57 protein-coding genes and 1 pseudogene are annotated in these 54,463 nt (G+C 73.8%); 29 read left to right on the top strand and 29 right to left on the bottom strand.

The genetic code is table 11. From position 1 onward, the window contains the following. On the top strand, positions 1-721 hold a 721-nt coding region (locus AVW11_RS21570), incomplete at its 5' end, for a restriction endonuclease (protein WP_420856388.1). 45 nt (positions 722-766) lie between these two features. Here the strand turns inward: AVW11_RS21570 and AVW11_RS21565 are convergent. Both AVW11_RS21565 and AVW11_RS21560 read right to left on the bottom strand, forming a co-directional pair. Further along, entirely contained in the window at positions 767-2,602 is a 1,836-nt protein-coding gene (locus AVW11_RS21565) for a glycoside hydrolase family 15 protein (protein ID WP_030850626.1), read from the bottom strand. Positions 2,603-2,728: 126 nt separating this feature from the next. Beyond that, positions 2,729-3,064, bottom strand: coding sequence for a GYD domain-containing protein (locus AVW11_RS21560; protein ID WP_030850629.1), 336 nt, complete (start codon positions 3,062-3,064; stop codon positions 2,729-2,731). A 254-nt stretch (positions 3,065-3,318) separates the two neighbouring features. On the opposite strand from AVW11_RS21560, the gene AVW11_RS21555 reads away from it, so the two are divergent. Further along, positions 3,319-5,358: a protein kinase domain-containing protein gene (locus AVW11_RS21555; protein WP_076045392.1), complete on the top strand. Its 2,040-nt coding sequence runs from the start codon at positions 3,319-3,321 to the stop codon at positions 5,356-5,358. A 67-nt stretch (positions 5,359-5,425) separates the two neighbouring features. Here AVW11_RS21555 and AVW11_RS35965 read toward each other — a convergent pair whose 3' ends face one another. The 4 genes from AVW11_RS35965 to AVW11_RS21530 all read right to left on the bottom strand — a co-directional run bounded on the left by AVW11_RS35965 (position 5,426) and on the right by AVW11_RS21530 (position 11,346). After that, a complete protein-coding gene (locus AVW11_RS35965; RefSeq protein WP_143568877.1) occupies positions 5,426-7,825 on the bottom strand; it encodes a bifunctional serine/threonine-protein kinase/ABC transporter substrate-binding protein in 2,400 nt (799 codons plus the stop codon). A 135-nt stretch (positions 7,826-7,960) separates the two neighbouring features. Next, complete coding sequence (locus AVW11_RS21540; RefSeq protein WP_076045390.1) at positions 7,961-8,524, bottom strand: DUF4291 domain-containing protein; 564 nt, start codon at positions 8,522-8,524, stop codon at positions 7,961-7,963. A gap of 172 nt (positions 8,525-8,696) precedes the next feature. After that, complete coding sequence (locus AVW11_RS21535) at positions 8,697-9,815, bottom strand: mechanosensitive ion channel family protein (RefSeq protein WP_030850641.1); 1,119 nt, start codon at positions 9,813-9,815, stop codon at positions 8,697-8,699. A gap of 253 nt (positions 9,816-10,068) precedes the next feature. Continuing rightward, positions 10,069-11,346 (bottom strand): hypothetical protein, encoded by a 1,278-nt coding sequence (locus AVW11_RS21530; RefSeq protein WP_079250725.1) that lies wholly within the window; start codon positions 11,344-11,346, stop codon positions 10,069-10,071. A 209-nt stretch (positions 11,347-11,555) separates the two neighbouring features. Here AVW11_RS21530 and AVW11_RS37465 point away from each other — a divergent pair. The 5 genes and pseudogenes from AVW11_RS37465 (at position 11,556) to AVW11_RS21510 (ending at position 16,974) form a co-directional block, all read left to right on the top strand. After that, positions 11,556-11,628: pseudogene (locus AVW11_RS37465) on the top strand. An 88-nt stretch (positions 11,629-11,716) separates the two neighbouring features. Continuing rightward, positions 11,717-12,856, top strand: a complete 1,140-nt coding sequence (locus AVW11_RS21525) for a leucine-rich repeat domain-containing protein (RefSeq protein ID WP_076045402.1) — start codon at positions 11,717-11,719, stop codon at positions 12,854-12,856. Next, entirely contained in the window at positions 12,853-14,520 is a 1,668-nt protein-coding gene (locus AVW11_RS21520) for an ankyrin repeat domain-containing protein (RefSeq protein ID WP_240528227.1), read from the top strand. The genes AVW11_RS21525 and AVW11_RS21520 overlap by 4 nt, the downstream gene beginning before the upstream one ends. Positions 14,521-14,591: 71 nt before the next feature. Continuing rightward, positions 14,592-15,758, top strand: a complete 1,167-nt coding sequence (locus AVW11_RS21515) for an AAA family ATPase (protein WP_076045398.1) — start codon at positions 14,592-14,594, stop codon at positions 15,756-15,758. A 16-nt stretch (positions 15,759-15,774) separates the two neighbouring features. Beyond that, on the top strand, positions 15,775-16,974 hold the full coding sequence (locus AVW11_RS21510; RefSeq protein ID WP_076045388.1) for a vWA domain-containing protein: 1,200 nt from the start codon (positions 15,775-15,777) through the stop codon (positions 16,972-16,974). A gap of 20 nt (positions 16,975-16,994) precedes the next feature. Here the strand turns inward: AVW11_RS21510 and AVW11_RS21505 are convergent, their stop codons facing one another. Beyond that, positions 16,995-17,729, bottom strand: a complete 735-nt coding sequence (locus AVW11_RS21505; protein ID WP_060180584.1) for an alpha/beta fold hydrolase — start codon at positions 17,727-17,729, stop codon at positions 16,995-16,997. Between the two features lie 87 nt (positions 17,730-17,816). Here AVW11_RS21505 and AVW11_RS21500 point away from each other — a divergent pair, with 87 nt between their 5' ends. The 3 genes from AVW11_RS21500 (at position 17,817) to AVW11_RS21490 (ending at position 20,717) form a co-directional block, all read left to right on the top strand. Then, the gene (locus AVW11_RS21500) at positions 17,817-18,272 is read left to right on the top strand and encodes a hypothetical protein (RefSeq protein WP_060180598.1); all 456 of its coding nucleotides are present in this window, start codon (positions 17,817-17,819) and stop codon (positions 18,270-18,272) included. Between the two features lie 145 nt (positions 18,273-18,417). Continuing rightward, positions 18,418-19,038: a hypothetical protein gene (locus tag AVW11_RS21495; RefSeq protein ID WP_060180583.1), complete on the top strand. Its 621-nt coding sequence runs from the start codon at positions 18,418-18,420 to the stop codon at positions 19,036-19,038. A gap of 194 nt (positions 19,039-19,232) precedes the next feature. Next, the gene (locus AVW11_RS21490; protein ID WP_076045386.1) at positions 19,233-20,717 is read left to right on the top strand and encodes an eCIS core domain-containing protein; all 1,485 of its coding nucleotides are present in this window, start codon (positions 19,233-19,235) and stop codon (positions 20,715-20,717) included. 89 nt (positions 20,718-20,806) lie between these two features. On the opposite strand, the gene AVW11_RS21485 is transcribed toward AVW11_RS21490, so the two are convergent. From AVW11_RS21485 to AVW11_RS21475, 3 genes are all read right to left on the bottom strand, one after another. Next, complete coding sequence (locus AVW11_RS21485) at positions 20,807-21,214, bottom strand: PPOX class F420-dependent oxidoreductase (protein WP_030850667.1); 408 nt, start codon at positions 21,212-21,214, stop codon at positions 20,807-20,809. A gap of 174 nt (positions 21,215-21,388) precedes the next feature. Continuing rightward, positions 21,389-21,874: a hypothetical protein gene (locus AVW11_RS21480; protein ID WP_076045384.1), complete on the bottom strand. Its 486-nt coding sequence runs from the start codon at positions 21,872-21,874 to the stop codon at positions 21,389-21,391. 97 nt (positions 21,875-21,971) lie between these two features. Next, positions 21,972-23,258 carry an MFS transporter gene (locus AVW11_RS21475; RefSeq protein WP_240528226.1) on the bottom strand — a complete coding sequence of 429 codons (1,287 nt, stop codon included), beginning with the start codon at positions 23,256-23,258 and terminating at the stop codon, positions 21,972-21,974. Positions 23,259-23,330: 72 nt separating this feature from the next. On the opposite strand from AVW11_RS21475, the gene AVW11_RS21470 reads away from it, so the two are divergent. Then, positions 23,331-24,323, top strand: coding sequence for a GlxA family transcriptional regulator (locus AVW11_RS21470; protein ID WP_076045380.1), 993 nt, complete (start codon positions 23,331-23,333; stop codon positions 24,321-24,323). A 15-nt stretch (positions 24,324-24,338) separates the two neighbouring features. Here AVW11_RS21470 and AVW11_RS21465 read toward each other — a convergent pair whose 3' ends face one another. After that, on the bottom strand, positions 24,339-24,770 hold the full coding sequence (locus AVW11_RS21465; protein ID WP_030850675.1) for a GNAT family N-acetyltransferase: 432 nt from the start codon (positions 24,768-24,770) through the stop codon (positions 24,339-24,341). Between the two features lie 92 nt (positions 24,771-24,862). On the opposite strand from AVW11_RS21465, the gene AVW11_RS21460 reads away from it, so the two are divergent. Beyond that, on the top strand, positions 24,863-25,351 hold the full coding sequence (locus AVW11_RS21460) for a hypothetical protein (RefSeq protein ID WP_076045378.1): 489 nt from the start codon (positions 24,863-24,865) through the stop codon (positions 25,349-25,351). A 60-nt stretch (positions 25,352-25,411) separates the two neighbouring features. Here the strand turns inward: AVW11_RS21460 and AVW11_RS21455 are convergent, their stop codons facing one another. The 3 genes from AVW11_RS21455 to AVW11_RS21445 all read right to left on the bottom strand — a co-directional run bounded on the left by AVW11_RS21455 (position 25,412) and on the right by AVW11_RS21445 (position 27,143). Next, the gene (locus tag AVW11_RS21455; protein ID WP_076045376.1) at positions 25,412-25,792 is read right to left on the bottom strand and encodes a toxin Doc; all 381 of its coding nucleotides are present in this window, start codon (positions 25,790-25,792) and stop codon (positions 25,412-25,414) included. Positions 25,793-25,794: 2 nt separating this feature from the next. Continuing rightward, on the bottom strand, positions 25,795-26,040 hold the full coding sequence (locus AVW11_RS21450) for a hypothetical protein (protein WP_030850684.1): 246 nt from the start codon (positions 26,038-26,040) through the stop codon (positions 25,795-25,797). A gap of 62 nt (positions 26,041-26,102) precedes the next feature. Further along, positions 26,103-27,143 (bottom strand): hypothetical protein, encoded by a 1,041-nt coding sequence (locus AVW11_RS21445; RefSeq protein WP_076045374.1) that lies wholly within the window; start codon positions 27,141-27,143, stop codon positions 26,103-26,105. 107 nt (positions 27,144-27,250) lie between these two features. On the opposite strand from AVW11_RS21445, the gene AVW11_RS21440 reads away from it, so the two are divergent. Continuing rightward, the gene (locus AVW11_RS21440) at positions 27,251-27,883 is read left to right on the top strand and encodes a TetR/AcrR family transcriptional regulator (protein WP_030850689.1); all 633 of its coding nucleotides are present in this window, start codon (positions 27,251-27,253) and stop codon (positions 27,881-27,883) included. A gap of 96 nt (positions 27,884-27,979) precedes the next feature. On the opposite strand, the gene AVW11_RS21435 is transcribed toward AVW11_RS21440, so the two are convergent. Then, positions 27,980-28,399, bottom strand: coding sequence for a hypothetical protein (locus AVW11_RS21435; RefSeq protein WP_076045372.1), 420 nt, complete (start codon positions 28,397-28,399; stop codon positions 27,980-27,982). 35 nt (positions 28,400-28,434) lie between these two features. Continuing rightward, positions 28,435-28,788: a hypothetical protein gene (locus tag AVW11_RS21430; protein WP_143568876.1), complete on the bottom strand. Its 354-nt coding sequence runs from the start codon at positions 28,786-28,788 to the stop codon at positions 28,435-28,437. A 123-nt stretch (positions 28,789-28,911) separates the two neighbouring features. Here AVW11_RS21430 and AVW11_RS21425 point away from each other — a divergent pair, with 123 nt between their 5' ends. Both AVW11_RS21425 and AVW11_RS21420 read left to right on the top strand, forming a co-directional pair. Next, positions 28,912-30,042 carry a helix-turn-helix transcriptional regulator gene (locus AVW11_RS21425; RefSeq protein WP_076045368.1) on the top strand — a complete coding sequence of 377 codons (1,131 nt, stop codon included), beginning with the start codon at positions 28,912-28,914 and terminating at the stop codon, positions 30,040-30,042. A gap of 68 nt (positions 30,043-30,110) precedes the next feature. Further along, entirely contained in the window at positions 30,111-31,166 is a 1,056-nt protein-coding gene (locus tag AVW11_RS21420) for a serine hydrolase domain-containing protein (protein WP_158076154.1), read from the top strand. 50 nt (positions 31,167-31,216) lie between these two features. Here AVW11_RS21420 and AVW11_RS21415 read toward each other — a convergent pair whose 3' ends face one another. The 8 genes from AVW11_RS21415 to AVW11_RS21380 form a co-directional block, all read right to left on the bottom strand. Then, positions 31,217-31,480: a hypothetical protein gene (locus AVW11_RS21415; protein WP_143568875.1), complete on the bottom strand. Its 264-nt coding sequence runs from the start codon at positions 31,478-31,480 to the stop codon at positions 31,217-31,219. A 53-nt stretch (positions 31,481-31,533) separates the two neighbouring features. Next, a complete protein-coding gene (locus AVW11_RS21410) occupies positions 31,534-32,178 on the bottom strand; it encodes a response regulator transcription factor (RefSeq protein ID WP_030850710.1) in 645 nt (214 codons plus the stop codon). Continuing rightward, on the bottom strand, positions 32,130-33,416 hold the full coding sequence (locus AVW11_RS21405; protein WP_076045362.1) for a sensor histidine kinase: 1,287 nt from the start codon (positions 33,414-33,416) through the stop codon (positions 32,130-32,132). The genes AVW11_RS21410 and AVW11_RS21405 overlap by 49 nt, the downstream gene beginning before the upstream one ends. A gap of 34 nt (positions 33,417-33,450) precedes the next feature. Further along, the gene (locus tag AVW11_RS21400; RefSeq protein WP_079250721.1) at positions 33,451-34,374 is read right to left on the bottom strand and encodes a CPBP family intramembrane glutamic endopeptidase; all 924 of its coding nucleotides are present in this window, start codon (positions 34,372-34,374) and stop codon (positions 33,451-33,453) included. A gap of 558 nt (positions 34,375-34,932) precedes the next feature. Then, complete coding sequence (locus AVW11_RS21395; protein WP_060180596.1) at positions 34,933-35,496, bottom strand: GNAT family N-acetyltransferase; 564 nt, start codon at positions 35,494-35,496, stop codon at positions 34,933-34,935. 72 nt (positions 35,497-35,568) lie between these two features. Continuing rightward, entirely contained in the window at positions 35,569-37,017 is a 1,449-nt protein-coding gene (locus AVW11_RS21390) for a DUF7824 domain-containing protein (protein ID WP_076045360.1), read from the bottom strand. 267 nt (positions 37,018-37,284) lie between these two features. Further along, on the bottom strand, positions 37,285-38,142 hold the full coding sequence (locus AVW11_RS21385; protein WP_076045358.1) for an ATP-grasp domain-containing protein: 858 nt from the start codon (positions 38,140-38,142) through the stop codon (positions 37,285-37,287). 117 nt (positions 38,143-38,259) lie between these two features. Beyond that, on the bottom strand, positions 38,260-39,990 hold the full coding sequence (locus tag AVW11_RS21380) for a PKD domain-containing protein (RefSeq protein ID WP_076045356.1): 1,731 nt from the start codon (positions 39,988-39,990) through the stop codon (positions 38,260-38,262). A gap of 314 nt (positions 39,991-40,304) precedes the next feature. Here AVW11_RS21380 and AVW11_RS21375 point away from each other — a divergent pair, with 314 nt between their 5' ends. Genes AVW11_RS21375 through AVW11_RS21365 form a run of 3 tightly spaced genes read left to right on the top strand, consistent with a single transcriptional unit; the run spans position 40,305 to position 41,763 of the window. After that, complete coding sequence (locus AVW11_RS21375; protein WP_030850733.1) at positions 40,305-40,706, top strand: GntR family transcriptional regulator; 402 nt, start codon at positions 40,305-40,307, stop codon at positions 40,704-40,706. A gap of 8 nt (positions 40,707-40,714) precedes the next feature. Continuing rightward, positions 40,715-40,900, top strand: coding sequence for a hypothetical protein (locus AVW11_RS21370; protein WP_076045354.1), 186 nt, complete (start codon positions 40,715-40,717; stop codon positions 40,898-40,900). Continuing rightward, on the top strand, positions 40,897-41,763 hold the full coding sequence (locus tag AVW11_RS21365) for a hypothetical protein (RefSeq protein ID WP_076045352.1): 867 nt from the start codon (positions 40,897-40,899) through the stop codon (positions 41,761-41,763). Before AVW11_RS21370 ends, AVW11_RS21365 begins: the two co-directional genes overlap by 4 nt. Positions 41,764-41,915: 152 nt before the next feature. On the opposite strand, the gene AVW11_RS21360 is transcribed toward AVW11_RS21365, so the two are convergent. Continuing rightward, on the bottom strand, positions 41,916-42,188 hold the full coding sequence (locus AVW11_RS21360; RefSeq protein WP_060180568.1) for an SH3 domain-containing protein: 273 nt from the start codon (positions 42,186-42,188) through the stop codon (positions 41,916-41,918). A gap of 326 nt (positions 42,189-42,514) precedes the next feature. Here AVW11_RS21360 and AVW11_RS21355 point away from each other — a divergent pair, with 326 nt between their 5' ends. Together AVW11_RS21355 and AVW11_RS21350 are read left to right on the top strand one after the other, a co-directional pair. Continuing rightward, the gene (locus AVW11_RS21355) at positions 42,515-42,922 is read left to right on the top strand and encodes a YciI family protein (protein WP_076045350.1); all 408 of its coding nucleotides are present in this window, start codon (positions 42,515-42,517) and stop codon (positions 42,920-42,922) included. Between the two features lie 7 nt (positions 42,923-42,929). Next, the gene (locus AVW11_RS21350) at positions 42,930-44,087 is read left to right on the top strand and encodes an RNA polymerase sigma factor (protein WP_076045348.1); all 1,158 of its coding nucleotides are present in this window, start codon (positions 42,930-42,932) and stop codon (positions 44,085-44,087) included. A 12-nt stretch (positions 44,088-44,099) separates the two neighbouring features. Here the strand turns inward: AVW11_RS21350 and AVW11_RS21345 are convergent, their stop codons facing one another. Next, a complete protein-coding gene (locus tag AVW11_RS21345; RefSeq protein WP_076045346.1) occupies positions 44,100-44,657 on the bottom strand; it encodes a pyridoxamine 5'-phosphate oxidase family protein in 558 nt (185 codons plus the stop codon). Between the two features lie 381 nt (positions 44,658-45,038). Next, the gene (locus tag AVW11_RS21340) at positions 45,039-46,400 is read right to left on the bottom strand and encodes an acyl-CoA synthetase (protein ID WP_060180565.1); all 1,362 of its coding nucleotides are present in this window, start codon (positions 46,398-46,400) and stop codon (positions 45,039-45,041) included. A 159-nt stretch (positions 46,401-46,559) separates the two neighbouring features. On the opposite strand from AVW11_RS21340, the gene AVW11_RS21335 reads away from it, so the two are divergent. The 3 genes from AVW11_RS21335 to AVW11_RS39000 all read left to right on the top strand — a co-directional run bounded on the left by AVW11_RS21335 (position 46,560) and on the right by AVW11_RS39000 (position 49,239). Continuing rightward, entirely contained in the window at positions 46,560-47,102 is a 543-nt protein-coding gene (locus tag AVW11_RS21335) for an anthrone oxygenase family protein (protein ID WP_225884507.1), read from the top strand. Positions 47,103-47,363: 261 nt separating this feature from the next. After that, a complete protein-coding gene (locus AVW11_RS21330; protein ID WP_076045342.1) occupies positions 47,364-48,803 on the top strand; it encodes an MFS transporter in 1,440 nt (479 codons plus the stop codon). 304 nt (positions 48,804-49,107) lie between these two features. Further along, entirely contained in the window at positions 49,108-49,239 is a 132-nt protein-coding gene (locus tag AVW11_RS39000; protein WP_263973217.1) for a hypothetical protein, read from the top strand. A 248-nt stretch (positions 49,240-49,487) separates the two neighbouring features. Here AVW11_RS39000 and AVW11_RS37765 read toward each other — a convergent pair whose 3' ends face one another. Beyond that, on the bottom strand, positions 49,488-49,643 hold the full coding sequence (locus AVW11_RS37765) for a DUF6131 family protein (RefSeq protein ID WP_167389237.1): 156 nt from the start codon (positions 49,641-49,643) through the stop codon (positions 49,488-49,490). A 494-nt stretch (positions 49,644-50,137) separates the two neighbouring features. Between AVW11_RS37765 and AVW11_RS21325 the strand changes: the two genes are divergently transcribed. Further along, positions 50,138-50,317, top strand: coding sequence for a CsbD family protein (locus tag AVW11_RS21325; protein WP_030850759.1), 180 nt, complete (start codon positions 50,138-50,140; stop codon positions 50,315-50,317). Positions 50,318-50,577: 260 nt separating this feature from the next. Here the strand turns inward: AVW11_RS21325 and AVW11_RS21320 are convergent, their stop codons facing one another. After that, the gene (locus AVW11_RS21320) at positions 50,578-50,889 is read right to left on the bottom strand and encodes a hypothetical protein (RefSeq protein ID WP_037833807.1); all 312 of its coding nucleotides are present in this window, start codon (positions 50,887-50,889) and stop codon (positions 50,578-50,580) included. Between the two features lie 122 nt (positions 50,890-51,011). Here AVW11_RS21320 and AVW11_RS21315 point away from each other — a divergent pair, with 122 nt between their 5' ends. The 5 genes from AVW11_RS21315 to AVW11_RS21300 form a co-directional block, all read left to right on the top strand. Continuing rightward, on the top strand, positions 51,012-51,353 hold the full coding sequence (locus AVW11_RS21315) for an avidin-fold protein (RefSeq protein ID WP_060180562.1): 342 nt from the start codon (positions 51,012-51,014) through the stop codon (positions 51,351-51,353). Between the two features lie 408 nt (positions 51,354-51,761). Further along, positions 51,762-52,961 (top strand): acyl-CoA dehydrogenase family protein, encoded by a 1,200-nt coding sequence (locus AVW11_RS21310; protein ID WP_225884509.1) that lies wholly within the window; start codon positions 51,762-51,764, stop codon positions 52,959-52,961. 73 nt (positions 52,962-53,034) lie between these two features. After that, complete coding sequence (locus AVW11_RS21305) at positions 53,035-53,493, top strand: RrF2 family transcriptional regulator (RefSeq protein ID WP_030850766.1); 459 nt, start codon at positions 53,035-53,037, stop codon at positions 53,491-53,493. A 157-nt stretch (positions 53,494-53,650) separates the two neighbouring features. Further along, positions 53,651-53,752 carry a putative leader peptide gene (locus tag AVW11_RS39320; RefSeq protein ID WP_413081778.1) on the top strand — a complete coding sequence of 34 codons (102 nt, stop codon included), beginning with the start codon at positions 53,651-53,653 and terminating at the stop codon, positions 53,750-53,752. Between the two features lie 333 nt (positions 53,753-54,085). Beyond that, on the top strand, positions 54,086-54,463 hold a 378-nt coding region (locus tag AVW11_RS21300; protein ID WP_158076153.1), incomplete at its 3' end, for an ABC transporter substrate-binding protein.

Below are 54,463 nucleotides of genomic sequence, written 5' to 3'. Positions count from 1 at the left end.
CGCGCCCGCGCCCGTACGGGGCACCGGTACCGCGCGGCGGGCCGGATCGCCGGGCCGCGACGCGGTGCTCGCGCTGGGGCTGCTCGGCACCGGCATCGCGGGCCTCGCGGCCTTCTCGAAGGCCGCCGCCGAGACGGACGGCGGGCTCCCGGTGGCTCCGGTCGTCGCCCTGGGCGTGCTGCTGCTCGGCGCGCTCCTGGCGAGGTGGAGCCTGGCTCCGAGCCGGCGGCGGGTGCGCGCGCCGGGGCCCGCGGCGTACGCGGAACCGCCCGCGGAGCTGCCCGACGTCGGGGGTGGCGCCCTCGACCACGGTGCGGTCGACGCGGACGGATTCGAGCACACGGTGGCCGCCTTGTGCGCGCGGGACGGCTGCATCTCGGTGGAGGTGGTCGGCGGCGCGGGCGACCTGGGCGCCGACGTCCTCGCGACGACGGCGGACGGGCGGCGGGTGGTGCTCCAGTGCAAGCACTACGCCGAGGACAACCGGGTCGGCTCGCAGGACCTCCAGCGCTTCGGCGGGACCTGCTTCGCGGTCCACGACGCAGACGTCGCCGTCATCGTGACGACCAGTTCCTTCACGGCGCCGGCCGCCGAGTACGCCGACGCCTGCGGGATCGTCCGCGTGGACGGCGAGGGCCTGGCCGCGTGGACCGAACTCGGAGCGCCTCCCCCGTGGGAGCCGGCCGTCGGCGCGCCCGCGCCCGGCACGCCGTCGAGCTGAGGTCGGACGTCGGCCGGAGGGGCGGCCATCGCCCGCCCGCCGCCCTCACCCCAGGGCACGGTCGAGGTTGAAGGCGGCGCTGATCAGGGAGAGGTGGGTGAAGGCCTGGGGGAAATTGCCCAGCTGTTCGCCGGTCGGGCCGATCTCCTCCGCGAACAGCCCGAGGTGGTTGGCGTAGGTGAGCATCTTCTCGAAGGCGAGCCGGGCCTCTTCCAGCCGGCCTGCGCGGGCCAGCGCCTCCACGTACCAGAACGAGCAGATCGAGAAGGTGCCCTCGGGGCCGTGCAGGCCGTCGGGGCTGGCGGTCGGGTCGTAGCGGTACACCAGCGAGTCGGAGACCAGGTCCATGCCGAGCGCGTCCAGGGTGGAGAGCCACTTGGGGTCGGTGGGCGAGACGAACTTGGCCATCGGCATCATCAGGAGCGAGGCGTCCAGCACGTGGTCGTCGAGTCCCTGGACGAACGCCCGCCGCTCGGCCGACCAGCCGCGCCGCATGATCTGCCGGTAGATCGCGTCCCGGGACTCGCGCCAGCGGGGCAGGTCCGCCGGCAGGCCGCGCCGGTTCGCCAGGCGCATCGCGCGCTCCAGCGCCACCCAGCACATCAGCCGCGAGTACACGAAGTTGCGCCGGCCCGCCCTGGTCTCCCACACCCCCTCGTCGGGCTGGTCCCAGTGCTCGCACAGCCAGTCCACCACGGCACCGACCTCGTCCCAGCGGTCGCTGCTGATCGGCTGCCCCCACTTGTCGTAGAGGTAGATGGAGTCGATCAGCGCACCGTAGATGTCCAACTGCAGCTGGCCCGTGGCGGCATTGCCCACCCGGACCGGTCCCGAGCCCAGGTATCCCTCCAGGTGCGCGAGCTCGTACTCGGGCAGTTCGGTGCGCCCGTCGATGCCGTACATGATCTGTAGCGGACCGGTGGCCCCCGTGCCCCGCAGGATGCCCCGCTCCGAGATGAAGCCCATGAACGCCTCGGCCTCCGTGGTGAATCCCAGGCGCAGCATCGCGTAGACGCAGAAGGCGGCGTCGCGGACCCAGACGTAGCGGTAGTCCCAGTTGCGTTCGCCGCCGACCTGCTCGGGCAGGCTGGTCGTCGGTGCCGCGACGATCGCACCGGTCGGCGCGTAGGTGAGCAGCTTCAGCACCAGCGCGGATCGGTTGACCATCTCGCGCCAGCGGCCGTGGTAGCGCGAACCCGCCAGCCAGTTGCGCCAGAACCGGACGGTCGCCTCGGCCTGCTCCTGGGCCTCGGCGCGCGGGCACGACCGGGGCGGGGCGTCGTCGCCGATCCGGTCGAGGGCGAACACGTTGGACTCGCCTTCGAGGAGCTTGAAGTGCGACCACACGTCCAGGCCGTCGGTCTCCAGGGGTGCGGTGGCGGTCAGCGCGAGCGTCAGCGACGGGGAGCGGAACACCGCCGTGCGGCCTTCGAGGTGCGTGGTGTGCGCCTCGGCGCCGTAGCCGAAGCGGGGGGCGATCCGGGCCCGGAAGGGAAGGGTCCCGCGGACGCACAGCACCCGCCGGATCAGCCGGTGCCGGGAGGCTTCGCGCGACTCGTCGACCACCGGCATGAAGTCCTGGATCTCCGCCACGCCGTCCGCGGCGAAGAACCGGGTGATCAGCACGTTGGTGTCGGGGAAGTAGAACTGCCGGGTGCGGGTCGGGACCTCGGCGGCCAACTCGAACGACCCGCCCCGATCGGCGTCGAGGATGGACCCGAAGACGCTGGGCGCGTCGAAGCGCGGGCAGCAGTACCAGTCGATGGTGCCGTTCGTGCCGACCAGGGCTGCTGTGCGCAGATCGCCGATCAGTCCGTGCTCGGAGATCGGGACGTAACGGCCGCCGTCCGACTCCTCGAATCCAGCCGTGCCGAATGCCATACGGGCCTCCCTGCCGCTGCGGCCCGGGCCGGGGAATGGAGCCTTTCCCTCCATGCTAGACCGCTCCTGGCTGCGGGGTCCGGCGGTGCCGTGCGGGCCGGACGGGCGCCGGCCCGCGCGGCGGCGCTACCGCCCCTGTGCGCCGGGGGGCCGGTAGCCGACCTGCTCGACCCGGTGGAGAGCCTCCAGGGTCTCCTCGACCGTCAGCAGGACGGTCGTCTCGAACGAGCGGAGCGCGCCACCGCGGCTGATCGCCAGCGCCACCGCGGCCATCGACACGTTGTCCGGGGCTTCCCACAGGTTGTAGCCGTCGTGCGTGCCGAAGGCGTACCAGAAGCCGTGGAGGCGTCCGCCGACGGACTCGATGTAAGTCCGGGCGGCCTCGGAACGGTCCTCGGGGTGGCCGGTCAGTCTCGCCCAGGTCTCCGGCGTATAGCTGAACCTCGACAGATACAGTGGCATCGCTGCTCCCTTTCGTCCCTCGAAGGGTGCCCGTGCCGCACGCCGGAACCGCGGCGGCGCCACCACACGTCCCCCTTGCGCGCGGACGGACGACCGTCCCGGCCCGCAGCCGATCAGATAGGGGCCGGCTGCGGCCGTGGGGCGGATCACGGAAGGCATCCGGGGGAGCCCGCGCAGGGTCCTCGCTTGACTGGTGGTCGACGCGCCGGGTAAGGAGAGGCTGTTCATTGCGCAAGGTGTGAAACGGGGGACATATGAAGCCGCTCGAGACGGGTGATCCGACCTCGCTCGGCGATGGCCGGTACCGGCTGGTGGGTCGGCTCGGCCAGGGGGGCATGGGTGTCGTCTACCTGGGGCGCTCGCAGTCCGGCCGTGCGGTCGCCGTCAAGGTCGTGCGTCCCGAGCTGAGCACCGAACCGGGGTTCCGGCGCAGGTTCGCCGACGAGGTCGCGGCCGCGCGGCGGGTCGGCGGCTTCCACACCGCGCCGGTGGTCGACGCCGACCCGGACGGGGAGCCGGCCTGGCTGGTCACGGCTTTCGTACCCGGTCCCACCCTGCAAGCAGTCCTCGCGCGCGTCGGATCGCTGCCCCCGGACACCCTGACCGTCCTGGCGGCCGGCCTGGCCGAGGCGCTGGAGGCGATCCACCGGGCGGGAGTGATCCACCGCGATCTCAAGCCCGCCAACATCATCGTCGCGGAGGACGGGCCGCGTGTCATCGATTTCGGCATCGCGCGGGCCCTGGACGGAACGGCCCTGACACAGACCGGCCTGCAGGTCGGCACCCCCGGATTCCTGGCCCCCGAGCAGCTCACCGGCGGTCGGGCGCTCACCCCCGCGGTCGACATGTTCGCCCTGGGGGTGGTGCTCACCCAGGCGGCGGGCGGCGCCCCCTTCGGCGACGGCCCGTCCGCGGCCCGGCACTACAAGGTGGTCTACGAGGAGCCGGACCTGACCGCGGTGCCCGCCGAGCTCCGCGAAGCCATCGGCGCCTGCCTGGCCAAGGATCCGGCCGCGAGGCCCACCCCGGCCGCCTTCCTCGCCTCCCTGACCGTCCGTCACCCGGACGGCGGCTCCTGGCTGCCGGAGGCGGCGACATCGCTGCTCCCACCGCCGGAACCGACGGTTGCGCCGACCGCGCCGGAAGGCCGGCCGGACACCGCGCAGGACCTCCCCGTACCGGACGCCGGCGCCGACGCCGACGGGCCCCCCGGCGCGGAACTCCCCGGGGAGCAGCCGGGGACCGTGACCGGCCCCGCCGTGCGGCTCTCCCCCGTCCCCGCGCCGGTGCCGCAGGCGGCCCCGGGGAAGCCGCGGCGCCGCCGTGCGGCGTTGGCCGCGCTGCTCGTGGCGTCGCTCGCGGCCGCCGGGCTGTTCGTGTGGCAGCCGTGGCGGGACTCGGCGAAGGACGATGCCAAGCCCGGCGCCGCCACACCCACCGGGTCCGCGTCCACCCCTGCCCCGTTCCCGGCCGATCCCCTGCTGATCCGGCAGGACACGGCCCCGGGCTGGCCCGCGACCTGCCACAGCGTCATCGCCCGCCGGGACGCCGCCGCGGAGAAGCCCGTGCAGCTCATCGCCGGGGGCGCGGGCGCGTGCGACATGCTGCCCCAGTGGTCCCCCGACCGCAGGTCCTTCGCGTTCACCCGCAGTACCTCCGAGGGCACGGCCGTCTGGACGGCCAACGCCGACGGTTCGAACGCGCGGCGGATCACCTCCGTCGCCGGCGGCCGGGTTTCCTGGTCGCCGGACGGCAGCCGGCTCGCCGTGCTGCGCACGAAGGACGGGGTGCAGCAGTTGTTCGTGGTCGTCGTCGCCGACGGCACCGTCCGCCAGCTCACGTCGGGCCAGGGCCCGGTCGAGGATCCCGCGTGGTCGCCGGACGGCAGGAGCATCGCGGTCTGCCTGCAGACGGAGCCCGAGAACTGGCAGATCCACGTGGTCGACCCGGACGATCCGAACCGCGCCCCGCAGCAGGTGACCCGGCTGCCCCATCCGGCACTCGACCCGGTGTGGTCGCCCGACGGCACCACCTTCGCCTACACGGCCGGGACCTACGGCACGGGGACTCAGGGCGACATCCGCCTCGTGGACGCCGACGGCAGTGACGATCGTGAGCTGGTCGCGGGCGGCGCCCACGAGATGGACCCCGCCTGGTCCGCCGACGGCACCTGGGTGGCCTTCGTCCGCGGCACGTACGAGAAGCCCGTGGTCTGGGCCGTGCGCGCGGACAAGACAGGCGAGCGCGCGCTCACCGCCGGCGGCGCGGCCGAGGGGCACCCCTCCTGGCGCTGAGGGCGGCCGGCCCGGCGTCCGGCCCCGCCACCCGTCACCGCTTCACCGCCCGCGGGGGGGGCTTGCGTCAGGGGGCGGGGGCGGGGGCGGGGCCGCTCGTCGCGCTCACCCAGGTGCCGCCCTTGACTCCGTACACCGTCAGGGTGCGGTTGACGGTGTCGCCGTTCGCGTCGAAGGCGACGCGGCCCGTGACGCCGTCGAAGGCGAGCCGCGCGACGGCCTGCGGCATCGCCGCCCGGGCGTCGGACGGCAGGGTGCCGTCGTTGGCCGTCACGATCGCCTTCACCGCCTCGATGACGGCCCAGGTCGCGTCGTACGCGTAGGGGCCGTACCAGCCGGCCGCCTCCGGGTAGCCGGCCTTCCGGTACCGGGAGAGGAAGTCCTGCCCGGCCGCCGATTCCTCGGCGGGCACCCCGATGTTGGTGGCGAGGTCGCCCTCGGCCTTGGGGTTGGTCGTGAGGTACTGCTGGTCGAAGATGCCGTCACCGCCCATCACGGGGGCGGTCACCCCCGCCTGCTTGAGCTGCTGGGAGAGCGGCGCCGCGGTGTCGTGGTAGCCGCCGAAGTAGACGGCGTCGGCGCCCGAGGACCGCACCCTCTCGGCGAGGCCGGCGAAGGCGCGTTCCGCGGGATCGACCTGCTCGGTGCCGACGACGGTGCCGCCGAGCCGGGTGAACTCGGCCGTGAAGCCTGAGGTGAGCGTGGTGCCGTGGGCGCCGGCGTCGTCGACGACGTAGAGCTTGGTCTTCTTCAGCCGGCCGTGCAGGTACCGGGCGGCGAACGGCCCCTGGTCGACGTCCGTGGCGACGGTACGGAAGTAGGTGGAGTGGGGACGGGACGTGGTGCCTGCCGCCCAGTCGGGGCCGAGCGTCAGAACGGGGTCGGTGTTGCCCGGTGAGACGTTGACGACGCCCGCCTGCGCGAGCGGCGCCACCATGGTCCGGGCGACACCGGAGTTGAGGGGTCCGACGACTCCCAGCACCCGGTCGTCGGAGACGAACCGGGCGGCGTTGGGCGCGCCCTTGGCCGGGTCCGCCCCGTCGTCCAGGGCCTTGATCTCGAAGGTGACGCCGGGGACGTGCCCGGTCTCGTTGGCGGTCGCGACCGCCAGGTCGGCGGAGTTCTTGACACCGGCGCCCATGGCGGACAGCCCGCCGCTGAGGGGGGCGTCCACCCCGATGACCACGGTGGCCGAGGAGGCCTTGGAGCCGCTGGCGGGCGCCCTGCCGCGGGATGTGTCGTCGTCCTGGGTGAGTGCCCAGGTCAGGACGGAGCCTGTGGCGAGGGTGGCCAGTGCCGTGCCCAGGATGACGGAGCGCCGGGTGAGGGACCGCTTGGGGGCCGATGCCCGCTCCCGGTCCTTCCCGTGCTCGAGCGTGACCGGGTCTTCGGCCGGGGGCGCGGGCGGATACGTCGGGCGGTCCGGGACGGGACTACCGGCCATGTCGGAGCCGGACCCCGCGTCCAGGACCGTACGGGTCCGCTCCGGCGACGCGTCCGGTGCCGGTGTGGGTGTCGGTGTGGGTGTCGGTGTCGTCCTCGGATCGGGGGCGGGCGTGGGTGCGGGCCTGGGTGCGGGGGTGGCGTCCGCGTCGGTGTCGTAGCCCGCCCCGTCTCCGGGGGGTGCGTCGGCGCCGGTGGCGCAGGACGCCAGCACGGACGCGAGCATCTCGGCGGCTTCCGCCGCACCGACGCGCTGCGCCGGGTCCTTGGCGAGGAGCGCGTCCAGTACGGGCGCCAGCGGGCCGGCATGGACCGGCGGCCGGTGCGGGCGGGTGAACACGGCCACGGCAAGGGCGTGGAGCCCTTCCACGTCGAACGGCGGGCATCCCTCGACCGCGTGGTAGAGGGTGGCTCCGAGCGCCCACAGGTCGTTCGCGGGGGTCGGCCGCTTGCCCTCGAGCTGCTCCGGCGGCATGTACTGCGGCGTGCCGATGACGATCCCGGTGTGGCTCAGCCTGGTCGTGGCGTCGGCGAGGTGGGCGATGCCGAAGTCGGTGAGGACCACGCGGTCCTTGGTCAGGAGCACGTTGTCCGGTTTGATGTCCCGGTGGACGATCCGTGCCCGGTGCGCTTCGGCCAGGGCGTCGAGCATGGCGGCCCCGATCTCGGCCACCCGCCGCACGGGCAGTCGGCCCCGGCTGCGGATGGCCGCGGCCAGGGACTGCCCGCGGATGAGCTCCATCACGATGACGGGGGCGCCGTCGTGCTCGACGACGTCATGGATGGTGATGATCCCGGGGTGGCTGATAGTGACCGCTGCGCGGGCCTCGCCGGTGAACCGCCGAAGCAGCGCCGCGCGGTCGCCGTCGTCCATGCCCGGAGGGAAGAGGATTTCCTTGACGGCAACTTCGCGCCCGAAAAGTTGCTGGTCCCGCCCACGCCAGACCCGGCCCATACCGCCTTGGCCAATGCGTTCGACCAGCTGGTAGCGGCCGGCGATGAGTTCGGGATTCTGCTCGGTCACGCGCACACTCTAGATCCTGGGGGGCCGATCAGGTGACGAAAGAATGGCCTGATCACCCCCCACTGCACTGCTACGGCACCGCCGGCACCGCTCCTGCGGCCCGCCGGGCGGAGCGGAACAGGACGCAGCCGGCCGTCACCTGTCGGGGCAGAGGTCTTCCCATGCCCGGGTGAGGGGGTAGGGGCGCTCTGCGGGGAGCAGCCGCTGAGCCTTGGCGGCATGCCCGGTCTGTAGCAGGGTGGCGGCTTTGCGGACTTGAGGCGTGAGGTCGGTGAGGCTGACGATCCAGTCGTCGGTGAACGTACGGATCAGGTGCCGGCCGATGCCGACCTGGATGCTGTAGTGGTTCAGCGCCGCCCCGCGGGACGACCGTTCCGGATCCCATTGGACGTGTACGGGTGCGTGCGCGAGGGCCGCCGGGTCCGCGGTCGTGAGCACGGCCCGGGACAGGGCCTCCTCCCAGCCGTGGCGGGTGATCCGCACCCCGAGGATGCGCTCCTGGCCCGGTTTGCGGGCCCAGTTGCTGCGGTGCATGAGCCACAGGAACGAGGGCTTGATCCACGTCATCCGGTGGAAGGAGAACGGAGCGGTGAAGCGGCCCGCTCGCAGCGCCGCGTCCGCGATGGCGGGACTGTACGCCTGGTAGACCACGATCGTGCGGGCATCGTAGTCGGCGCGGATCTGGTACTGGGATGCCACGCGACGTACCCTGCCGAACGCTCCACGCGCATCGCAATCCATTTCTCCGCCGCCGGCGGCGAACGGCCGGGCAGGAAGCGGGCGGGCGGGAAGGGAGGCGGGCGGGCGGGCGGGCTCCGGCGGGCGGTCGCGGGGCCGACGGAGCCCGCTGCCGCGGGGGTTGCGCCGTTCGTCAGTTCCGGGTGTCCGTCAGTTCCACGGGGGTCGACGGGGAAGCCGTGCGCTGGTGGGGGACGGGGGTGTGCGGGAGCGGCGTCACGGCTTCGTCGCGCTGGAGGGCGATCGTGTGGGTCGGGGCCGGGATCGAGATCCCCTCCGAGCGGAAGCGCTGGTGCAGGCGCTTGATGAACTCGTGCTTGATCCGGTACTGGTCGCTGAACTCGCCGACGCCCAGGATCACCGTGAAGTTGATGCGCGAGTCCGCGAACGTGTGGAAGCGGACGGCTCCTTCGTGGTCGGGGACCGCTCCGTTGATGTCGGCCATCACGCCGTCGACGACCTCGAGGGTCACCCGCTCGACGTGCTCCAGGTCGCTCTCGTAGCCCACCCCCGCCTGGACCATGATCGAGAACTGCTGTTCCGGCTGGGTGAAGTTGGTCATGTTCGTCCGTGCGAGACGCCCGTTGGGGATGATGACCAGGTTGTTGGACAGGTTGCGCACCACGGTGTTGCGCCAGTTGATGTCGACGACGTAGCCCTCCTCGCCGCTGGTCAGCCGGATGTAGTCACCGGGCTGCACGGTCTTCGAGGCGAGGATGTGCACACCGGCGAAGAGGTTGGCGAGGGTGTCCTGCAGGGCCAGCGCCACCGCCAGGCCTCCCACGCCGAGCGCGGTGACCAGGGGCGCGATGGACACGCCGAGGGTCTCCAGGGCGACGAGGACGCCCATCACGAGGACCACGATGCGCGTGATGTTGACGAAGATGGAGGCCGAGGCGGCCACTGCGGCCCGCGTCCCCGCCACCGACTGCACGAGGCCGGCGACGACGCGTGCCGTGCTGAGCGTGGCGATGAGGATGAGCAGCGCGGTCAGGGACTGGTTGACGAAGCCCGAGACGCGCGCGGTGAGCGGCAGGGTGGTGGCGGCCACCGCGGCGCCCGCGATGAGCGCGGCGCCCGGGGCGATGGTGCGCAGCGCGTCGACGATGATGTCGTCGCCGCGCCAGCGGGTCCGCTCGGCGTGTCGGCCCAGCCACCGCAGGAGGGTGCGCAGCAGCAGTCCGGCCGCGGCGCCCGCCGCCAGGGCGATACCCGCGACGAGCCAGTCGTGGAGGACGAGATCCCGGTTCAACGGACCCCCTCCGTCGCGCGGCGCCGGCCCGGGGGTGTGGCGGCGGACGCCGCCGGCCGTCGTATGAGGTGTGTCGTCACCTTGTCACCTGTCAGTTCGTCGTGCTGTAGGCCGCGTTCGGGCGTGTGTACGCATCCGGAACGGGCTGCCATCCTGCCCCATGACGGGGTGGCCCGCCGCAGGCGGGGCCACGTGCTGGGCCGTGCGCCGGGCCCCGCGTGGGGCCGCGGGCGGGCGGCGGGCACGGCGTCGACTACCGCCGCACGGCGGCGTGTTCCAGTACGGCGCGGACTTCCGAGGCGATCGCGCTCTCGTTGTGTTCGAACTCGGGACCGGTCAGCAGTTGGGGGTCGGCGGGCAGGCCCGTGAGCACGGGGGTGTGGAGGTGGCCGCCGGGCAGGTGCGGGGCGAGTTCGGCGCGCAGCCGGTTGGAGCGGTAGGCGACCTCGTTGGACAGGTAGCCTCCTCCGCCGCCCGCGACGGCGCGGGAGCCGGGCGTCGGGCCGTCGGCCCGGTCGACCGGGGCCGTGGCGCCCGCGGGGATCTCGGTCACCTCGCTGTTGAGGAGGACGGGATACGGGGTCTGGACGGCCGCGGTCACCGCGCCGGCGGGAAGCGTGGTGCGGATGAACTCGGGGCCCGGGCCGAGGCCGGGGGCCGTCACGGGACGTTCGCGGGTACCTCCGGAGAGGGCGCGCGCGTTGTCGGGGTAGGGGTCGGCGGACCGGGCCCGGCCCGCCCAGTCCTCCAGGGTGAAGATGCCGGGGTAGCCCTGGCTGACGGTGGTGATGATGTCGGCCGGGGCGGGGCCGGCCAGGTGCGGGGTGAACGCCCGCTCCACGATGCCGGCGTCGAAGTCGGCGTACCGCACGGGCAGGACGACGGCGCGGATCTCGGCCACGGTGCCGTCGGCGAGGGTGATGCGGCGTCCGTTGAGCAGGAGGGCCGCCGAACCGGACGGGTTGGCGCGGCGGATCTCCGCGTCGAGTCCGAAGGGGTCGAACCCGCTGATGAAGATCCTCCGTACGCCGGGTGCCGGCCGGAAGGCGTTGCCGGTGAGGCCGCGGGAGGCGTCCTCCAGGCGGGCGCGGAGTGCCGCCTTGTCGGCGGGGAACTCCGGCTGCCAGCGGGCGAGTGCGGCGGTCATGCCGAGGCGTGCCCAGTACAGCGGCCGGTCGTCCCCGGCGGCGAGGTCTCCTCCGGCGCGCTGGCCCTGGGCCCGCCGTACGGAGGCCTGCCAGAGGGCCTGGCCCCAGGAGTCCAGGAGTCGTTCGGCCTCGGTGCGGCTGCGCGTGGTGCACAGGGCGGCGGGGAATCGTCGTACGAAGTCGGCGAGGCCGGCGCGCTCGACGAGGGCGCCGGTACGGGGGTCCGCGAGCCGTGACTGTTCGGCGTCGAGCGGTACGGAGGCCGGCGGGCGGCAGGCGGCCGCGCCGTCGTCGTCGGCGGCGTGCGCGGGTGGGGCGACCGTGAGGGGGAGGACGGTGGCGAGGAGGGCGGCGGCCGATGCCGCACGACGTAAAAGCATCATGCGATGTGACATTACATAGGCGCCTCCACCGTCACCAGGCACACCGGCCGCAGTCGTCAGGACTGGCTCAACTCCACTGCCCGCGCGTCCGGTTCGGCGTCCATCGCCGCCCCGTACGTCTTGCGCACACACCCGCGACGCAGGCGCCCGCCACCAGGCCAAACTGGTGATCGATTTTCGGCCGCCGTGTGGGTATGATCCCCGGCAGCAAGGCCGTAGCGCAGAGGTCGTCGCGCCCACGCATCGAGCTGGAGGACGTCGGTTCGAATCCGACCGGTCTTGCGTCTACTTCAGCAACATCCGCAGCAATCGTCTTCTTTCAAGTCGTGATGGACGCCGGGCACCGGCGAAGGAAACCGGTGGAGTGGTGATGACACAGCCGACACCCGTACGGTGCCCCGCGATCGAGCACCCCGACCTGCCGCCGGCCGACCCGGCCGGCCTCGACCCGCTGCTCGCCCGGCTCGCCGCGGACCGGCCCGTCGAGACCGACGAGGCCTTCCCGCTCGGCACCCTGCGCGCCGACGGCCGCGTCGACCTCTGCAAGCAGGGCCTCGGCCCGGCCGGTGCGGCCCGGCTGCTCCCGGCCGCGGCCGCCTCCCCGCACGCCACCCACCTGCTGCTGGGCACCAACGCCATCGCTGACACCGGCGCCCGCACCCTGGCCGAGGCCCTCACCGCCGACGGCCACGGGCTGCGCACCCTCTACCTCGGCTGCAACCGGATCGGCCCCGACGGCCTGGGCGCCCTCGCGGGCGCGCTCACCGCCGACACGACCGTCCGCGCCCTGTGGCTCAAGCGGAACCCGCTCCACGGGGAAGGCGCCCGCATTCTGGCCGCGCTGCTGCGCCGCAACACTGCGCTGCGCACCCTCGACCTGGTCAACACCGGGATCGGAGCCGACGGCGTGCGCCTCCTGCTCGACGCCCTGCTGGAGCGCGAGCAGCCCCTGGAACGGCTCTTCCTCGGCGGCAACGGCCTCGGGCCCGACGCTGCACCGCTGCTGGCCGACCTGATCCGGGTGGCCGGCGTGCGGGAGCTGTACGTGCCCGCCAACCACCTCGGCGACGAGGGCGCCGCGGCCCTCGCCGCCGCCGCGGCCCACTCCGCGCGCCCGGTCCGCCTCGGCCTCGGCGGCAACGGGATCGGCCCCGCCGGAGCGCACGCGCTGGCCGCGTCCCTCGGCGGCATCGAAACCCTCGACCTCGGCCGGACCCTGTCCGAGCGCAGCCTCGGGGCTCCCGGCAACGACCCCGGCGACGAAGGCGCGTACGCCCTGGCAGCCGCCCTCCCCGGCAGCCCCCTGCGCCGGCTGGAACTGCGCCACACCGGCCTGACGGGGCGCGGTGCGAAGAGCCTCCTGGCGGCGGTGCGCGACGACAGCCGGCTGGAGTACGTCGGACTGGGCCCCGGACTCCCCCGCCGCGTCAAACGCTCCTTCACCGAACGGCTGCGCCCCGCCCGGGCCGCGCACCCCGACGTGCGAGCCATCGGCAGCGTGTACCGGTGAGCCTGGCGAACGCGGTACTCGCCGGCGGCTTCACGGCGCAGGACGCCTCCGCCTGGCAGCGGATCCGCCGCCACGCCGTGCCCGGCTGGATGATCGAGCAGGCCACCGCGCACCGGCTGGCCGGCGACTGGCGGGCGGCCTGCGCGGCCGCCGCCGTGGACGTCGGCTTCGAGCTGCCCGACATCGAGGCCCGCTACGGCCCCGCCGTGGCCGAGGCGGCGGCCGAGGACCTGCGCCACCTCGCCCCGGACCTGCTGCGCTGGCACCTGCCCCGCCTCCTGGGCGGCCGCACCACCATCGCCACCGATCTGCGGATCGTGCTCGCCACCTACGACGGCCCCGGTGGGCCGGCGCTGTCGGTCACCACACCCCTCATGAGCGAGGGCCCGCAGCGGCTGCGCCTGCACTGCGCGCCTGTCACCCCCGAGTACAACAAGTACACGGGACGTGGTTTCGTCCCCGAGGACTGGACCTCGATCCGGCCGTTCTGGGACGCGCGCCGCGCACCCGAGCTGGGCGCGCGTTTCGCCGAACCGGACGGCCTCGCCGAGCGGATCGCCCGGCTGCGGGCCGCGGGTGACACCGTCGGCGCCTTCGAGGCCGCGGGCATCACCTGCGACCTGACCGTGCCCACCGCGCGGGAGTACCAGCGTCCGGCGGACCCGAAGGCCCTCCTGGCGCAGCTGCCCGTCGACCTCACCCGGCTCGCGCCGGAGGCGGTGCGGCTCGTGGCGGCCGGGGCGGGCGACCGGTACCGGATCCCGGTGGACTGGCGCTGCTCCCTCCTGCTGGAACCCGGCGGTACCGGTGCGCTCCTGGCCCGCGTCATCGAACCGGTGGAGGCTGCCACCGTCCCGCTGCTGCCCCGGTACGCCTGGCAGCGCCTCCCCGATGCGGAACTGGTACGGACCGGCCGGATCTCCCCGCGCGAGCTGCATCCGCTGGTGGCGGCCGCGCTGTTCCCCGAGGCCGGCCCGGCCGTCGGCCCACCCGGCCCCGACGCGGGCGGGCCCGTACGGGTGCGCTGTCGCGGCGGGTGGCACGAGGTGCGTTCGCGGGACGGCGTACTGGAGGTGCCGCACACCCCGCAGGAGCAGCAACGGGAGCGTGCGATGCGGGCGTTCGGCGGGGCGGTCTCGGGATGCTTCGCCGTCCAGCAGATCTGGACCACGGGCGAGGGGCGGCTGCCGCGCGGCCTCCGGGCCCAGCGGCAGGAGCTGTTCCTGCGCGTCCAGCACGGCGACACCCCCGGTGTGCTGGCGCTCCTGGACGCCGGGGTGGACCCCCGGATCCGGGACGGCCGCCACCGCGGGCTGCTGCACGGACTCCACCTCCTCGACCACGAGGTGCTGCTGCCGCGGCTGCTGGATGCCGGACTCGACCTGGAGTCGCGGGACAAGACGGACCGCACCCCGCTGCTGTCGGCGGTGCACTGGGGCGGTTCGGCGGACCTGGTGAGGGCCCTGCTGGCGGCGGGCGCGCGGATCGACGTCCTTGACGAGATGGAACTGTCGCTGTCCCAGGAGATCCGCCGCTACCGGCGGACCGACCTCGCGTTCCTCCGGGACCGCGTCGACGAGGAGTTCCCCGGCATCGGCGCCGACTGGTTCGACGAGCACATGGAGTACCGGGAGGAAGAAGAGGACGAGAAGGACGACGCGTGAGCGCGCGTGCGCATGCGAACGGGTCACAGCCCGCCGGGGCACAGCCGGCCGGGGCGCAGCCCGCCGGGGCCCTGGCCGCCGCCGACGCCCTGGGCGCCCGGCTGGGCGCCACCCGTACCGAGCCCGCCACCAACGCCCAACTGGAGGCGCTGGCTCTGGCCGTGACGGCCAATCAGCCCGTCCTGCTGTGGGGTGAGCCCGGCATCGGCAAGTCCGCCGGCATGGAGCAGCTCGCCACCGCGCTCGGCGTACCGCTGGAGACCGTCATCGCCAGCGTCCACGAACCCTCCGACTTCTCCGGACTGCCCATCGTCGGCGACGACCCCGCCGCCACCGGCGTTCCCATGGCGCCGCCGGACTGGGCGGTGCGCCTCGCCCGCACCGGCCACGGGCTGCTGTTCTTCGACGAGCTGTCCTCCGCCCCGCCGGCCGTGCAGGCGGCCCTGCTGCGCGTGGTCCTGGAGCGCCGGGTCGGCAGCCTGCGACTCCCGGCGGCCGTGCGGATCGTCGCCGCGGCCAACCCGCCCGCGAGTGCCGCGGACGGCTGGCACCTCAGCCCACCGCTCGCCAACCGCTTCGTCCACCTCGACTGGACGCACAACCCCCGCACCGTGGCCCGCGGCATGGCCGGCACCTGGCCCGAGGTGGCGATCCCCACCGTCGATCCCGGCAGGGCTTCCGGGGCCGTCGCCCGCGCCCGCGGCGCCGTGTCCGGCTTCCTCACCGCCCGGCCGGGCCTGGTCCACCACATGCCGGCCGAGGCAGCCGGGCGGGGCCGCGGCTGGCCGTCGCCCCGTACCTGGGAGATGGCCCTGAGGCTGCTGGCCACCGGGTACGCGGCCTCGACGGGGCGGGAAGCGCTGGCCGCGGCGCTCACCGGCGCCGTCGGCGAGGCCGCCGGGATCGAGCTGCTCTCCTATCTCGAACACCTCGACCTGCCGGACCCCGACCGGGTACTGGCCGATCCCGATGCCTTCGCCCTGCCCGAGCGCGGCGACCGGCAGCTGGCCTTCCTCATCGCCGTGGTCGCGGCCGTGCAGAGCGAGCTCACGCGCCCCCGTTGGGAGGCGGCCTGGGCGGTCCTCGCCAAGGCCGTGGACGCGGGCGTGCCGGACGTCGCCGCCCGCGCCGCCGCGGACCTCGCCGCCATGCGCGACCTCGACTGGCCGGTGCCCGCCGGCATCGACGCCTTCGTGGAACTGCTCCAGCTGTCCGGCGCGCTGCCGGGCGGCGGCTGAGCCCGGGCCGTCCGCCGTGCGCCCCGACCCGGCCCCGAAGCTGGACCGTGCGAAGCTGCTGGCGGCCCGGTACCAGGCGGCCGAGGCCCGGCCGTACCTCGCCTCCGCGCTGTACGCCCTGACCGTGGTCCCCTCGGCCGGGGTGCGCACCATGGGCGTCGACCGGCACTGGCGCTGCTACGTCTGCCCCGCCTTCGTCGAGGCGACCCCGGTCGTGGAGCTGGCGGGGGTCTGGGTCCACGAGGTGGCGCACCTGCTGCGCGACCACCACGGCCGGGCCGAGCGGCTGCCCGCCGCCGACCAGCGCGACCACGTCCGGGTCAACACCGCCCAGGACTGCGAGATCAACGACGACCTGCTCGCCGACGGGCTGGCGCTGCCCGAGGGCCGGATGGAGCCCAGGCTCTTCGGGCTGCCCACGGGCGGACTGTTCGAGGCGTACCTGCCGGGAATTCCCCCCACGCCCCACGGGCCGGACTGCGGTTCCGGCGCCCACGGCACCCCCATGCCCTGGGAGCTCGGCGAGGACGGCGGCCCCGCCCGGGTCGGCCCGGTGGAGGCGGAGGCGCTGCGCCGGCAGACCGCCGAGGCGGTACGGGCCCACCGGCGCACCCGGGGCCGGGTCCCCCAGGGCTGGGCCCGCTGGGCCGAGGAGCTCCTCGAACCCGCCGTCGACTGGCGCCAGGTCTTGGCGGGAGCGGTCCGCGAGGCCGCCGCCTGGGCGGCCGGCGCGGTGGACTACACCTACCGACGCCCCTCGCGCCGCACGCCCGCGCTCGGCGGCCGGGTGGTCCTTCCCAGCCTGCGCAGGCCGCTGCCGCGGGTCGCCGTCGTCGTCGACACCTCGGGTTCGATGGGCCCGGACGACCTCGCGGCCGCGCTCGCCGAGGTCACCGGTGTCCTGCGGGAGGTCGGCGTCGGCGGCAACCGGGTCGCCGTCCTTGCCTGCGACGCCGACGTGCACGCCGTGACACGGGTGCGCAGTGCCGGGGAGGTGGTCCTGGCCGGCGGCGGGGGCACGGACATGCGGGTCGGCATCGGCGCCGCGCTGGCCCTGCCCGACCGGCCGAACATGGTGGTCGTGCTGACCGACGGGTACACGCCGTGGCCGGAGGAGACGCCTTCGTGCCGTCTGATCGCGGCGCTGATCGGCGAGGACGCGCCCGCTCCCCCGCCGTGGGTGGAGACCGTACGCGTGGCTCCCGGCCCGGCGTAGCCCGCGGGCGGCGCGCCCCGCTACGGGCTGCGCTCCGGAAGGTGCAGGGCGAAGCGGCGGACGGCGCCGGTGAACGCCTCGGGATCGTCGAAGTTCGCGAGGTGCCGCGCCCGTGGGATCAGTTCGACGCGGGCGTGCGGGTGGGCGCGGGCGAACTGCTTCTCGCCGGCACGGAAGACGCTGTCCTTCTCGCCGTTGAGGATCAGCACCGGCGCGTCCACGTGGCGCATCGCGCCCGCGTCGAAGCGGCCCAGTACCTCGCCCCAGGCCGCCGGCAGGGTGTGGAATGCGTAGCCGCCGCGGATGGTCGCCGCCACCACCTCGGGCGGGTAGAGCCGGCGCAGCAGCCGGTCGTTCCACCGGGTCAGACGGTCGGCCGGAATGCGCGGGACGAGCCCGGCGACCCACCGGTACGGGAGCGCCCACGCGCCGCTCGTCGAGGCGCTGGCTCCGGCGAGGACCAGCCCCCGCAGCAGTTCCGGGCGGCGCCGCGCGAACTCGAGCGCGGCGTAGCCGCCGAGGGAGTGCCCGACGACGAGAGCGGGTCCGCGGTCGAGGGAGTCCACCGCGGCCGCGATGACCTCCGAGGCCGCGGCCAGGCTCCACGGCTGCGCCGAGCGGGCTCCGTGGCCCGGCAGGTCCACGGCGGTCACGGGGAAGTCCGCCTGCAGTGCGGCGAGCTGTGGGCTCCACTGCCCCGCGCTGAACCGGGTCCCGTGCACGAAGACGATGGGTGGTGCGTCGGCAGCCGCCATCGGTTCCCCCTTGTTCCGCGATCGTCTCGAACACACTCTACCGAGGGGGCAGTTGGCGGCCGGGCCGGATGCGGCATGATCGGGAGCATGACGCACCGCACCCACCTGCCGACCACCGAGTCGGCCGTCGCCGCGATACGGGCCGTCGCAGCCGCATACCGCCGGGCCATGACCGTCACCCACGACATCGGCGCGGACCGGACGTCGCGCAGGAGCTCCGCGCCGCTGTTCTGCGCCACCGATCCCGACGGGTCGCTGCCCCACGAGGCGTTCGTGGACCTGGGCGGCAGCCCGGCCGTCAGCATCCGGCTCTTCCCGGAGGACGACGCGGCGATCACGGTGGACGGGGTGGTATTCCATGACGTCCCCCGCGACTGCGTCCCACCGTTCCTGACGGCCGTCTACGGCGGACTGGCCTTCGTCACGGCGCGGCGCTTCCCTCCCGGCTACCGCCTCTGCGTCCCCCTTCCCGGCGACGAGACCTTCAAGGAGCTCGTGCCGGGCGTCTCGCTCACGCCGTGGCTCTCCGGACGGGTCCGCTGATCTGAACCGGCGGCGCGGGCGGATCCGGCCGGGCCGCCGGTCGGCTCGGCCCGCACCGGCAGCTCCGCCGAGCTGCTGCGGACGGTGGCGAACCTCGTCCACAGCGCCGTCGTCCGCCGTCGCCGAATCTGCCTAAGCTGCCGCCATGGGTCTTGATCTCACACTGTGCATGGCGGACTGGAAGCATCTGGGCGGCGTCCCCGTCGAGCAGCGGATCCAGGCGCTCGGCGACGCGACGCTGTGGGCGGCGGACGACGAGGGGTACCAGAGCGGCAGGACGGCCGGCAGCTGGCTGTGGCCCCCGGACCGCGAGGCCGCGTGGTGTGCCGAGTACGACTTCCGCAGCACGAGCGGCTCGTTCGCTCCGCACGCCCGCGCGGGCGACGCATGGGACGACATGCGGCCCTTCGCCGACGCGTCCCTGCGTGCGGCGGTGGACGCCTTCCTCACCGGGCTGATCTGGGACGAGGACCCCGCCGACGATCCCGCGCCGAGCGGCGGCGGAGGGTTCTTCCCGCCGGCCGCCGATCGTTGGCGCTCGTCGGTCCTCCTCGTGTGCCCGCCGGAGGCGCTGCCCGGCAAGGTACGGGCCTGGGCGCGTGCGGAGTGCCGTCTGGAGGAGCTGCGTGAGGCGTTCGCCGCGGAGTGCGAGGGCTGGGCCGGGCGCCCGGCCTCCTTCGAGCACTTCATCGCGCTCCTGCGGGAGTGGGGCGACATCACCACGGAGGCAGCCCGGCGCGGTTGGGGTCTGGTGGGTCTGCCTTAACGGGCACTCCGGTTGCACGGCGGGATGTACGTCCGGGCAGAGAGTCGCCGCCGGGCGCCGATCGTTGGCCTCGCGTCGGAAAGTCGGCTGATAATGCTTCAGAACCCCTGGTCACGAAGGGTGATCGCCCTGTCGGGGGTGTGGCCCGGCAGCCGCCGCGAAGCGGCTTCCCCGACGTACGGAAAGGCGATCGCGTGACTCCCAGGCACCCCCGCCCGACACAGAAGACCGACGACTCTTCGCTGCAGTCCTCGCGCCGTTCCGCGGCTCCGCAGCAGGCTGCCGCGGCGCCCGCGGGGCTGATGGGGCTACAGGCGAGTGCGGGCAACGCCGCGGTCGTGCAGATGCTCCGGCGGGCGAGTGCCGACCGGGAGCAGGAGCAGCACCGGCACACCGAGGGATGCGGGCATCAGGCGTCCGAACAGCCGGCGGTGCAGCGGTCCGCGGTGCACGACGTCCTGCGCGCCCCCGGACGCCCTCTGGACGACGCCACCCGCAGCGACATGGAAGCCCGCCTCGGTGCGGACTTCTCCGACGTCCGCATCCATGACAACAGCGCCGCCAAGGCCTCCGCCGCAGAGGTCGGAGCCCGCGCCTACACCTCCGGCAGCCATGTCGTCATCGGCGCCGGCGGCGGCGACAAGCACACCCTCGCCCACGAACTCACCCATGTCATCCAGCAGCGCCAGGGGCCGGTCGCGGGGACCGACAACGGATCGGGGCTGAAGGTCTCCGACCCGTCGGACCGGTTCGAGCGGGAGGCGGAGGCGAACGCCAGCCGGGTCATGGCACCCGGGCACCAGGCTGCCGCCGCGGACGTGCAGCGCCAGGCGGCACCGTCGGCCGCCGCCCCTTCCGACCACGCGGTGCAGCGCGTCGCGAGCCCGCAGGACCGGCTGACGGTCGAGTACTGGGAGGAGCAGGCGGGAATGGGCGGATCGAGCAGCTCCGCCGCCAAGGCCAAGTCGGCGCAGATCGCCGCTTCCAAGAAGAGCGCCAGGGGCTTCAAGGCGAGCAAGCCGCCGCGCAGGATCGATGAGATCATCACGACCGTCGGCCCCCGGCTCCTGGCCGAACTGGAGAAGATGCCCGAGTCCTCCGGGCGGATGGAGCTGTACCGCTCCATGAGTTTCGAGGAGGCCTACAGCGCCCTCACCTACTGGGGCGACGAGGCCGCACGGACGGAGATGGCAGCCTACATAGCGGGCGGCGAGGGCACGGCGAAGGAGTTCAGGCAGAAGGGGTACTCCGGCATGACGGTCGGGGCCCACCTCGGGGACCAGGGTCAGGCCGATGCGTACTACGCCTTCCAGGGTGATGCCTACGCGGTCCAGCTGAAGTTCACCCTGAAGCCCGGCGCCCACGAACTGCTCTTCAACCAGGACCACATGGCGCTCGGGCCGGGCTACAAGAACGACCTGATCCGCAAGGCGAACGGCGGGGGCTACCAGAACGCGAACGCCAACGAGGGCACGCTGGGCGGGTACATCGGTGTGAAGGCCGAGGACAACGAACCGTACAGCCTGGGCATCGCCCAGGGCGCCAACGGCAAGAACGGCCGTGAGCTCGGCGCGAGCCAGCTGCTCTTCCAGCTGTTCGTCGAGAACGTCGAACTCGTCAAGAGCAGGTCCGAGAGGGAACTGCCCGGCACGGCCGCCCAGCAGGAACTGGCCGCGTAGGCGCGGCTCGCCGCGGCCGCCCCCGGGGTGCCGGGTCCGCCCGGCCCGGGGGCGTCGACGGTCCCGGGGGTATCAACGGTCCCGGCGGGCTAGATCGAGCCGACGACCTTGCGGGGAGAGACCCGGACCACGACGCGTGTGGCGTCGTCGACGGAGGCGGGGTTGAAGTCCCGGTAGTCCTTGCCGGTGTACTTGCGCGAGAGCTCGTTGATCAGCTCCTGGCCGCCCTCCGTGGTGAGCTCGGCGGTGCCGCGGACCTCGGCGTAGGTGTACGGGGCGTCGGGCGGGTTGATCATCACGGTGATACGCGGGTCACGGCGCAGGTTCTGTTCCTTCCTGCGGCCCTCGGTCGTGGAGATGAGCAGGTCGTCGCCATCGCGCATGAGCCAGGTCACGGACAGTTGCGGGCTGCCGTCGGGCTGGATGGTCGCCACCGTCGCGAACATGGGTGAATCGTCGATGATGCGCTTCAGATCATCGGACAGTGCAGCAGACACGGGCGCAAGCCTTTCCGGAAGGGCGTCCCGTGCCCCGGCACGGAACCCGACAACATCTGACCCTGGGTCACCATAGACCGCGACGACGCCACCCACCGTGACGGCGCGGCTTCGGGTGTCGAATCGGCGGCGCGCCGGATCTGCCGGCGCGAGCAGCCGGCCTTCGAACGGCGGCTACCGGCCCCGGGGGTGGTCCGTCAATGCCGTGCCGCAGCCGCTGCAGTAGCGGGCGTCCGCCTCGATCGCGTGCCGGTGGCACCGGCCGCACACCCGGTGCAGCGGGCACGGCTCGGGCGCGGCGGCGGGTACGGTCCGCCCGATGCTCATCCCGCGGCGTCTGTGGTGCACGGTCAGCACGAGCAGTCCCTCGGGGCCGGCCAGCAGCGCGCGGGGGGTGCCGCGGGGCAGCAGACCGATGAATCCGGGAGCCAGCCGCGACGTGCTGCCGTCCGAGGTGAGGGTGCCGCCGCCGCCGACGACGACCAGCATGACGTCGACCTCGTCCTCGACGTACGCCGCCCCGCCGGTCCCGGGCAGGTGGCGCACGAGGTTGGCGTCCAACTGCCGGTCGGCGGCCTCCAGGCGCCACAGCGCGCCGCTCTCCCCCTGCGCCACCGCCGCGACCAGCCCCGCGACCGTTACGAACTCCGCCTCCCGCACAGCTGTCTTTCCTTCACACCCGAGCCGAACCGCACCGCACCATCATGATCTCTCACCCGCCGCCCGGGCGGCGAACCCGCCGGGAGGTGCGGGCCGGTCACGGCTCCGCCCGGGGAGCGGTCCGGTGCAGTGTACGGACCGCCGGGATCGCGAGGAGCGCCGCGCAGCCCGCCAGGCAGGCCCCCGCCGACACCCACAGCAGCCGGTCCGGGGACGCGAGAGCGGTGGCCGGTCCCGCGAGCATCTGGCCGAGCGCGATCCCGGACACCGAGCCCGCCTGCTCGTACGCGGTGACCCGGTTGAGTACCGCGGGCGGGGTGTGGGTCTGGACGCTGGTCGCCCACATCACCGACCAGAACGCGATGGCCGCGCCGCCGAGGGCGTGGCCCGCGAGCAGCACCGGCAGTCCCGCGCCCAGGGCGATGCACAGCGGCAGGGCGGTGTAGAGCACCATGGCCACCGTACCGGCGGCCAGTGGCCGGACCGGGCGCAGCCGCAGCGCCAGCAGGCCGCCGAGGACCGTCCCGGCCCCGAGGAAGGAGACCGCCAGGCCGTACGCGTGCGGGCCGAGGCGGGCGCCGACCAGTGCCGACCCGAGCGGTACGAGGGGGCCGAAGACGAGGACGCCGTAGCCCATCCAGATCAGGATCACCGCCCACATCCAGGTGCGGGCGCGGAACTCCCGCCAGCCCTGGTGCAGTTCGCGGCGGAGCGAACGCCCTGTGCGGGTGCGGGAGCCGGTGGCGGCCGCGGGGTGCGAGGGTGTGACGGCGGGGTCGAAGCGGATGAGCGCCAGGCACAGGGCGCTGAGCAGGAAGGTGCCGGCGTCGATCGCGTAGACGGTTCCGGCGCTGGTCAGGGTGATCAGCAGCCCCGCGAGGGCCGGCCCGAGCAGGTGGGCGAGCGCGTCGGCCACCTTGAGGGTGGCGTTGGCCCGCTGCGGTTCGCGGGCGACGAGCGGGACCATCCCGTTCACGCCCGGCAGGAACATCGCGACGGCCGCGCCGGCCAGGGCGGCCATGGCCACCAGCAGCCAGAAGGGCGGCTTGCCGGTGAAGAAGGCGGCGGCCAGCACCCCTTGGGTGAGCACGCGGACGAGGTCCGCGGCGACCATCATCCGGCGCGCACCGAACCGGTCGGCGAACACCCCGCCGAAGAGGACCAGCAGGACGAACGTCCCCGTCCAGACACCGAGGACGAGGCCGACTCCTGAGACCCCGTAGAGCGCACCGACCGCCAGGGCGACGACCACCGGCGTCATCGCGTCGCCGAGGAGCGATACCGCACGGGCGGTGAAGTAGAGCGTGAACGGCCGCTCCCACAAGGGGTGTTCATCCGGTTCGGTCGGGGCGGGCTGTGCGCTGGGGGTCCGTGTCGTGGTCACAGCACCGATATTGGACTGGACCAATTGACCGTCCCCAGTGTCCTGAACGACACGATGGGGTACTTTCGCGCCATGACGTCGCGTCCGATGCCGAAGTCGCCCGCGCCGCACCGGGTCGTGGCCCTGCTGCAGCCCCCGCAGTCCACGTTCGCCCTGGCCTGCGCGAGCGAGGTGTTCGGCGACCACGGTCCGGCGATCCCCGCCCGCTACGCGTTCGAGGTCTGCACCGAGCACCCCGGTGCGGTGCCCACCGAGGCCGGCTACGACATGCTGGTGACGACGGGCTTGGACGCGTTGGAGCGCGCGGACACCGTCCTGGTCCCCGGTTGGCGGCTGCCGGCCGGTGCGGGGGTGCCGCCGGCGGTGGTCGCGGCGGTCCGCCGGGCGCACGCGCGCGGCGCTCGGGTCGTCGGGCTCTGCTCCGGCGCCTTCGTACTCGCCGCCGCGGGGCTGCTGGACGGCCGGCGGTCCGCCACCCACTGGGCGCAGGCAGCCGAGCTGTCCGCCCGGTTCCCGCGGGTCGACGTCGACCCCGCCGTGCTGTACGTCGACCACGGCGACGTCGCCACGAGCGCCGGGTCCGCGGCCGGTGTGGACCTCTGCCTGCACCTGGTGAGGGTCGACCAGGGAGCCGCGTACGCGATGCGGATCGCCCGGCAGATGGTGATGCCGCCGCACCGTGAGGGCTGCCAGCTGCAGTACGCCGAACTGCCCGCCTCCGGGCCGGTCGCCGATTCGCTGGCGCCGCTGCTGGAGTGGTTGGACGGGCGGCTGGACCGACCCGTGAGCGTCGCCGAGATGGCGGCCCGCTCACAGGTCTCGGCCCGCACGCTGACCCGGCGCTTCACCGAGCAGTTGGGCATCAGCCCCGGACGGTGGCTGCTGGACCGGCGGATCGCCGCCACCCGGGCGCTGCTGGAGGAGACCGACCTGCCCGTGGAGACCATCGCCCGGCGGGTCGGCCTGTCCTCCGCCGTCAACCTGCGCCGGCGCTTCCACGAGGCCCTGCGCACCACGCCGGCCGCGTACCGGCGCACGTTCCGCGCGGACAGGGCGACCGGGTAGCCGGGGCCGGGCGGCTCACTGCCGGCCCAGTGCCATCCACCGCTCGGGCGCCTCCAGCGGGACGAAGCCGATCTTGGCGTATATCTCGTGGGCGTCCGCGGTGGCCAGCAGGACGCGGCGCAGGTCGTAGCGGGCGAGGTGGTCGCGCACCGCGGTGACGAGCGCGGTCCCGATCCCCTTGCCGCGCACTTCCGGGGAGATGTACACGTCGCACAGCCACGCGAAGTCGGCCTTGTCGGTCACCACGCGGGCGTAGCCGACCTGCCGGCCGGAAGCCCGGTCGTAGACGCCGAAGTTCAGGGAGCCGGCGATGGCCCGGTCCTGCTTCTCCCGGGACCGGTCGCGGGCCCAGTAGGCGTCCTGCGACAGCCATCGGTGGACGAGCTCCGCATCGATCCGGGCGGAGTCGTCGGATATCTCGTATGCATCGGGAAGATCAGTGGTCATGGCTGCATCCAAGCAGTCCGGCCGCTCCCCCACCGCTGGTTTTCGCTCCGCGAGATGATCACTTCACGGGGCGGCGTGCGAGGATCCACACCATGGGTCACACGATCGCATGGACGCACGAAGTGGGGGGTGAGCCGTCCCCCGGCGCCGGGGGCGTACTGCGCCTGCTGCGGGACACCGCCCGTGCGGAGGCGGACGGGCGCGTCGAGATCCTGGCTGCCGCGTGCGGGATGTGCGGTCCCGAAGAGGTGGAGTTCGAGGTCGCCAAGGGCGAGTGCTTCTGCGTGGGTTGCTGCATTCCGCTCGGGATCGTCGACGGGTACGCGCACCCCGCAGCGTTCTACCCGTGGCGGCTGGAACCCTCCGGGGCCCCGCTGCCGCCCGCGTCGTCGGGCCCCGGCTTCGAGCCGTCGGACGTGCCCCGCTGCCCCGCGGGCCACGACGTGTTCCACGTGGCGGTGGCCCTCGCCTTCGCCGCGGACGGCGTGCTGCGGGGCATCTCGGTCGCCTTGCGGTGCCCCGAGGACGGGGCGCTGTGCCTGTACGTCGACAACGCGCGCGTGGTGCCGCGCACGGCCTGACCCGGCCCCGCCCGGCCGGGAGTCAGGACTGCGCGGCGGGGCTGCTGCGTTGCTGACGGGTCAGGGGCCCGGGCGCATCGCGCGCAGCCGGTCGGCCACGTCGTACACGTTCAGGCGCAGGCCGCGGATGTCGGTGATCAGGTCGCGCCACGGTTCGAAGGCCGTGTCCACGTCCTGGCCGGAGGCCCTGATGTAGGCGACGGCGATGCCGTAGCCGAAGTACTCGTTCCTGGCGGGCAGCGGGCGCAGCAGCACGATCTGTTCCAGCAGTGCCGCTGCCCGCCAGTACGCGTCGGGCGGGTCGGTCGCCAGCGCCGGCGTGTTCACGCGGTGCCGGGCGACGGCGGCGACCAGACCCGAGTAGTCGAGCACCCCCAGGTCCTGGCCGAGGAGTTCCTCCTGCCGGTCCAGGAGCCACCGGATGTCGATGTGCAGCTCCAAGATCAGGCCGCCCGGTCGGCGCGAGCGGAGGACGGCAGCCCGCCGAACTCGCGGTCGAACGCCTCCGCGATGCCCGGCCGGCCGACGACTTCGCGGAACACCGCGGTCGCCCTGCCCAGTGCGAGCTGGTTCTCCTCCTCGATGGCCAGCTCCGCCAGGTAGGCGCGGACGCTCATGCCGCGGGCGGCGGCCACCGCGGCGAACCGGTCCCGGGTCGCCGAGTCGATCTTCACAGTCGTATCTGCCATGAGCCGAGTATGCACCGGTGCATACCTTTGTGAATACCGTTCCGGGATCGCGGGCCCATTCGTCACGACCGGGGAGCGGGGGCCGGGGCCGCCTCGGCCGGCGCCGGCGCCGAGGGGGCGGGGAGGGGTGCGGTGCGCCGGCCGCCGACCGCGATGGCGGTGACGCCCAGCACGGCCCACACGGACAGGACCAGCGCGGGTCCGGCCGCGCCTGCGCCGTCGAAGAAGGCGACCGAGCGGAGCATGGAGCTGCCCGCGCCGGGCGGCAGCCACTGCCCGATGAGACCGGCGGGCTCGGGCAGCAGCTGCGGCGCGCCCGCGGCGCCGGAGAACGGGTTGCCGAGCAGGACGACCAGCAGGACGCCGAGGCCGATGCCGGCCTTGCCGAGGAGGGCGTGGAGCCCCGCGACCCCGCCGGCGATGGCCGCGACGGTCAGCGCCAGGACGCCCGCCTCGGCCCACCAGTTGCCGGTGAGGACCCCCAGCCAGCTGTGCGCGAGGGCGGCTCCGGTCAGGCCCACGAGGGTCGCCGCGCCGAGTACGGCGGTGACGGCGCGGCCGCCGCGCAGTCCGCCGAGGGAGACGAGGGCGCCGGCCGCGACCCCGGCGAGCGCGAGGGGCAGGACGCTGGCACCGAAGCCGGTGCCGCGGGCGTCGGCTGCGGGCGCGGGCACCACGTCCGTGACGGGCACGGCCGGCGCCCCGGCCGGCGCCCCGGCCGGCGTCCGGGGGGTGAGGGCCTGGGCCAGCAGCTGCGCGACGGCGGGGCTCGCGGCGGACGCGGTCAGCAGGCGGGGGCCCTGCGGGGTGGCGACGACCGCGCCGTAGACCTCGCGGTTCTGCACGGCGGTGCGGGCGGCGGCCTCGTCGGCGTACCGGTGGATCTCGAAGGCCCCCGCGCGGGAGGTGAGCCGCTGCTCCAGCGGGGCGGCCGCGGCGGCGGGTCCGGCGACACCGAGGGGCAGATCGCGCGGGGCCATCCGGGTGGCGGGCCAGGCGAAGGCCCAGAGGGCCAGCGCGGCGAGGAGCGGGACCATCACCATCACGGCCAGGACGCGGCGCGAGGCCGGGACCGTGGGGCTGGGGGCGGGTGTCACGGGCATGGCGGGCCTCGATTCAAAGAGAAGGATCGTTCGTTTTACGCCCTGGGCCCACTGTGGGACGACCGCTGGTCCTTGTCAAGAATGAATGTTCGTTTTAGCGTGGGGGCATGGCACGTGTATCCCAGGCGCACCTCGACGCCCGCCGCCGGCAGATCCTCGACGGCGCAACCCGCTGCTTCACGCGCAACGGCTTCCACGCCACGTCCATGCAGGACGTGCTGAAGGAGGCCGACCTGTCCGCCGGGGCCGTCTACCGCTACTTCCGCAGCAAGGAGGAACTGATCGCCGCGATCGCCGAGGAGACGTTCGTAGAGATCCGCGGCGCGTTCGAGGCGGCGGCCGAGCGGACCCCGCCGCCCGGTCCGGACCTGCTGATCTCCGAGGTCCTCGGCACGATCCTGGACGTGCGGGCCGGGCAGCCCGGAGCCGACCCCCGGGACTTCCCCCGCCTGATGCTCCAGGTCTGGACCGAGACCCTGCGCAACGAGGAACTCGCCGCCCTGCTCCGCCGCGGGTACGCGGAGATCAGCGGGGCATGGGTGCGGCTCGTGGAGGGCTACCGCGAGGCGGGCATGCTCGCCTCCGACGTGCCCGCGGAACACATCGCACGGACCCTCATCGCGGCGACCCAGGGGTACCTGACCCAGCAGGCGCTGTTCGGCGGGATCGACCCGGGGATGCTCCGGGACGGACTGCGCGGCCTGATGTCCATGGGCGACGGCGCCCCGGCACGGCGCTGACCCCGGCGGGAGCCGATCCCGCCGGGGTCACGCCGCCGGCCTCCGGTCCGTCAGGTGCCGGGCCGAAGCCGCGGCCGGCCCGTGGACGAGGCGGGTTCAGCAGTTCGGGATGGGGACCCAGCGGCTGCCGTTCCAGTAGTCGGCCTGGTCGTTGCCCTGGCCGGACAGGTAGTAGGCGGACACCCAGCCGCGGCTGCCGGCGGGGGTGTCGAGGTCGGTCAGCAGCCACCACCGGTTGTAGTTGCCGCGGCCGTCGTTGACCTCGCCTCCCCACGCCCTGCAGTTGACGTAGTTGCTGCCCGCGTAGAGGTAGCCGTTGGGGCCGCACGGATGTCCGTTGCCCGTCCCGCAGACGGTGTTCGGATACCCGCCCGCCTGGGCGAACGTCGTGATCCAGTACGTGCCGTAGGCGTGCGCCCGCGGCGCCGGGAGGGCCGCGTTCGCCGCGAGGGCGAGCAGCAGGGCCGTCAGCAGCACGACGGTGCTGCGAACGGTCGAGGCGGTAGGGAAGCGCATCGGTTCTCCGGATGAGGTGAAGGGAGCCACAAGGGCTACAGGTTCACCGAGACGCACGAGTCCCAGCCGACGACGTCCTCACAGATGTTCATGTACTTGTATCCGGTGATGTATCCGTTGCCGCAGCCTCCCAGGCTTCCGTTGGGGTCGCCGTACTGCCCCGTGTCACGGCTGCCGTAGGTCTTGCTGAAGTACACGTAGACCCCGTTGCCGTCCTGCTCCATGTCGCAGACCTCGAACCAGCCGTTCGAGGTGTCGTACGTCGCGTAGTCGGACCCGTGGTTGACGGTGTGCCTGGCCGCGTGCGCCGACAGCGCGGTGCCCAGGGTGAGCGCGCCCGCCATGGCGAGGGTGGCAGCGGTTCGGACTACGGCTCGTGACGCTCGCATCGGTCCCCCATCGGTCGTGGATGTGTTCGTGGTGGCGCAACGACGCTAGCTCCGCCGACCGGCAGCGTGCGATCCCCGGAAGTGGGGGTTTCACCCGTCGCGCCGCTGCGGTAACAGACCCGCGTGACGCCAGCGAACCCGGCTCGACCCAGCGACCGCGGACTGCGCCGCGCCCAGGCGGCAATCGCACGGCTGAGCCGGGAGTCACCCGACCCGACGGCACTCTTCGCCCGCGTCGCCGACATCGTTCCCGAGGTCGTCCCGGCGGACGGCGTGTGCGGGCTGACGCTCGACCCGGCCACGCTCCTGCACACCGGCGGCTTCCACCACCGGGGCGTGCCGCACTCCCACCTGCCGCGGCTGCTGCAGATCGAGTACGGCGAGGAGGACGTGAACCAGTTTCCCGGCCTGGTGAGGACCGGTGGGACCGCGGCAGGGCTCTGGCAGGCCACCGGACACCGCCCCCACTCCAGCTCCCGCTACCGCGACGTCTACCGGCCGGCCGGAATGGGCGACGAGATGCGCGTGCTCCTGCGCACCGGCCACACCGTGTGGGGTGCGCTGGTGCTGCACCGCGGCGGCGACCGGGCGCCGTTCGGCGGCGGCGAGATCAGCGCGCTGGCGAAGCTCGCGCCGGCCGTCGCCCAGGCCCTGCGGGCCGCGTACCTACGGCACGACGTCGCCGCCGCCGACTGCGAACTACCCACCGCACCGGGGCTGTTGCTGTTCCACCCGAACGGAGAGCTCGACCGGGCCACCCCGGCGGGGCACCTGTGGCTCGAGCAACTGGACGCGGCCGGGGCGCAGTCGGCCCCGCTTCCGCAGCCCGTGCTCCACGCGGCCGGCAGGGCCCGCGCGACGGGTGACGCCTCGCTGCGCATGCGCAGCCGCAACGGCCCGTGGGTGTCCGTCACCGCCACGCGCATGGGCGCGGAGGGCGCCGTCGCCGTCATGGTCCAGCCCAGCAGTCCCCAGCACGTCATCGGTATCCTGATGGAGGCGTACGGGCTCACCCCGCGCGAACAGCAGGTCGCCCAGCTGGTCACCTACGGAATGTCCGACACCGACATCAGCCGGCGGCTGGGGATCTCACCGCACACCGTCCGCGACCACCTCAAGAAGGTGTTCGACAAGACGGGGGCGAACAGCCGGGGAAGGCTTCTGCAGCTCCTGTACTTCAGCCACTACCAGCCGGACGTCGACAACGGCCGCACCATGGGACGGCGGGGCTGGTTCCATAGTGCTCAGGTCTGACGGCCGGGCCCCGGAAATCATCATCCGGTCGCACCGGCCGCGGGACCGGCGCCGCAATGATGTCCGTCATGGCACAAGAACTCGCAACCCTCGCCCGGCAGACCGCGGACCGGCTGGCCGAGGAGCACGTCGGCGTGGTGGTGGCCGCGGTGGCGGACGGCGCCGTGGAGATCCGGGGCGCCGGGAGCACCGGCACCCGCGAGGGCCGTACCCCCGGACCGGACACCCTGTTCGAGATCGGTTCGGTGACCAAGCCGTTCACCGCCCTGGCCCTGGCACGCCTGGCGTCCGCCGGCACGGCAGGGCTGGACGAGCCGCTCGCCGATCTGCTGCCCGCCGGAACGGCCGTACCGTCACGCGACGGCCGGCAGATCTCGCTGGAGCACCTGGCCACCCACACCTCCGGGCTGCCACGGCTGCCGCGAGGCACTCTGCGCCCGGCGCTCCTGGGCCGGACGAAGGCGGATCCGTACGCCCACTGCACAGCCGACTCCCTGCTGTCGGGGCTGGCCAGGACGCGCCTCGGGGCCGTGCCGGGGAAGCGGTTCCGCTACTCCAACCTCGGAGCCGGGCTGCTGGGCCTCGCCCTCGCGCACCGGGCCGGCACCGACTACGAGTCCCTCATCACCCGGGAGATCTGCGCCCCGTTGGGCATGACCGACACCGTCGTGACGGTGGACGGCGCCCGTAGCGGACGCTGCGCTCAGGGCCATGCCCGCCGCGGCAGGCCCGTCCCACCGTGGCACCTCGCCGACCTGGCGGGCGCCGGAGCCCTCCGGTCGACCGCGAGCGACCTGGTGGCCTTCGTACGGGCCCAGTTGGACGGCGGACCCGAGGGACTCGCCGAGGCGATCCGGCTGAGCCGGACGGTGGAGCGCCGTACGAGTCCCTTCGCCTGGGTGCACCTCGGCTGGATGGCGCACCGCCTGCACCCCCGGCAGGGCGCGCACCTCCAGATCTGGCACAACGGAGGAACCGGCGGCTTCTCCTCCTTCGTGGGCTTCGACCCGGAGAAGCGGCTCGCCGTCATCGCGCTCGGCAACACCAGCCGCCGCCCGGTGGACGGCCCCGCCTTCGACCTCCTGCGCACGCTCCAGCAGGAGCGTGCTTCCGCGCCCCACTGACCCGGCACCGTGCGATCCACGGCCGCCCCGGGGCCCGCCGGGCGGACCCCTCAGTGGATCTGGGCGAAGGCCTCGCACGCCGCCGGGCCGTCGGGATCCTCCCGCAGGCGCAGCCACAGGGTGACAGTGGCGCGCTTCAGCGCGGTGACCGATCCGGCGTACGCGCGGTACGTCGTCAGGCGCTCCTGGCGCAGCTGCCCGGCGCGGGTGGAGTCCTCCGCCCTGGCACCGGCGCGGCGCTGGACGGTGAGGGTGATGACGGAGCCCAGCAGGGTTCCGGTGACGGCGATCAAGCCGGCCGGCACAGCCTCCATGCCCGCATCTCACCACGCCGGCCGGCCCCCGCACACCCCGCGGGGTGGCTCCGTCACCGCTTCAGGTAGGCCAGGACGGCCAGCACGCGCCGGTTGTCGTCCGCGGACGGTTCGATCCGGAGCTTGGTGAAGATGGCCGCGGTGTGCTTGGCGACCGCGCTCTCGCTGATGAACAGGGTCGCCGCCACGGCCGCGTTGGAGCGGCCCTCGGCCATGAGGCGCAGGACGTCCAGCTCGCGCGGCGTGAGGTGCGCCGTGGTGCCGCGGGCGTCGCTGCGGGCCAGCAGCCGTGCGATGACCTGCGGGTCCATCACCGTCCCGCCCGCGGCCACGGTGCGTACCGCGTCGACGAACTGGGTGGTGTGCGTGATCCGGTCCTTGAGGAGGTAGCCGATGGCTCCCCGACCTCCGGCGAGGAGTTCGTGTGCGTAGAGCTGGTCCACGTACTGGGACAGGACGAGGACCGGCAGCGCCGGCCGGGACCGGCGGGCTTCCAGGGCCGCCTGGAGGCCTTCGTCGGTGAAGGTGGGTGGTAGCCGGATGTCGACCACGGCCACGTCCGGCTCCTCCTCGAGGAGGGCCCTGAGCAGGGCGGGTCCGTTGTCGACGGCGGCGATGACGTCGAAGCCGTGGTCCTGGAGGGTGCGCGTCAGCCCGTCCCGGAGGAGGAAGAGGTCTTCGGCGAGGACGACGCGCACGGTATCTCCAAGGTCGCGGTGGTCGGGCCGCCCCGCGGGCTGTGCAGGACGAGGGTTCCGTCGAAGGGTTCGATGCGGCGGCGCAGGCCCCGCAGGCCGCTTCCGTCGGCGTTCGCGCCACCGCGGCCGTCGTCGGCGACCGTGACGCGCAGCATGCCGGCGGTGTGGCTGAGGCTGATGCGGACCTCGGGGGAGCCCGAGTGCTTGGCGGCGTTGGCGAGCAGTTCCGCGACGGCGAAGTAGCCGGCCGACTCCACGGGGGCCGGGAGCCGGCCGGGCAGGGCCGCGTCCACGTGGACGTCGAGGTGGCTGTCGAGGGCGAGCGAGCGCACCGCGTCGCCGAGGCCGCGGTCGGCGAGGACGGGCGGCAGTACGCCGTGGAGGAGTTCGCGCAGGTCCTGGAGGGCCCGCTGGGAGGTGGCCCGTACCTCTTGCAGCAGGGCGCGGGCGGCCGGCGGATCGTGGTCGAGGAGGCGGCTGGCCTCGTCCAGGGTCATGCCCAGGGCGACCAGCCGGGCCTGTGCCCCGTCGTGCAGGTCGCGTTCGATGCGCCGCAGTTCGGCGGCCTGGATGTCGAGGACGTCGGCCCGGGATCCGGCGAGGTGTTCGATGCGGCGGACGAGTTCGGTGGTGTACGGGGCGGTCAGCAGCCGCCCGCTCCAGCGTGCGTGCAGCCGCAGTACGAGGGGGGCCAGACGCAGTCCGGCGGCCGTGAACCCGAGTGCGAGGACGAGTGCGGCGAGCATCGCCGCCGAGGAGTCGACCAGGACGAAGGCGTACCAGTTGCCGTCGCCCAGGAGCCGCCAGACGAAGGGCTGGACGGCCGCGCCGAAGAGCCCGTACCAGACGAGGGCCGGCGGGGCGGCGGCGATGAGCGCGCCCGTGACGGGCTCCGCCCAGGCCCATCGCAGGTCGTGCCAGAACCCGGCGTCGCCGAGGATCGCGAGGGCCCGTCGGCGGCGGCCGCCCGGGCCGGCAGGGCGGGGCGGGAGCGGTCGCGGCGGGCTGATCAGCGTCCCCGTCCGGTGGGCGGCCCAGCCGCGGTAGCGGTCGGACATCCGGCGCAGGGCCGTCGCGGCGGGCGGGAGCAGGAGGAAGCCGACGCCGACGGGCAGGAGCAGCAGGGCCCCGATCACGAGGCCGCCGGCCCCGGACACGGCGAGCGCGGCGAGGGACAGCAGCTGGCAGCGGCCGAGGTCGGCCGCCAGGCTCCCGGTGCCGGGCCGCCGCCTGCTCATCCTTGCCGCCCTCCCCGCCCGTCGTCCCGTCATGTCAGCGCGTCCCGGGCGCCGTTGCGACGATGATCTCATCCGGCGTCGCGTGCCCCGTCCGGCGGGCCGCGGCGATCCACAGGACCGCTGCGGCCAGGCTCGCCGCTCCGAGGAGCAGCATGGGCTCCGTCGCCGCGGTCGTCTCGTCGGTCACGTACAGCATGCCGAGGTTGATCAGGGTGTGGAAGCCGCCCGCGAGCAGGAGCCGGTTGCTCCGTACGCCTTCCAGGGCCAGGCCGAGGATGACGGACATCGCGGTGGTGGCCAGCAGGAACCCGGCGGCGTAGGCGGGCTCCTGCGCGAAGACCGGTACGTGCCACAGGCCCCACAGGACGCCGACCAGCGCGGAGGCGGTGACCGGGCCGAAGCGGGTGCGCAGCAGCGGCTGGAGGTGGCAGCGCCATCCGATCTCCTCGGCACAGGCGCCGAGGAACTGGGCGGCCACGACCAAGGCGAGGGGGTGGGCGAAGGCCCGGGGGCTGGTGACCGGGAGCGAGCCGGAGGTGAGCAGGCCGCCGCACACGCACAGGGCGGTGATCAGGACGGGGGTGAGCAGCAGAGCCGCCCTACGCCCGGCAGGACCGGCAGGACCGGCAGGACCGGCAGGCTCGGCAGCACCGGCAGGGCCGGCCGTACGTGCACGGGTGGGCAGGGTGCCTGCGAGCCGGCCCCTGATCCGGCCCGGCCACAGCAGTGCCGCGGCGGCCACGGCGACGGCGGGCCCGACCTGCGTCAGTTGCACCACCTCGGGCGGGATACCGGTCGCGGGCTGGAGGGCTCCGCACATGCCGGCCGCGACGAAGGCGACCGCGAGGAACACCCCCGCTTCCGCCGCCCACGGCGTCCGCGGGGCGCGCCGCCTCCCCTGCTCGTGCGCCCCTGCCCGTGCCCGTACCCGTACCCGCGCCTTTGTCTGTTCCGGCATGCCGTCCGGCCTCCCCGTGCCACGCTGCGGGCGTGCCTGTCACGCCCCGGATCGACTCTGCCGGTCGGGGTGCCGTCCGGTCCTTGTACGTGGCTGCCGAAGCGGGGTGTACCCAGGTACACCCCCGCTGCCGGGCGGTACGCTGGGCCGGCCGCGCCTGACGGGACCGCCACCGCTGCCACTGCCGCGGGGTGGCGGGTGAGGGCCACCGCGGCGAGGACCGCGACCCGGGGGCGGGCCCCGCCCCCGGCCGGCCGTGGAGGCGTACGCCGAGCCAGGACCGGGCGCCGCCGCCCGTGTGGGCGCAGACCATGCAGGGCGGTGCGAAGCCACGGGCGCGGTCGGCGCTCGCGCCGGAGGGGCAGGTCGCCGCGGTGCGCTTCGAGCGGACCGCTCCGGAGGCCGGTGACTCGGACGGGCGTCACGAGGACATCGAGGCGCAGCGGGTGCCGCGCTCGGGCGGGTACATGGGCGTGCCCCTGCCGGGGCCGCCCTTCGACCTGCACGGCGATGCGGCCGGGCCCGGCGGGCGGCCCGCGGGACGGCGTCCCTACCGCCCTACCGCCGCGGCGGCGCCCACGCGCCCGGCCATTCCGTGCGCAGCATGCCGAACAGCACGCTGTCGTAGCGCTTGCCCGCGACCAGGACGGCGGACCGGCGGCGCCCCTCCTCGCGGAACCCCGCCCTGGTGAAAGCGCGGACGGCCCGCTCGTTGCCGCTCCAGGTGTCGAGCTCGATCCGGTGCAGTCCGAGGGCGCCGAACAGATGCCCCACCAGCAGGCGCAGGGCGTCGGAGCCGTGGCCGCGGCCCCAGCGGTCCCGTTCACCGATGGTGACGCCGACCGTGGCGAGCCCGGCGACCGGATCCAGGTCGCGGTAGTCCACCATGCCGATCACCGTGCCGTCGGCCAGGTCCTCGACCGTGAAGACGGCCGACTCCCTGGGGTTCAGCCTCAGCATCGTCTCGAATCCGAGGTCCACGGCTTCGGCCGTGACCGGGCCGAAGCACGGATCTCCCCCGGTGGCCCAGTGGGCTACCTCCGGGTCGTTGCGCCACTTGAGGTGGTGTTCCGCATCCTGCGCGCGGAGTGCGCGCAGCCTCACCAGTTCTCCTTCGATCATGCACATGATCGTAGGGGTTCCGCGGTGCCGATGATCTTGATTTATCGGCTCGCGGGGACGGGGGCGGCCCGCTCACCCGCCGGTGAGGGCGGCCCGCAGCCGGCGGGCCTCGGTAACCAGGGCGGAGGTGCCGCGGCGGGCCGCGGCCGCCGCGACCGCTTCGGGGACCGGTCCCGCGGCTCCGGAGCGCTCCGCGCAGGAGGCGGCGACGGCCAGCACCTCGCCCGCGCCGCGCACCGAGGGCAGCAGGGCCGGGAGCACTTCGGCCAGGGCGGTCCACAGGGTCGCGTGCGCGCCCGCGGCCGCGGCGCAACGGGCGGCGTCCGCTAGCCGGTTGGGCTTGACCGTGCCCAGGGCCGCCATGGCGGCGAGTTCGCGGCCGAGCAGCGGGGCGTCGAGTTCGCCCCGGACAGCGAGCACCAGCAGCGCCTCCACCGCCGGGCGGCGGCTGTCCGCGTACCGGCCGCCCAGTCCCGCCGCGACGGCGGCGTGCAGGGCCGGCCCCGCGGGCCCGCCCAGCCGGGCGAGGTGCGGCAGCATCCACGCTCCGCCGTGATCGTCGGCCGTCGCGGCCAGTGTGATGTGCGGCAGGAGCCACGCGGCCTGGGTGTCCCGGTCCTCGGGCAGCACCGACGCCCGTACGGGGTGGCCCTGGTGCCAGTGGTAACACTGGGTGAATCCTTCGTGGGGGCGGCCCAGCCAGTGGAAGGAGTTCGGGAACTCCCTTGCGAACACCGGGCGTTCACCGGTGAGGAAGGCCACCTGCGGGGCAGTGGCGCCGGTTCGCTGCCAGGCCCTGTGCACGTGCGGGTCGGGTTCGACGACGCGGCGGAGCGCCGGCGGCGGTGCGCCGTCCGTCCCGATCCAGGCGGCGAGCCGGGCGCCCTCGGCGGTGCCGAGGCGGGCCGCGGCCTCGGCGGCCGCCCCGGCCGCGGGGTCGTCGCGGCGTACGCGCAGCAGTGCCTGCCCGAAGTCGGCCGGGCCGGGCCGGACGCCGAGCCGCCGGTATGCGGTGAGCCGTTCGACCAGCTCGGCCGCCTCCAGGGCGCCCGTGTCCCAGGTGGGCGTGGACAGCAGGAACGGCAGCGGGTCCTTGGACAGGAGCGTGTACGCGATCTCGCGCAGCCGTGCGGCGATCACCACCTCCAGGCCTTCCTGGGCACACTCTTCGTGCCCCCGATGGCGGCGCACGTACTCGGGCCTCAGGCTGTATCCCGGGACCAGCCACAAGAGCGAGGCCACCACGGCGTCCACGCCGCCGAGGCGGTGCGCCTCGATCTCCTGCTCCTTGTAGCGGTGCCCCAGGGCGCGGGAGAGGGCACGCGCGAGCGGGTGGCGGTCGCGGTGGGCGTGCCGTACGAGCCCGTCGAGGGAGCGCTCGAAGTCCGCCACGGTGTGTGCGCGGGAGTCGAGGTGGGCCGCCGTCAGCTCGACGGCCTCGGCGAGCCCTCCGGGTGCGGCGGCGAGCCGCCGCGCGGGAGGCACGGGCGGGAGGATGTCCTCGGTGGCGGTCCAGGTCATGCGGCAACGCTAGACGCAGCCGCTGACACCCCGCCGGGGGCCTGGGCTCACCGATCGCGGCGCGGGCCGAAGGAGTTCGCCGCGGGGCGGCCCCGCGGGACTGCCGGGCCGGCGATCCGACGGCCGGGGGCGGCCGCTCCCGCCACCAGGACGCTCACCGCACTCCCGGCCGTGCCCCCCTCGTACGCGGTTGCGGCACCGTTCGTACTCCCCCGCCGGGCATACCGGCGAAAAGGACGGCGAACCTAGTGCTGTGACCGGCAAGGTTCACCGGGTCGCGACGCCCGGCAAACCTTTCCGGCCACAGCACTGGCAGGGCGTACGCACGTCGCGGCCCACAGGATCGTGCGCCTGTTCCGGGCGGGCCACCGACCCGCTCAGGTACGGCCGGTCCCGGTCCGCGACCGCGGCGATCGGGCCGGCGGCACGGAGCACCGTATCGAGTACCCGGTCCGGTTCGGCGGCGTAGCAGTGGGCGAACCACGCCATGTTGGCCTCGACCACGGCCCAGTCGCCGCCGGCGAGCCGGCCGATGTCCAGGCACACCGCGCTGGGCAGGCCGGCGGCCGTGGCGTCGAGGACCGTACGGGCGAAGGACCGGCTTTCGGCGTCCAAGGGCGCCGGATCGAGACGGCCGTTGACGGCGTATCGGCTGCCGGTGACGGCTTCGCCGTCGAGGACGAACAGCCGGTACTCCGCGGCGAACTCCACCACACCGCTCACCAGGACCGGCGTGGAGCCGTCGAGCCCGCCGGGAAGGCTTGTCCCGTCCTCGTGGACGGCGGCGGGCAGCAGGTCGATCTTGGCCGAGGGTGGTTTCACGAAGGCCGGCTCTTTCAGTTCCCGGGCCTCGCCGAGGGTGGTGAGCCGTACGCTCCGCCGCAGGAGGGGGTGCGGTAGGCGCGTCAGCCAGTCGTCGGCCGGTTCGAGCAGCCCGAGGCCCAGTGGGCCGGCATGGCGTGCGGCCGCACGGGGGCCTCCGTACCAGTGCACCCTGCGGCCCTCGACACCCTCCGCCCGGTCGGCCACGTCGTAGCCGCGCCAGGCCGCCGCCCGCGCGATGAGCTCGGCGGTCGAGGTGCGGGGCGCGGACAGCAGGAGGACGGGAGTGGTCGGGGCTTCCATTCCCGTGAGCCTATAGGACCCCGGTCACGGCCTGACGGTCACGGCCTGACGGTCACGGCCTGACGGGTGCTGTGCAGCATGGGAGGGGTGACGCGCCGTACGCGCCACCCCGGGGGATCACTTCGTCTGGTAGACGCCGAAGACGTCGAGCACCAGGTCGGCGTCGTCGTGGCCCTGGTTCCAGAAGTTGATGACGCCGTGGTCGCCGTCGCTCGCCTGCACCAGGTTCGGGACGGTCGTGCCGGCCGTCCAGTTCAGGGTGGAGGAGCCGGGGCGCGTCGCGGCGGGAGCGGCGGGTTCGCCCGGCGCCGGCAGCGCGGAGGGGCTCGGCGCGACCGAGAGGAATCCGGTGCCGCCGGTCTCGGTGACGGTGGCGTTCAGCACGTAGGCCTCGACACCCGCCGGGGTCTCGGTCTCGGGGGTGAACCCCTGCGTGATGTACTCCCGGGCCCTGAACCTGCCGCCGGTCCAGCCGTACGCCTCCTGCCTGGTGTCCAGGGTCCGGAAGGGGGTGAACGGCAGGAAGGCGGCCTTGCTCTCCTTGCTGTAGTAGCCGACGACGTCGACCACCACGTGGGTCGGCCACCAGGCCCCGTTGAAGACTTTGATCGTTCCGTCGGGGGCCACCGGCACGATCACGGCGTTCGCCACCGTCTGGCCGGGCACGAAGTTCAGGTTCGACGCCGTCGGGACGGGCCCGCTGCCGGAGAAGGCGGTCAGGTGACCCGGCCCCTGCGGCTCGGTCACCGTGACGTTCAGCGCCACGGCCGTGATGTTCTCGGGTACGCCCTGCAGGCCGCCGATCCTGGTCGTGAAGGCGCTGCGGGAGGCGAGCACGCCCTTGGCGGTGCCGGTGCCCTCGCGGGTGTCCACGAACCGGGCGGGCGTCATCGAGGTGTAGCCGCTGCCCGAGGCCCGGGTGAAGTAGCCCGTGACGTCGGCCAGGAGGTCCACCGAGCTCCAGCCGCCGTTGAAGAGCTCCACGTGGCCGTCCTCGCCCACCGGCACGATCACCAGGTTCGGGACGGAGCGGCCGGCCGTGTAGTTCAGGTTCGAGGTGTCGGGGCGGTCGTAGCCCGCGCCGGGCCACGCGGTGATGTGGCCGCTGTCGACGGTCTCGGTGACGGTGACGTTGAGGACGACCGCGGTGACACCGGCCGGGACGGAGGCGTTGCCGGCCACCTTCACCCGCACGGAGCCCTGCCCGGGGACCTTGTCCGCGGTCGCGCCGGTGCCGTCGCGGGTGTCGAGGAGGCGGGTCGGGGTGTGCGGGGTGAAGTCGGCACCGGGGGTGAGGAAGGCCCCGCCGTTGGTGGCCTGGACTGCGTTGGCGGTGTCCTTCACCGTCACCTGCACCTGGTACTCGCCGGATTTGTCGTACGTGTGCGAGTGGTGCACTTCGGCGTTGCCCTGGGCGGTGACCGTGTCGGTCTTCCCGTCGCCCCAGTCGATGACGACCTCGAGCGCGAAGTCGGCGCTCGTGATCAGGGCGGTGAGCTGGATCCCGTGCGCGGTGTAGCTGGTGCCGCTGACGTCCACCGCAAGGGCGGGGTTGGCACTCGCGTCGAGTGCGGCCTGCTCGGCCGTCGCGGCTTGGGCGGTCTGCGGCGCCGGTGCCGATGCCGGGGCCGTCTGCGGTGCGGCGGTCTTGGCGCCGGCCGCGGCCTTCCCGTCGGCGGCAGCGGGCAGGGTGGTGCGGATCGTGCGGTCCGCGGGGCTGTGGAAACCCTCGGACGTGGATGCTTCGGCGAACGCCTCGGCCACGCCGGCCGCGACGGGTACGGGATCAGCCGCCTGCGCGGTGCCCGGAATGATGCCGAGACCGGCCGCCACGAAGGCAGCGGTCATTACGAGTCGGTGGTTGCGCACCGGCCCCCCAGGTGTGGTGATGAGCGAAGAGGGGCCACCGTATGGAAGGTTCCGGCCAAGGGTCACGGGGTTCCGACCCGATTCACTCCATAGGGGCCCACGCTTTACCGGCCGTGCGGTTTGCGATCGACCGGAGGCCGTCCGCCGTACCGCCGAGATGCGGCTCACCCCCTGCCGGTCCGCCACCCGCTCGAACACGGCTGCGATCCGTCCCGATCTCAGGCGGCATTGACAGCAGAGGCCCCGCACAGCACCATTTCGCTACTTCCTTAGTGAAAGGAGGATGAGCAGGCGTGATCGAGTACCGCATCGACCGGGGCAGCGGTGTGGCCACCTATCTCCAGATCGTCCACCAGACCAAACAGGCCCTGCGCCTGGGCCTGTTGGAGCCCGGGGATCGGCTGCCCACCGCCCGTGAGGTGGTCGAGGCTCTCGCCATCAACCCCAACACCGTGCTCAAGGCCTACCGCGAGCTCGAACGTGAGGGACTGGTGGAGGGCCGCAGAGGGCTCGGCACCTTCGTCCGGCGGACGCTGGGGGAGGGCAGGGCGGCGGACGGCACGCTGCGCACCGAACTCGCCCAGTGGCTCGCGCGGGCGCGGCAGGCCGGCTTGGAGCAGGACGACATCACCGCACTGTTCACCTCCGTGCTGAGCGGATCCGACAGTGAACCGAACCGGGGGGACGAAGGATGACCCAAACCATGGATGCGCACGGCCTCGGGCGGAGGTTCCACCGCTTACGGCTCCGCGCCGCCCGCTTGAGCGCCCTGATCGGCCCCGACAGCGCCGGCAGGGCCAACACCTCGGAGGAGCGGGCACTCACCCGCCTGGGGGCTGCCCCCGATGTCCCGGCCCTGCTCACCGCGGCTGTGGAGGCAGCGGCATGACGCTCTCCGATCTGCGCGGCCCGGTCCTGGCCACGGTCCGGCTGCACCGCCACGTCCTGTGGGCGGCACTGGCCCTCGTACTGCTCGCCGCAGTCCTCCTGCCCGCCGGCCGCTGGTACGTCCAGTCCCTGGCGGAGGACCTCGCCGCGACCGGCTGCGAGGTGGAGCGGACGGTCCCCGGCTGCGGTGTCCAGGTCCGCGGCTTCCTCTCCCGCAGCCTGTACTTCCAGAAGACGTTCCACTTCGTCGCGCTCGCCGTGACGGCGCTGCCTCTGCTCCTCGCCGCGTTCGTCGCGGGCCCGCTGATCGGGCGCGAGCTGGGCTCCGGGACGTACCGCCTCCAGTGGACCCAGTCGGTCAGCCCGGCGCGCTGGCTCGCCGCCAGGCTGGCGGTTCCGGTCGCCGCCGTGCTGCTCCTGCTGCCCGCGTGCGCGGTACTGGCGGCTTGGATCCGGCAGGCAACCCTGGGCACCTGGTACCCCGTCCACTGGTACGTCTTCCCCTTCTACGGGGTCATCGGACCGGTGGCGGCGGCCTCCGCGCTCTTCGGTATCGCCGTCGGCGCGCTGGCCGGCCTGGTGATCGGACGCATGGTGCCCGCGATGGCCGCGGCGGTGGCCTCGGTCGGGACCGTCGGGGTGGCCCTGACCCTGGTCCGCCCCCGGCTGTGGCCCGCCCTCGACGGCCCCCCGCGCGGCGGGGACGTCTGGGACTTCTCCGGCCCGCTCGACCGCATCGGGGCCCGCCACCACCCCGAGTCGCACTTCTGGCCACTGCAACTGGTCGAAAGCGGCATTCTGCTGCTGCTCGCCGCCGTCGCGCTCGTCGTGACCTTCGCGCTTCTGCGCCGCCGGCATCCCTGACGCGCGCGCGGCGCCGCTGACACCGGCCATGTGGCGTTCCGCCGATCGTCGACGAGGCGTGTTCGGCCCGGCGGCCCGCAGCCGGTGCCGGCGCCGCCGGAAGGGGGCAGGACGATACTCCGCGCCCCCTTCCGGACGGTCCGTGGAGCGGTTCAGCCCTGGGGGGAGGCCGGTTGGACGTCCTTGGACAGCGGGACCTCTCCAGTGTTGTCGACGTGGCGCGCGGCGACCCAGACGGCCTCGTCACGCAGCAGGTACCAGATGCTGTTGCCGTCGATGGTCTGGGCGTGCACCTTGCTGTGCAGACCGATCTCGGCGCCGTGGCTCAGTTTGCCCACGACGGAGGAATCCGTGCTGGGGTACCGGCGCAGGTTGACGCCGGCGGTGCTGACGACCGTGCCGAACGGCTGCGGTGGACGGGACAATGCGACCTCCAGGGGAATGCCGGAGTGGCGGGACGCAGTCCGGCTTGTGGACGGGTTGTCGGCAGGCTATGGCCACTGCCCGCCGAGAGGTCGCCCGGCGTGCGGGGCTCAGCCCGACTGGCGCCCGAGCATCATCATTTCGATGGTTGCGGGGCCCGGTCCGGCGCGTTCCCCCCGGCGCCGGCGGCGGCGGTGCCGCGCTGCGGGACGCCATCCACCGGATCGACGAAAATCCTTCGGGCGGGGATGTCGAGAACCGGTTTCCTGCTCCGTCCCCGGTGTGCAGGCGACCAGAATGGGTCGCACCAGCACCGAGGAGATGCACCATGGCGAAGTACCTGCTGCTCAAGCACTACCGCGGCGCCCCCGCCGCGATCAACGACGTCCCCATGGACCGGTGGACGCAGGAGGAGATCTCCGACCACGTGCAGTACATGAACGACTTCGCGGCGCGGCTCGAGGAGAGCGGCGAGTTCGTCGACGGGCAGGCGCTGGCACCCGAGGGTGCGTGGGTGCGGTACGACGGTGAGGGGCGGCCTCCGGTCACCGACGGGCCGTTCGCCGAGACCAAGGACCTGATCGCCGGCTGGATGGTGATCGACGTCGACAGCTACGAGCGCGCCGTCGAGCTGGCCGGGGAGCTGTCCGCCGCTCCCGGCGCCGGTGGGAAGCCGATCCACGAGTGGCTCGAGGTGCGCCCGTTCCTGTCCGCGCCGCCCACCATCACGGAGTGACGGCGGGATGGACGGGGTCCTCCTGCGGAGCCTCACGCCCGGCGTGATCGCCGTCCTCGTCCGCCGCGGAGCCGACTTCGCGGCGGCCGAGGACGCCGTACAGGACGCGCTGGTCGAGGCGGTGCGCGTCTGGCCGGGCGACCCGCCGCGGGACGCCAAGGGCTGGCTGGTCACCGTGGCATGGCGCCGTTTCCTCGACGCGACCCGGGCCGACGCCTCCCGCCGGCGGCGGGAGGACCTCGTCGACCGGGAGCCGGCGCCCGGCCCCGCAGCCTCGGTGGACGACACGCTCCAGCTGTACTTCCTGTGCGCGCACCCGTCGCTGACGCCCTCGTCGGCGGTCGCCCTCACCCTGCGGGCCGTCGGCGGGCTCACCACCCGCCAGATCGCCCGGGCCTACCTGGTGCCCGAGGCGACCATGGCGCAGCGGATCAGCCGGGCCAAGCGCACCGTCTCCGGGGTGCGCTTCGACCAGCCCGGTGACGTCGCCACCGTGCTGCGTGTCCTCTACCTGGTGTTCAACGAGGGCTACTCCGGCGACGTCGACCTCGCCGCGGAGGCCATCCGGCTCACCCGGCAGCTCGCGGCCCGCGTGGACCATCCCGAGGTGGCGGGGCTGCTCGCGCTGATGCTGCTCCACCACGCCCGGCGGGCCGCTCGCACCGCGCCCGACGGCAGCCTGGTGCCGCTCGCCGAGCAGGACCGGGGCCGGTGGGACGCCCGGATGATCTCCGAGGGTGTCGCGGTGCTGCAGGGGGCGCTGGCCCGCGACCGGTTGGGGGAGTTCCAGGCCCAGGCCGCGATCGCGGCGCTCCATGCGGACGCGCCCGCCGCCGGGGAGACGGACTGGCCGCAGATCGTCGAGTGGTACGACGAACTCGCGTGCCTGACCGACAGCCCGGTGGTACGGCTCAACCGTGCGGTGGCAGTGGGCGAGGCCGACGGCCCGCGGGCGGGTCTGGCGGCGCTGGCGGCGGTGGACGGTGCGCTGCCCCGGCACACCGCGGTGGCGGCGTACCTCCACGAGCGCGACGGCGACCTGGCGACGGCGGCGCGGCTGTACGCGGAGGCGGCCCTTAAGGCTGCGAACCTCGCCGAGCGCGATCACCTGACGCGTCAGGCGGCCCGGATCAACGCCCTGCTCGGCGCCGGTCCGTCCGGTTGAGGGGCGGGTTGCTCAGAAGGTCCAGCGGGTGTGGCTGTAGACGCCGCCGTCGCGGCCGAATCCGTACGCGGTGGTCGGGGCCACCGCGAAGACCACCGCGGTCCCCTGCCGGAATGCGTCGTCGATCCCGTGGAAGGTGCCCTCGGGGGAGGTGATGTGCGGGCCGTACTTCGTCTCGTACGCCGTGATCACCTCCTCCAGCCGGGCAGGATCGGATACCTGCTGCGCCCGGCCCTCGACCACGAGGTCGAGGCCTTCGGTGAGCGCGTTCCCGCCGGTGGTGAGCGCGCAGTGGTCGTGGTGTGCCAGGTTCTTCGCCTTCTGCTCGCCCGGTCCGGTGGAGAAGTACATGACCCCGTCGTGCCAGGCCGCGATCACGGGGGTGACGTGGAGCCGGCCGTCGGGCCGCACCGTCGACAACCAGAAGATCTCGGCGGCGCCCAGCTGCCGCTGGGCCTCGGACCAGTCGGTGGCGGTGACTTCGCGGGCGCCCGGGCGCGGGTTGAGCGCGGAGCTGTAGCGGGCGTCGAGTTCGGTCGTGGGCTGCTCGGCGGATCCCTGCGGCGGCATCGTGGGTCTTCGTCCTCTCCCCCGCGCCGGCTTCCGGCGTCCGGCGGCATCGGCGTCGGCTCGGTGCCGCGGAGGCGCGAGCTCGTTCATCCTTGCCCCGGAACGTGCCCGGCGGCGCCGTGCGCGGCCGTCGGACCGGCCGGGGTCACCCGGCCGGTCGCGTACGGCGCCGGGATCAGAACCGCCGGCCCGCCGCCGCGGGCCGTCCGTGGCGCAACGCTGTGGTCGCGCGGGGGGGCAGGACGGCCGTGGAGGAACTCGCACCATCCGCCAGTGGGTCCCGCCGGCGGCCCTGTCGCCGCGCATCGGGCCCCGCCCCGCTGTCCGGCGAGCAGGCGGAGCGCCGCAGCGGTGGTCGGCGCGGCGCCGGACCCCGCGTTCTCAGGCTTTCCCGGACGGCTCCTCCAGGAGGAGGCGCTTTTGCGGCTTGCCCATGGCGTTGCGCGGGACCGCCTCGACGAAGCGGACCTCGCGGGGGCGTTTGTGGACCGAGAGGTGGGCGGCGACGAAGTCGGTCAGCTCGGCTCCGGTGACGCCCTCGGCGACGACGAACGCGACGATCCGCTGGCCCAGGTCCGCGTCGGGGACACCGACCACGGCCGCCTCCCGGACCCGGGGATGGTCCAGGAGTGCGTTCTCGATCTCGCCCGCGCCGATCCGGTAACCGCCGGACTTGATCATGTCGGTGGAGGCGCGGCCCACGATCCGGTGGACGCCGTCCTGCTCGCCGACGGCCGCGATGTCGCCCGTACGGAACCAGCCGTCCTCGGTGTACGCGGCGGCGGTGGCCTCGGGGCGGCCCAGGTAGCCGGAGAAGAGGGTGGGGCCGGTCAGCTGGAGTTCGCCGATCTCCGCGCCGTCCTCGGCGGCGATGCGGGTGGTGATGCCCGGCAGCGGGGTGCCGACCGTGCCCGGGGGGAGGTCGCCGCCGGCCCGGCCGCTCACGGTGATCAGCGTTTCCGTCATCCCGTACCGCTCGACGATGCGGTGTCCGCTCGCACCCTCGATGTCCCGGAAGACCGGCGCGGGCAGCGCCGCGCTGCCCGACACCAGGAGCCGGGCCCCCGACAGGGCGGCCGCGGCGTGCGGCTCGCGGGCGATGCGGGACCACACGGTCGGCACGCCGAAGTACAGGCTGCCGCCCGCGGCCGCGTACGCCTCGGGCGTCGGCCGGCCGGTGTGCACGAGGCGGCTGCCGGTGCGCAGGGCGCCGAGGACGCCGAGGACGAGGCCGTGGACGTGGAACAGCGGGAGTCCGTGGACCAGAGTGTCCTCGGCGCTCCACTGCCAGGCCTCGGCGAGCGCGTCCAGGTCGGCGGTGATCGCGGCGCTGCTGAGGACCACGCCCTTGGGGGCGCCGGTGGTGCCGGAGGTGTAGAGGATCAGCGCGGGATCGTCGGGAGTGCGGGCGGCGGCGGGGGCGGGGGCCCTGTCCGAACGGCGGGCGAAGTCGACCTCGAGGGTGCGGGCCCCGGAGTCGCGCAGGATGTGGCCCCGCTCGGCCGGACCCGCGTCGGGCGGCAGGGGGACGCACGGGACGCCCGCGAGCAGCGCACCGACCACGGCGGCCACCGTCTCCAGGGAGGCCGTCGCGGTCACCGCGAACACCGGGACCCCCGACGCGGCGAGATCGGCCGCCACCTGGCGGGCGGCGCCCAGGAGTTCCTCGTAGGAGGCGGTACGGCCGGCGACGGTGACGGCGTCCGCGCGGTCCCCGTGGACACCGGTGAGGGCGGTCAGCATGGCGGGCGGCTCCGTTCGGCGGTGAGGCGAGGCGAGGTGCAGTGCTGGGAGGTGCTGGGAGGGGCCGGCGGGCGCCGGCGGGGGTGGGCGGGTGACGCGAAGGTTCGGCCAGCCTACGCGGGTCCCCACCGGTCCCCCGCACCCTATGATCGGCGGGACTTGACCGTTCGAAGACCAGCACTCGACCTGATTCTCGATCCGGGGGAGCTCCACGTGGACGCGGCACGGTTGGCGACGATGATCGCCGCGACGATCACCGTCGGCTGGATGAGCGGTCTCTTCTACGGCTTCTCCGTATCCGTGATGCCGGGGCTGCGGGTCGCCGGCGACCGCACCGCCATCGAGACCATGCAGCGGATCAACGTGGCCATCCTCAACGGCTGGTTCCTGCTGGGCTACGTGGGCGCGCTCGTGTTCAGCGCGGCCGCGGTGGTGCTGCACGCCGTCGGCGGCGGCGGTCGGGACGCGCTGGGGCCGCTGATCGGCGCTCTCGTCGCGTACCTCGCGGCCATGGTGGTGACGGCCAGGATCAACATCCCGCTGAACAACGCCCTGGAACAGGCCGGCCCGGTCGACCGCATCGGCGATCCCGCCGCGGTGCGCCGCGCCTTCGAGGCGCCGTGGGTGCGCGCCAACATGTGGCGGGCCGTGCTGTGCACGGTCGCCCTCGGCCTCCTCGCCTGGGCGCTGGTCCTGCACTGACGCGAGGGGGCGTCGGGTCCGGCCGGGCCGGCGGGCGTTCAGCACGGGGTGCGGCCGCGGCGGAGCCGGGCGCGGCCGAGGGCGGCGATGTGCTGCGGCTGGGCCAGGACGACCGTCGCCGCTTCCCGCTGGGCGCGGCACACCGGGTGGAACTCGGGTGGAGCTGCGGAGCGCCGCGGGCGCCTTCACCATGGGTTGTGGGCGTGCGTGCGGCCGTAGGCCGTGCCGCCGCGACCGTGTCGGCCGAGAGGAATCGCCTTCATGCGCGCTGAGTCCTCGCCGACCGCGCGGAGGAAGGGGGCCTTCGTCGCGGTCGCCCTCGCCCTGTTCTGCATCCAGCTCGACTTCTTCGCGCTCAACCTCGCCCTTCCCGGCATCTCGGCGGAGCTCGGCGTCACGGTCTCGGCCGCGCAGTGGACCCTGTCCGCGTACATGCTCGCCATCGGCTGCTTCTTCATCGTCGGCGGGCGGGTCGGGGACGTCTTCGGCCGGCGCGGCACCCTGCTGGCCGGGACGGCCCTCTTCGCGGCCGGTTCCGTGGGCTGCGCGCTGGCTCCCGGCCTGGGGCCCCTGGTGGCGGCCCGGATCGCACAGGGGGTGGGCGCGGCGTTCGTCTTCCCGGTGTCGGTGTCCGTGATCACCAACACGTTCCCGGAGGAGACCCGGGCCAGGGCCCTGGGGGCGGTGTTCGGCGTCGCCAACATCGGGACCGCGCTCGGGCCCTTCGTCGGCGGAGGGCTCACCGAGGGGCCTGGCTGGCGATGGATCTTCTGGCTGATGGCGCCGCTGAGCGCGCTGTCGCTGCTGATCGCCCTCGCGTACGTACCGGACTCGCGCGACGCGTCGGCGCCGCGGCAGCTCGATCTCCTCGGCTGCGCCCTGATCGTGTGCTCGCTGGCGACGCTGACGCTGGCCGTGGAACGCGGGGACGCCTGGGGGTGGGACAGCGCCCGTACCCTCGCCGTCTTCGCCGCGGCCGTGGCGGCCGGCGGGCTGTTCCTCGTACGGGAGCGGCGCGCCCGGCACCCGCTGGTCGATCTGCGGCTGTTCCGCAACGTCCCGTATGTGCTGGTCACGTCTATGGGCTCGCTCACGAACATGGGCTACGGCGTCACCGTCTTCCTCGCCACCCTCTACCTCCAGGGCGTACGCGGGCTCTCGCCGCTGCAGGCGGGCACGGTGTTCCTGGCCCCGGCCCTGCTGGTGGCTCTCAGCGGGCCGCTCGGAGTGCGGCTGGGCCGGCACATGCGGGCGACCGCGGTGATGGCGCTGGCGGGGGCCGTCGCGGGGACGGGGATGTACGCGCTGGCCGGGGTCGCGGCGTGGTGGCTGTACGTGCCGGTGTTCGCGTGGTGCGGTCTGGGCCTGGGGTTGGGCTGGACGTACTCCAGCGTGGCGACGCAGCAGGTCGTCGCCCCGGCCCGGGCGGGCGAGGCGTCGGGGGTCCTGCTGACGTTCCTGGTCACGTCGGGTGCGATCGCCTTGGCGGGAACGGCTGCGGCGATCTCGGCCATGACGCCGGAGCGGTCGCCGGAGGAGGCCTACGACGCGATCCTGCGGCTGGGCGGGGTGCTCATCGCCGTGGCGGCGGTCGCCGTCATGGTCGTGCGCCACCGGCTCGTGGTCCTGGGCAGGGTGCCACCGCTGTCGATGGGGCCCCGCAACGCGCACCCGCGCCGTGAGGCGGATCGGCGGCGGTGAACGGGGCCGCCGCCGGGTCTCACGGTGGCTTCGCCGTGAAAAGCCGAGCTGCTGGGCGGCGTCCGTGCCGGTCGCTCCCGTGGCCGCGAGCCGCCAGGACGTCGTGTTCCCGGCCGGTGACCGGGTCCCACTCGGGGGCGACCGTCCTCGGCGACACCGGTGCCCGACCAGCGAAGGCGTATGTCTGAGAGCGCGAGGTGGGCAGCGCCGAGCCCGTGAGCTGCCGCGCGGCCTTCTGGCCGGCCGCGGCCCGAATTCGGGTCCCGTGACGCGTTGTCCGGCACGGCGCGGGCAGGCGCGGTACATGATGACTGCGAGTACGACTGCGAGTGCGGGTGTCGTGGACGCCCCGGTCTGGGTCCATCTGGCCGTGATGGCGGCGGCCATCCTGATCCTGGTCTACAACCTGGCGAGGGACGGTAGGGGCGGCCGGTAGCCCTCAGAGCCGGCGCGGTGCGGACGCGAGGCCCGCATCATCGCCGGTGCTGAACGGTACGGCCGCATCAGAGACATGACGGCCCATCGGGTGCCGGGTCCAGGGCCGCACAGAGCCTGCGGGTCGATGCCGGGTATCGCCCGCGGCTCGCGGCCGATGACAGGTACGGGGTCACGCGGCTCAACGTACCGAGGCCTGCCCGGTCGGTCATGACAGACCGGGCAGGCCCGATTCGGCCACGTCCTGGGCTACCAGTAGTGGCGCCGGCCGCCGACCGCGTGCCCGGCCGAGCCCAGGATCCACAGCGCCGCGCCCACCACGAGCAGGATGACCCCGAGCGTCCACAGGACGGAAACCCCGGTCAGGAGTCCGATGAGCAGGAGGATCAGACCGACGGCAATCATGAGTACCTCATTCTCGCGTTCGAATGTCGGCGGAACTGTTGGATCCGCCGTGGCGTTTCAGACGCCGTCTGCCCCTGGAAGCCGTCCTTATCCGCGTCCGCTCCCGATCCCGCGCGACTGATTGGAACGCGTCCGGCCGGGCAGACGCAGGAGCGCGCGTACGGCGCGCGACCACCCACCCTCGATCACACGAACGCCGAGGTGAACGCATGGACCGCATGGACCGGAAGGCGTCCGAAGCAGAATCCGAAGACTCCGGGCCGACACCCCGGAAGCCGGACCCGACTCCCCGGGACCCTGCGCACGCCCAACGCCGGCCTCGGCCGGGTCCAGCCCGCTCCGCTCCCGCCGAGCCGCCTCCCAGCGAGCGGCCGGCGGCCACGGAACCGCCCGACTAGGCCGGCGAACCGTACGGGCCAGCGCGCGTTGCGGGTCACTCCCGGCGGACGCATGGTGGGCAGTGCAACCCCCCTTCACTCAAGGAGCACCTCGTCATGAGCAAGGCAAAGGGCAAGGCCAAGCAGATCAAGGGCAAGCTCAAGGAGACCGCGGGCGACGCGATGGACGACAAGCGGATGCAGGCGGAAGGCAGCGCCGAGCAGATGACCGGCAAGGCGGAGGAGATGGCCTCCGATGCCGCGAGCAGGACCAAGAAGGGCATGCGCCGGTCCTGAACCGGCCGACGCGCCTGCGCGCGGCAGAAGGAGGGGCCGGGCCCGTCACCCGACGGGCCCGGCCCCTCCCCTGTCACCCCGACGGTGTATTCCGGATCGGCTGCCGTGCCGGGCGGCCGGGCGCGCTGCGATCCCCGGCAACCGTTCACCGGAATGCTGCGTGCGATCCCGCCCCTGGCCGACGGCCCGTCAGAGGGCTACCCGGGCGGGCCCGCCGACTGGTCGACGTCGACCAGCGCGCGACCGGATGGCCGCCTTCGCTACGCCTTGGCCGCCCGCCGGTTCCTGCGGGCGGTGAGCTGGCCCTGGACGTAGGCGTCGGCCTCCGGTGCGTAGGGGCCGCCGTGGTCGAAGAGCAGATCGGTGATGCGGCGCCATTCGGCCACTTCCGCGCGGGTCCGGGTGTCCGCCGCGTCCAGGTCGCCCGCCGCCTCCTCGGCTGCCTCCAGCGCGTCCGCGCTCTGGTGGTGCGTCATGCCCGTGGCCCGTCGTCGTACCCTGTCGCGGGCCGCACGCTCCTCGGGGGTCGGCTCGTGCGGTTCGTTCGTCGCGGTCGCGGCGTCCTGGGTCATGGATGGTTCGCCTTCCGTCACCGGGCCCGTTACGGCCCCTCGCTCCCCCTCCGACTACCCGGGGCGGCCCGTTTCATCTCCGGTCCGGGCCGGCCCGGACCACCGTCCTCCAGGAGTCATCCATGGCACGCTCGCTCGACGGCCTCGTCTTCGTCCCCGTGGCCGACCAGGCCCCCGGTCAGGTCGGGCGCCGGACCCGGTTCGAGTATCACGAACGCGACGGTCTCGTCTGGGCCGACTACCACGGCGGAGACGTGGTCAGGGGGCACCTGATCGGCACCCGGGCCGACGACACCGTCGACTTCCGCTACGTCCAACTCCGGCTCGACGGCACGACCGCGTCCGGGCACTGCACGTCGCTGGTGACCGAACTCCCGGACGGCCGCCTGCGCATGGAGGAGACCTGGACCTGGGAATCCCGGGAGGGCAGCGGGACGAGCACGGTGGAACAGCCTCTGGAGTGACCTCGCGGGGCCGCTGATCAGTGAGTCTCTTGGTCCGAGACGGAGCTGTCCACGATGCGGTCGCGGTCTTGCTGAGGGGGCCGCCGTCCGCGAGGATCCCTATCAATCCGATAGGGAAGGTGGGATTGAGGTGCCGCGCGGCTCCCCGCCACGACGCTGTTCCTGTCGGCTCTCGCCGAAGCCGCTGCGCCGCTGCGGGCGTCCGCCCGGCCGGGCGCGGCTCGCACACGCGCCGCCGCACCGCCTTCCCCCTCCCGCCCGTCCCCCGAACTCCACACCGCCCGGCAACAGGCCGCGGCCGTCCGACACGTTCCGGAGTAGCCCCATGACCCCCGCCGCCCCGCATGGCCCCGCCGTCCGACCAGCCCGCGCGCCCCGCCACGGCACCCCGGCCTGCCGGTGAAGCCCGTGGCGACGACACCGAGCACGGCTGCCGCCCGGTCGGGCGACGAGCGGCGTGCGCTGCTGCGTACCGCGCGCGATGTGGCGGACGACCTCGCCGCGGACGCCATCGCCCGCGAGCAGGCGGGCCGGCCGCCGACCGACGAGAGGTCCCGGCTGCGTGAGGCCGGGCTGCTGGCGGCCCTCACCCCGCCCTCGCCCGGCCGCGGCACGGACTGGCGTACCGGATGCGCCGTCATACGGGAGGTCGCAGCGGCGGACAGTTCCGTCGGCGACGTCCTCGCACGCCACTACGTCCACACCTGGAGCGGCCGGTTCTACGCGGGTCACCACCAGGCGGCCGCCCTGGAGGAGGCGTCGGTGCGCGAACAGTGGCTGTGGACCGGAGCGGTCCGCGCGCCCGCACCCGACGAGGACGGCGGCGGGCCGGACCTCGCGCTGAGGCCCCGCAGCACCGGCTACGTCCTGAACGGGCGCCGTTGCGTCGACACGGCGGCGGCCGTGGCCGACCAGATCGTGCTCGACGCGGTCTGCGCCGCGACCGGTGACGTCCTGGTCGTACGGCTCTCGCCGCGCACGCGGGGCGTGAGCGTCGAAGTCGCGCACGACCGCCTCGGGCAGCGCCTCGCCGGCGCGGGCGAAGTCGTGCTCGACCGGGTCACCGTCGCACCGGGCCAGGTGTTGGGCCGTCGCCCGCAGGACGAGGAGTCGACCGCGCCCTTCACCGCGCTGGCGGAGCCTGCGCTCCGGCTCGCCCTGTGCCACGTCGCCCTCGGCATCGTCGAGGGCGCGCTCACCGAAGCGCGCGACCTCAGCCGGGGCGGCCGCGCCCACCGGCTGCCCGGCGAGGACCCGGACCTCCTGCTGACCTACGGGGAGCTCGCCTCCGCCGCCCACACCGCCACCGCGGTGGTCGAGCGGGCGACCGAGGCGATGGCGCAGGCCCTCGACGCGGGTACGCACCTCGACGCCGAGGAACCCGCGGGCGTCGCCGCCCTGGTCGCCACGGCCGAGACGGTGACGTCGCGGGCCGCCCTGCACGTCACCACGCGGGTGCTGGAGCTCGCCGACGCGCCCGGCCTGGACCGCTTCTGGCGCAACGCCCGCGTCCTGACGGCCCACCGCCCGGCCGCGCACCGCCTGCGCTCCATCGGCGAGCACTATCTCAACGGCCCTCACCGCGCGGTGGCGGCGGCCTTCCACTGACCTGCGGGTGGGCGGCGGCCGACCGCCGCCCACCCGCAGGACGTGGGCCGAAGCCGTACGGGATAATGAGCGCATGCGGATCTCAGCCAGGGCGGACTACGCGGTACGTGCCGCACTGCAGCTAGCGGTGTCACAGGACGGCGGGCCCCTGAAGGCCGAAGCCATCGCCGACGCCCAGGACATCCCGCACAAGTTCCTCGAGGGCATCCTGAACGACATGCGCCGGGGCGGCCTCGTCCTCAGTCAGCGCGGCGGCAACGGCGGCTACCGACTGGCCAAACCCGCCGAGGCGATCAGCATCGCGGACGTCATCCGCGTCGTGGACGGCCCGCTGGTCTCGGTACGCGGGGTCCGCCCTCCGGACCTGTCCTACACCGGCCCCGCCGCATCGCTGCTCCCCCTGTGGATCGCACTGCGGTCCAACGTGCGCCAGATCCTCGACGGCGTGTCCCTCGCCGACGTCGCGGCCTCCGAGCTGCCGGCCGACGTGTCCGCGCTGACCGACGTCCCCGACGCCTGGACCAATCCCTGAGCCAGGCCCCCCGGCCAGACCACCTCCCACCTGCACTTTCTCACATAACGAGACTGCGTCGTCCACCATATGGGCACCCCCTTGGGGTGCGTGTCGCTGTCTGCCAATATGCCTACCAGCCAGGTAGGAAAACTAGGGATTCGAAGGTGAGGTGACCATGCGCACGCCGCATCACTCAGGCCTTCTGCTGCCCCGCCTCACCACCCGCCGGCACATCGACCTGGCACGTACGTCCAGCGCCATCTGTCAGCCTGCCTGACGCGGTGAGCGGAGCGCCGCTCCGCGCGCAGAGCACCGCAGTGCGCTTCACCATCCCGCTCCCCGTCAGCCGGATGGCCCCTCTCGGCTGACCTCGCCGCCCCGCAGCACCTTCCAGCGCGGCGCGCGATGGACGGCGGCTCGACATCCGCCCCTTCGGCATCCGCGACACCTTTGCGTCCCCGCCCGCGCCGGCGGTCCCACCGCCGACCGGCGATGGGCGCCGTACGTGCCGACGACCTCGCACAGCGCAACTCCGTACCTCCACACCACAGCTCCACAGCTCCACAGCTCCACAGCTTCCCGAAGACCCTCCCCGTGAAAGGACACCTCCGTGTCTGCCGCCAGACCGCTCATCACCCTGCGCGCCATCGCCGTCACCGCTACGCTCCCCCTCCTCCTGACGGCCTGCGGCTACGGTTCCGAGGCGAAGAAGGAAGACGACAAGGCCAACGTCGCGGCCACCGACGGCAAGAAGCTGTCGGCGTCCGAGGTCCGCATCGGGTACTTCCCGAACCTGACGCACGCCACCGCCCTGGTCGGCCTGCAGGAAGGCCTGATCGAGAAGGAGCTGAACGGCACCAAGATCAAGCCGCAGTCCTTCAACGCCGGCCCGTCCGAGATCGAGGCCCTCAACGGCGGCTCCCTCGACATCGGTTTCATCGGCCCCTCGCCGTCGATCAACGGCTACGTGAAGTCGAAGGGTTCGAAC

Origin of the sequence: Streptomyces amritsarensis (genome assembly GCF_001953875.1) — a bacterium.
Taxonomy (GTDB): domain Bacteria; phylum Actinomycetota; class Actinomycetes; order Streptomycetales; family Streptomycetaceae; genus Streptomyces; species Streptomyces amritsarensis.
This window is presented reverse-complemented; position numbering and strand designations above follow the sequence as displayed.

Coding starts and splice junctions, on each gene's coding strand:
- AVW11_RS21305 (WP_030850766.1), top strand. CDS start 53,035: ATGCGGATCTCAGCCAGGGCGGACTACGCGGTACGTGCCGCACTGCAG.
- AVW11_RS39000 (WP_263973217.1), top strand. CDS start 49,108: ATGATGACTGCGAGTACGACTGCGAGTGCGGGTGTCGTGGACGCCCCG.
- AVW11_RS21565 (WP_030850626.1), bottom strand. CDS start 2,602: ATGGCATTCGGCACGGCTGGATTCGAGGAGTCGGACGGCGGCCGTTAC.
- AVW11_RS21560 (WP_030850629.1), bottom strand. CDS start 3,064: ATGCCACTGTATCTGTCGAGGTTCAGCTATACGCCGGAGACCTGGGCG.
- AVW11_RS21460 (WP_076045378.1), top strand. CDS start 24,863: ATGGGTCACACGATCGCATGGACGCACGAAGTGGGGGGTGAGCCGTCC.
- AVW11_RS21470 (WP_076045380.1), top strand. CDS start 23,331: ATGACGTCGCGTCCGATGCCGAAGTCGCCCGCGCCGCACCGGGTCGTG.
- AVW11_RS21380 (WP_076045356.1), bottom strand. CDS start 39,990: ATGACCGCTGCCTTCGTGGCGGCCGGTCTCGGCATCATTCCGGGCACC.
- AVW11_RS21465 (WP_030850675.1), bottom strand. CDS start 24,770: ATGACCACTGATCTTCCCGATGCATACGAGATATCCGACGACTCCGCC.
- AVW11_RS21330 (WP_076045342.1), top strand. CDS start 47,364: ATGCGCGCTGAGTCCTCGCCGACCGCGCGGAGGAAGGGGGCCTTCGTC.
- AVW11_RS21365 (WP_076045352.1), top strand. CDS start 40,897: ATGACGCTCTCCGATCTGCGCGGCCCGGTCCTGGCCACGGTCCGGCTG.
- AVW11_RS21395 (WP_060180596.1), bottom strand. CDS start 35,496: ATGATCGAAGGAGAACTGGTGAGGCTGCGCGCACTCCGCGCGCAGGAT.
- AVW11_RS21435 (WP_076045372.1), bottom strand. CDS start 28,399: ATGCGCTTCCCTACCGCCTCGACCGTTCGCAGCACCGTCGTGCTGCTG.
- AVW11_RS21445 (WP_076045374.1), bottom strand. CDS start 27,143: ATGCCCGTGACACCCGCCCCCAGCCCCACGGTCCCGGCCTCGCGCCGC.
- AVW11_RS21420 (WP_158076154.1), top strand. CDS start 30,111: ATGGCACAAGAACTCGCAACCCTCGCCCGGCAGACCGCGGACCGGCTG.
- AVW11_RS21345 (WP_076045346.1), bottom strand. CDS start 44,657: ATGCCGCCGCAGGGATCCGCCGAGCAGCCCACGACCGAACTCGACGCC.
- AVW11_RS21370 (WP_076045354.1), top strand. CDS start 40,715: ATGGATGCGCACGGCCTCGGGCGGAGGTTCCACCGCTTACGGCTCCGC.
- AVW11_RS21525 (WP_076045402.1), top strand. CDS start 11,717: ATGACACAGCCGACACCCGTACGGTGCCCCGCGATCGAGCACCCCGAC.
- AVW11_RS21430 (WP_143568876.1), bottom strand. CDS start 28,788: ATGCGAGCGTCACGAGCCGTAGTCCGAACCGCTGCCACCCTCGCCATG.
- AVW11_RS39320 (WP_413081778.1), top strand. CDS start 53,651: ATGCGCACGCCGCATCACTCAGGCCTTCTGCTGCCCCGCCTCACCACC.
- AVW11_RS21450 (WP_030850684.1), bottom strand. CDS start 26,040: ATGGCAGATACGACTGTGAAGATCGACTCGGCGACCCGGGACCGGTTC.
- AVW11_RS21500 (WP_060180598.1), top strand. CDS start 17,817: ATGACGCACCGCACCCACCTGCCGACCACCGAGTCGGCCGTCGCCGCG.
- AVW11_RS21355 (WP_076045350.1), top strand. CDS start 42,515: ATGGCGAAGTACCTGCTGCTCAAGCACTACCGCGGCGCCCCCGCCGCG.
- AVW11_RS21390 (WP_076045360.1), bottom strand. CDS start 37,017: ATGACCTGGACCGCCACCGAGGACATCCTCCCGCCCGTGCCTCCCGCG.
- AVW11_RS21340 (WP_060180565.1), bottom strand. CDS start 46,400: ATGCTGACCGCCCTCACCGGTGTCCACGGGGACCGCGCGGACGCCGTC.
- AVW11_RS21385 (WP_076045358.1), bottom strand. CDS start 38,142: ATGGAAGCCCCGACCACTCCCGTCCTCCTGCTGTCCGCGCCCCGCACC.
- AVW11_RS37765 (WP_167389237.1), bottom strand. CDS start 49,643: ATGATTGCCGTCGGTCTGATCCTCCTGCTCATCGGACTCCTGACCGGG.
- AVW11_RS21495 (WP_060180583.1), top strand. CDS start 18,418: ATGGGTCTTGATCTCACACTGTGCATGGCGGACTGGAAGCATCTGGGC.
- AVW11_RS21555 (WP_076045392.1), top strand. CDS start 3,319: ATGAAGCCGCTCGAGACGGGTGATCCGACCTCGCTCGGCGATGGCCGG.
- AVW11_RS21325 (WP_030850759.1), top strand. CDS start 50,138: ATGAGCAAGGCAAAGGGCAAGGCCAAGCAGATCAAGGGCAAGCTCAAG.
- AVW11_RS21350 (WP_076045348.1), top strand. CDS start 42,930: ATGGACGGGGTCCTCCTGCGGAGCCTCACGCCCGGCGTGATCGCCGTC.
- AVW11_RS21405 (WP_076045362.1), bottom strand. CDS start 33,416: ATGAGCAGGCGGCGGCCCGGCACCGGGAGCCTGGCGGCCGACCTCGGC.
- AVW11_RS21320 (WP_037833807.1), bottom strand. CDS start 50,889: ATGACCCAGGACGCCGCGACCGCGACGAACGAACCGCACGAGCCGACC.
- AVW11_RS21505 (WP_060180584.1), bottom strand. CDS start 17,729: ATGGCGGCTGCCGACGCACCACCCATCGTCTTCGTGCACGGGACCCGG.
- AVW11_RS21415 (WP_143568875.1), bottom strand. CDS start 31,480: ATGGAGGCTGTGCCGGCCGGCTTGATCGCCGTCACCGGAACCCTGCTG.
- AVW11_RS21440 (WP_030850689.1), top strand. CDS start 27,251: ATGGCACGTGTATCCCAGGCGCACCTCGACGCCCGCCGCCGGCAGATC.
- AVW11_RS21400 (WP_079250721.1), bottom strand. CDS start 34,374: ATGCCGGAACAGACAAAGGCGCGGGTACGGGTACGGGCACGGGCAGGG.
- AVW11_RS21530 (WP_079250725.1), bottom strand. CDS start 11,346: ATGATGCTTTTACGTCGTGCGGCATCGGCCGCCGCCCTCCTCGCCACC.
- AVW11_RS21315 (WP_060180562.1), top strand. CDS start 51,012: ATGGCACGCTCGCTCGACGGCCTCGTCTTCGTCCCCGTGGCCGACCAG.